54 protein-coding genes (1 of these 54 cut by a window edge) are annotated in these 55,285 nt (G+C 65.0%); 23 read left to right on the top strand and 31 right to left on the bottom strand.

Annotated features, from left to right (window positions below; all coding sequences use genetic code 11):
* The 5 genes from BRC58_02100 to BRC58_02080 all read right to left on the bottom strand — a co-directional run.
* On the bottom strand, nt 1-281 hold the beginning of the coding sequence (locus BRC58_02100) for a lipid kinase (GenBank protein PSP19070.1). The gene continues 616 nt to the left of window position 1, outside the view; 281 of the gene's 897 nt are visible here — the first part of the coding sequence; its start codon is at nt 279-281; the stop codon falls past the left edge of the window.
* Nucleotides 282-314: 33 nt separating this feature from the next.
* A complete protein-coding gene (gene ligA / locus BRC58_02095) occupies nt 315-2,342 on the bottom strand; it encodes a DNA ligase (protein ID PSP19069.1) in 2,028 nt (675 codons plus the stop codon).
* 27 nt (nt 2,343-2,369) lie between these two features.
* Nucleotides 2,370-3,203, bottom strand: a complete 834-nt coding sequence (locus tag BRC58_02090; protein ID PSP19068.1) for a CPBP family intramembrane metalloprotease — start codon at nt 3,201-3,203, stop codon at nt 2,370-2,372.
* A gap of 5 nt (nt 3,204-3,208) precedes the next feature.
* Nucleotides 3,209-3,514 (bottom strand): ATP-dependent Clp protease adapter ClpS, encoded by a 306-nt coding sequence (locus BRC58_02085; protein ID PSP19067.1) that lies wholly within the window; start codon nt 3,512-3,514, stop codon nt 3,209-3,211.
* 70 nt (nt 3,515-3,584) lie between these two features.
* Nucleotides 3,585-5,525, bottom strand: coding sequence for a tRNA uridine-5-carboxymethylaminomethyl(34) synthesis enzyme MnmG (locus tag BRC58_02080; protein PSP19066.1), 1,941 nt, complete (start codon nt 5,523-5,525; stop codon nt 3,585-3,587).
* 323 nt (nt 5,526-5,848) lie between these two features.
* Between BRC58_02080 and psbB the strand changes: the two genes are divergently transcribed.
* The 5 genes from psbB to BRC58_02055 all read left to right on the top strand — a co-directional run bounded on the left by psbB (nt 5,849) and on the right by BRC58_02055 (nt 10,856).
* Nucleotides 5,849-7,384: a photosystem II chlorophyll-binding protein CP47 gene (psbB, locus tag BRC58_02075; protein ID PSP19065.1), complete on the top strand. Its 1,536-nt coding sequence runs from the start codon at nt 5,849-5,851 to the stop codon at nt 7,382-7,384.
* Nucleotides 7,385-7,506: 122 nt separating this feature from the next.
* Nucleotides 7,507-7,614 (top strand): photosystem II reaction center protein T, encoded by a 108-nt coding sequence (psbT, locus tag BRC58_02070; protein ID PSP19064.1) that lies wholly within the window; start codon nt 7,507-7,509, stop codon nt 7,612-7,614.
* A gap of 163 nt (nt 7,615-7,777) precedes the next feature.
* Nucleotides 7,778-8,314, top strand: a complete 537-nt coding sequence (locus BRC58_02065; GenBank protein PSP19063.1) for a transcriptional regulator NrdR — start codon at nt 7,778-7,780, stop codon at nt 8,312-8,314.
* Nucleotides 8,315-8,464: 150 nt separating this feature from the next.
* Nucleotides 8,465-9,430, top strand: coding sequence for a 30S ribosomal protein S1 (locus BRC58_02060; protein PSP19084.1), 966 nt, complete (start codon nt 8,465-8,467; stop codon nt 9,428-9,430).
* A gap of 166 nt (nt 9,431-9,596) precedes the next feature.
* Nucleotides 9,597-10,856 (top strand): methionine adenosyltransferase, encoded by a 1,260-nt coding sequence (locus BRC58_02055; protein PSP19062.1) that lies wholly within the window; start codon nt 9,597-9,599, stop codon nt 10,854-10,856.
* Between the two features lie 74 nt (nt 10,857-10,930).
* Here BRC58_02055 and BRC58_02050 read toward each other — a convergent pair whose 3' ends face one another.
* Genes BRC58_02050 through BRC58_02030 form a run of 5 tightly spaced genes read right to left on the bottom strand, consistent with a single transcriptional unit; the run spans nt 10,931 to nt 15,545 of the window.
* On the bottom strand, nt 10,931-11,542 hold the full coding sequence (locus tag BRC58_02050) for a dephospho-CoA kinase (protein ID PSP19061.1): 612 nt from the start codon (nt 11,540-11,542) through the stop codon (nt 10,931-10,933).
* A complete protein-coding gene (cobA, locus tag BRC58_02045) occupies nt 11,532-13,082 on the bottom strand; it encodes a uroporphyrinogen-III C-methyltransferase (protein ID PSP19060.1) in 1,551 nt (516 codons plus the stop codon). The genes BRC58_02050 and cobA overlap by 11 nt, the downstream gene beginning before the upstream one ends.
* Nucleotides 13,079-13,729: a hypothetical protein gene (locus BRC58_02040; GenBank protein ID PSP19059.1), complete on the bottom strand. Its 651-nt coding sequence runs from the start codon at nt 13,727-13,729 to the stop codon at nt 13,079-13,081. Before BRC58_02040 ends, cobA begins: the two co-directional genes overlap by 4 nt.
* 12 nt (nt 13,730-13,741) lie before the next feature.
* Nucleotides 13,742-14,668 (bottom strand): homogentisate phytyltransferase, encoded by a 927-nt coding sequence (locus tag BRC58_02035; protein PSP19058.1) that lies wholly within the window; start codon nt 14,666-14,668, stop codon nt 13,742-13,744.
* A gap of 16 nt (nt 14,669-14,684) precedes the next feature.
* A complete protein-coding gene (locus BRC58_02030; GenBank protein ID PSP19057.1) occupies nt 14,685-15,545 on the bottom strand; it encodes an SAM-dependent methyltransferase in 861 nt (286 codons plus the stop codon).
* Between the two features lie 268 nt (nt 15,546-15,813).
* On the opposite strand from BRC58_02030, the gene BRC58_02025 reads away from it, so the two are divergent.
* The gene (locus BRC58_02025; GenBank protein PSP19083.1) at nt 15,814-16,281 is read left to right on the top strand and encodes a DUF98 domain-containing protein; all 468 of its coding nucleotides are present in this window, start codon (nt 15,814-15,816) and stop codon (nt 16,279-16,281) included.
* 673 nt (nt 16,282-16,954) lie between these two features.
* Here BRC58_02025 and BRC58_02020 read toward each other — a convergent pair.
* Entirely contained in the window at nt 16,955-17,893 is a 939-nt protein-coding gene (locus tag BRC58_02020) for a phosphorylase (protein PSP19056.1), read from the bottom strand.
* 234 nt (nt 17,894-18,127) lie between these two features.
* On the opposite strand from BRC58_02020, the gene BRC58_02015 reads away from it, so the two are divergent.
* Genes BRC58_02015 through BRC58_02005 form a run of 3 tightly spaced genes read left to right on the top strand, consistent with a single transcriptional unit; the run spans nt 18,128 to nt 21,544 of the window.
* Nucleotides 18,128-19,417: an aminotransferase class I/II gene (locus BRC58_02015; GenBank protein PSP19055.1), complete on the top strand. Its 1,290-nt coding sequence runs from the start codon at nt 18,128-18,130 to the stop codon at nt 19,415-19,417.
* Nucleotides 19,418-19,445: 28 nt separating this feature from the next.
* A complete protein-coding gene (locus BRC58_02010; GenBank protein ID PSP19054.1) occupies nt 19,446-20,585 on the top strand; it encodes a hypothetical protein in 1,140 nt (379 codons plus the stop codon).
* Nucleotides 20,582-21,544, top strand: coding sequence for an epimerase (locus BRC58_02005; GenBank protein ID PSP19053.1), 963 nt, complete (start codon nt 20,582-20,584; stop codon nt 21,542-21,544). The genes BRC58_02010 and BRC58_02005 overlap by 4 nt, the downstream gene beginning before the upstream one ends.
* A 4-nt stretch (nt 21,545-21,548) precedes the next feature.
* Here BRC58_02005 and BRC58_02000 read toward each other — a convergent pair whose 3' ends face one another.
* Complete coding sequence (locus BRC58_02000) at nt 21,549-21,845, bottom strand: hypothetical protein (GenBank protein ID PSP19052.1); 297 nt, start codon at nt 21,843-21,845, stop codon at nt 21,549-21,551.
* A 154-nt stretch (nt 21,846-21,999) separates the two neighbouring features.
* On the opposite strand from BRC58_02000, the gene lepB reads away from it, so the two are divergent.
* Together lepB and BRC58_01990 are read left to right on the top strand one after the other, a co-directional pair.
* A complete protein-coding gene (gene lepB / locus BRC58_01995; protein PSP19051.1) occupies nt 22,000-22,617 on the top strand; it encodes a signal peptidase I in 618 nt (205 codons plus the stop codon).
* Nucleotides 22,618-22,647: 30 nt separating this feature from the next.
* Nucleotides 22,648-23,403 (top strand): hypothetical protein, encoded by a 756-nt coding sequence (locus BRC58_01990; GenBank protein PSP19050.1) that lies wholly within the window; start codon nt 22,648-22,650, stop codon nt 23,401-23,403.
* Between the two features lie 18 nt (nt 23,404-23,421).
* Here BRC58_01990 and aspA read toward each other — a convergent pair whose 3' ends face one another.
* Nucleotides 23,422-24,846, bottom strand: a complete 1,425-nt coding sequence (aspA, locus tag BRC58_01985) for an aspartate ammonia-lyase (GenBank protein PSP19049.1) — start codon at nt 24,844-24,846, stop codon at nt 23,422-23,424.
* 55 nt (nt 24,847-24,901) lie between these two features.
* Here aspA and BRC58_01980 point away from each other — a divergent pair, with 55 nt between their 5' ends.
* Nucleotides 24,902-25,474, top strand: coding sequence for a pyridoxamine 5'-phosphate oxidase (locus BRC58_01980; protein ID PSP19048.1), 573 nt, complete (start codon nt 24,902-24,904; stop codon nt 25,472-25,474).
* 41 nt (nt 25,475-25,515) lie between these two features.
* On the opposite strand, the gene ilvB is transcribed toward BRC58_01980, so the two are convergent.
* Complete coding sequence (ilvB, locus tag BRC58_01975) at nt 25,516-27,381, bottom strand: acetolactate synthase, large subunit, biosynthetic type (protein ID PSP19047.1); 1,866 nt, start codon at nt 27,379-27,381, stop codon at nt 25,516-25,518.
* 174 nt (nt 27,382-27,555) lie between these two features.
* Entirely contained in the window at nt 27,556-28,095 is a 540-nt protein-coding gene (locus tag BRC58_01970; GenBank protein PSP19046.1) for a hypothetical protein, read from the bottom strand.
* A gap of 226 nt (nt 28,096-28,321) precedes the next feature.
* On the opposite strand from BRC58_01970, the gene BRC58_01965 reads away from it, so the two are divergent.
* Nucleotides 28,322-29,383, top strand: coding sequence for a ferrochelatase (locus tag BRC58_01965; protein PSP19082.1), 1,062 nt, complete (start codon nt 28,322-28,324; stop codon nt 29,381-29,383).
* A gap of 24 nt (nt 29,384-29,407) precedes the next feature.
* Here the strand turns inward: BRC58_01965 and BRC58_01960 are convergent, their stop codons facing one another.
* A complete protein-coding gene (locus BRC58_01960) occupies nt 29,408-30,706 on the bottom strand; it encodes a cyclopropane-fatty-acyl-phospholipid synthase (GenBank protein ID PSP19045.1) in 1,299 nt (432 codons plus the stop codon).
* Nucleotides 30,707-30,789: 83 nt separating this feature from the next.
* Here BRC58_01960 and BRC58_01955 point away from each other — a divergent pair, with 83 nt between their 5' ends.
* The 3 genes from BRC58_01955 to BRC58_01945 are packed head-to-tail and all read left to right on the top strand — an operon-like array spanning nt 30,790 to nt 33,668.
* Nucleotides 30,790-31,527, top strand: a complete 738-nt coding sequence (locus BRC58_01955) for a hypothetical protein (protein ID PSP19044.1) — start codon at nt 30,790-30,792, stop codon at nt 31,525-31,527.
* Between the two features lie 35 nt (nt 31,528-31,562).
* Entirely contained in the window at nt 31,563-32,303 is a 741-nt protein-coding gene (locus BRC58_01950; protein ID PSP19043.1) for a cytochrome C biogenesis protein, read from the top strand.
* Nucleotides 32,304-32,312: 9 nt separating this feature from the next.
* The gene (locus BRC58_01945) at nt 32,313-33,668 is read left to right on the top strand and encodes a cytochrome C biogenesis protein CcsB (protein ID PSP19042.1); all 1,356 of its coding nucleotides are present in this window, start codon (nt 32,313-32,315) and stop codon (nt 33,666-33,668) included.
* Here BRC58_01945 and BRC58_01940 read toward each other — a convergent pair.
* The 7 genes from BRC58_01940 to BRC58_01910 all read right to left on the bottom strand — a co-directional run bounded on the left by BRC58_01940 (nt 33,665) and on the right by BRC58_01910 (nt 43,344).
* Nucleotides 33,665-34,999, bottom strand: a complete 1,335-nt coding sequence (locus BRC58_01940) for a hypothetical protein (protein ID PSP19081.1) — start codon at nt 34,997-34,999, stop codon at nt 33,665-33,667. The two genes, BRC58_01945 and BRC58_01940, sit on opposite strands and share 4 nt — an antisense overlap.
* A 223-nt stretch (nt 35,000-35,222) precedes the next feature.
* Entirely contained in the window at nt 35,223-38,069 is a 2,847-nt protein-coding gene (locus tag BRC58_01935; protein PSP19041.1) for a translation initiation factor IF-2, read from the bottom strand.
* Between the two features lie 85 nt (nt 38,070-38,154).
* The gene (locus BRC58_01930; protein PSP19040.1) at nt 38,155-38,463 is read right to left on the bottom strand and encodes a DUF448 domain-containing protein; all 309 of its coding nucleotides are present in this window, start codon (nt 38,461-38,463) and stop codon (nt 38,155-38,157) included.
* A 1-nt stretch (nt 38,464) separates the two neighbouring features.
* A complete protein-coding gene (gene nusA / locus BRC58_01925; GenBank protein ID PSP19039.1) occupies nt 38,465-39,769 on the bottom strand; it encodes a transcription termination/antitermination protein NusA in 1,305 nt (434 codons plus the stop codon).
* A gap of 42 nt (nt 39,770-39,811) precedes the next feature.
* Nucleotides 39,812-40,273 carry a ribosome maturation factor RimP gene (locus BRC58_01920; protein ID PSP19038.1) on the bottom strand — a complete coding sequence of 154 codons (462 nt, stop codon included), beginning with the start codon at nt 40,271-40,273 and terminating at the stop codon, nt 39,812-39,814.
* 115 nt (nt 40,274-40,388) lie between these two features.
* Nucleotides 40,389-41,837: a hypothetical protein gene (locus BRC58_01915; GenBank protein ID PSP19080.1), complete on the bottom strand. Its 1,449-nt coding sequence runs from the start codon at nt 41,835-41,837 to the stop codon at nt 40,389-40,391.
* Between the two features lie 103 nt (nt 41,838-41,940).
* Nucleotides 41,941-43,344, bottom strand: coding sequence for an NAD-dependent malic enzyme (locus BRC58_01910; protein ID PSP19037.1), 1,404 nt, complete (start codon nt 43,342-43,344; stop codon nt 41,941-41,943).
* Nucleotides 43,345-43,410: 66 nt separating this feature from the next.
* Here BRC58_01910 and BRC58_01905 point away from each other — a divergent pair, with 66 nt between their 5' ends.
* Nucleotides 43,411-43,845, top strand: a complete 435-nt coding sequence (locus BRC58_01905; GenBank protein ID PSP19036.1) for a hypothetical protein — start codon at nt 43,411-43,413, stop codon at nt 43,843-43,845.
* A 7-nt stretch (nt 43,846-43,852) separates the two neighbouring features.
* Here the strand turns inward: BRC58_01905 and BRC58_01900 are convergent, their stop codons facing one another.
* Both BRC58_01900 and BRC58_01895 read right to left on the bottom strand, forming a co-directional pair.
* The gene (locus BRC58_01900; GenBank protein ID PSP19079.1) at nt 43,853-44,818 is read right to left on the bottom strand and encodes a phosphate starvation-inducible protein PhoH; all 966 of its coding nucleotides are present in this window, start codon (nt 44,816-44,818) and stop codon (nt 43,853-43,855) included.
* Nucleotides 44,819-44,871: 53 nt separating this feature from the next.
* On the bottom strand, nt 44,872-45,522 hold the full coding sequence (locus BRC58_01895; GenBank protein ID PSP19078.1) for a uracil phosphoribosyltransferase: 651 nt from the start codon (nt 45,520-45,522) through the stop codon (nt 44,872-44,874).
* A gap of 268 nt (nt 45,523-45,790) precedes the next feature.
* Between BRC58_01895 and crtH the strand changes: the two genes are divergently transcribed.
* Entirely contained in the window at nt 45,791-47,293 is a 1,503-nt protein-coding gene (gene crtH / locus BRC58_01890; protein PSP19035.1) for a carotene isomerase, read from the top strand.
* A gap of 17 nt (nt 47,294-47,310) precedes the next feature.
* On the opposite strand, the gene BRC58_01885 is transcribed toward crtH, so the two are convergent.
* From BRC58_01885 to BRC58_01870, 4 genes are read right to left on the bottom strand one after another with little or no spacing between them, the layout of a single operon-like run.
* A complete protein-coding gene (locus BRC58_01885) occupies nt 47,311-47,622 on the bottom strand; it encodes a DUF3082 domain-containing protein (GenBank protein ID PSP19034.1) in 312 nt (103 codons plus the stop codon).
* Between the two features lie 2 nt (nt 47,623-47,624).
* Complete coding sequence (locus BRC58_01880; protein ID PSP19033.1) at nt 47,625-48,587, bottom strand: 4-(cytidine 5'-diphospho)-2-C-methyl-D-erythritol kinase; 963 nt, start codon at nt 48,585-48,587, stop codon at nt 47,625-47,627.
* A gap of 3 nt (nt 48,588-48,590) precedes the next feature.
* Nucleotides 48,591-49,427 (bottom strand): 16S rRNA (adenine(1518)-N(6)/adenine(1519)-N(6))-dimethyltransferase, encoded by an 837-nt coding sequence (locus BRC58_01875; GenBank protein PSP19032.1) that lies wholly within the window; start codon nt 49,425-49,427, stop codon nt 48,591-48,593.
* A gap of 31 nt (nt 49,428-49,458) precedes the next feature.
* Nucleotides 49,459-50,463, bottom strand: a complete 1,005-nt coding sequence (locus tag BRC58_01870; protein PSP19031.1) for a carbohydrate kinase — start codon at nt 50,461-50,463, stop codon at nt 49,459-49,461.
* A 130-nt stretch (nt 50,464-50,593) separates the two neighbouring features.
* Here BRC58_01870 and BRC58_01865 point away from each other — a divergent pair, with 130 nt between their 5' ends.
* From BRC58_01865 to BRC58_01855, 3 genes are all read left to right on the top strand, one after another.
* On the top strand, nt 50,594-50,887 hold the full coding sequence (locus tag BRC58_01865; GenBank protein ID PSP19030.1) for a helix-turn-helix transcriptional regulator: 294 nt from the start codon (nt 50,594-50,596) through the stop codon (nt 50,885-50,887).
* A gap of 228 nt (nt 50,888-51,115) precedes the next feature.
* On the top strand, nt 51,116-51,331 hold the full coding sequence (locus tag BRC58_01860; GenBank protein PSP19029.1) for a hypothetical protein: 216 nt from the start codon (nt 51,116-51,118) through the stop codon (nt 51,329-51,331).
* Nucleotides 51,332-51,535: 204 nt separating this feature from the next.
* Complete coding sequence (locus BRC58_01855; protein PSP19028.1) at nt 51,536-51,871, top strand: hypothetical protein; 336 nt, start codon at nt 51,536-51,538, stop codon at nt 51,869-51,871.
* Here the strand turns inward: BRC58_01855 and BRC58_01850 are convergent.
* Together BRC58_01850 and BRC58_01845 are read right to left on the bottom strand one after the other, a co-directional pair.
* Nucleotides 51,868-52,236 carry a hypothetical protein gene (locus BRC58_01850; GenBank protein PSP19027.1) on the bottom strand — a complete coding sequence of 123 codons (369 nt, stop codon included), beginning with the start codon at nt 52,234-52,236 and terminating at the stop codon, nt 51,868-51,870. The two genes, BRC58_01855 and BRC58_01850, sit on opposite strands and share 4 nt — an antisense overlap.
* Nucleotides 52,237-52,297: 61 nt before the next feature.
* Nucleotides 52,298-53,080 carry a hypothetical protein gene (locus BRC58_01845; GenBank protein ID PSP19026.1) on the bottom strand — a complete coding sequence of 261 codons (783 nt, stop codon included), beginning with the start codon at nt 53,078-53,080 and terminating at the stop codon, nt 52,298-52,300.
* Here BRC58_01845 and BRC58_01840 point away from each other — a divergent pair.
* Nucleotides 53,061-53,258 carry a hypothetical protein gene (locus BRC58_01840; GenBank protein PSP19025.1) on the top strand — a complete coding sequence of 66 codons (198 nt, stop codon included), beginning with the start codon at nt 53,061-53,063 and terminating at the stop codon, nt 53,256-53,258. The two genes, BRC58_01845 and BRC58_01840, sit on opposite strands and share 20 nt — an antisense overlap.
* Nucleotides 53,259-53,466: 208 nt before the next feature.
* Complete coding sequence (locus BRC58_01835) at nt 53,467-55,032, top strand: ferredoxin--nitrite reductase (GenBank protein ID PSP19024.1); 1,566 nt, start codon at nt 53,467-53,469, stop codon at nt 55,030-55,032.
* Nucleotides 55,033-55,285 lie beyond the last annotated feature (253 nt).

The following is a 55,285-nucleotide window of genomic DNA, read 5'->3' as shown; positions in this document are numbered from 1 at the left end:
CGGGCGAGGTCGTTGGCCGTTCCCAGCGGCAAGATCCCCAGCGGGAGCTGCGCCTCCAGGATCCCTTCCACCGCAGCGTTGAGCGTCCCGTCGCCGCCGCCCACAATGACGCGATCGACGCGGTCGCGGTACGCCCGAATCGTCGAGGCCAGCTGCTGGGGGCGCTCGAACTGCTCCAGGGCCAGCTCCAAGCCCAGCGCCTGCAAGCGCTCGATCACTTCGTGGCGGTAACGGTTCCCCTGACGGGCGTGCCGGTTGAGCAGCAGGAGCGCGCGAGCCATGGCGAGCTAGCCGAGTGACGCTCCGAGTCTAGCTCATTGGGCCGGCAGCATCTCGTACAGCTGGCCTTCGCTCAAAACGGGAACGCCCAACGCTTGCGCGCGCTGCAGCTTGCTGCCCGCCCGCTCGCCAGCTACCAGGTAGTCCGTTTGGCTTGTCACCGAGTTGGTGACCCGACCGCCAGCCTCCTCGATTAGCGCTTGGACCTCCTGGCGCTTGAGCGTTGGCAGGGTCCCGGTCAGGACGAAGGTTTGGCCCGCCAGCGGTTGCCGGACCGGTTCGCGCCGCTCTTCCGGCGAGAGTGCCAGTTGCAGTCCCAGGACTTGCAGCTCCCGAAGGAGGGCTTGGTTGGCCGGGATGCGGAACCACTGATGGACCGAGCGCGCAATCTCGGGCCCAATGCCCTCAATGGCCTCGAGCGACTCGGGCTCGGCAGCAGCGAGCGCCTCAACGCTAGGAAACTGCTGGCCCAGCAGCTCGGCATTGACCCGGCCGACGTACCGGATGCCCAGCGCGTACAGCACCCGCGGCCAGCGGCGCTGCTTGGACGCTGCGATCGCGCGCACCAGGTTGTCGGCCGATTTGGGCCCCATGCGCTCCAGCTGGGTGAGCTGCTCGCTGGCGAGCGTGTAGAGATCGGCCACTGAGCGGACCACCCCCCGCGCCACGAATTGCTCCACCAGCTTCTCGCCCAAGCCTGTAATGTCCATGGCCTCGCGCGACGCCCAATGATTGAGGCTGCCGCGCAGGATGGCCGGACAGGAGGCATTGAGGCAGCGGGTGATGGCCTCGCCCTCTGGCCGAGCGAGCCCGGAACCGCACTCGGGGCAGTAGGCAGGCATCTGAAAAGGTGGAGCCCCCTCAGGCCGAAGCTCGGGCAACACGCGCACGATCTCGGGGATGATCTCGCCGGCTTTGCGCACCACGGCCGTATCGCCCACGCGAACGTCCAACTGGGCCAGATAATCCGCATTGTGGAGCGAGGCGCGCTGCACGGTCGTGCCGGCTAGCTGCACCGGCTCGAGCTGCGCCAGCGGCGTCACGGCGCCAGTGCGCCCGACGTTGACTGTGATGTCGCGGACGCGGGTGGGGGCTTCCTCGGCCGGGTATTTGAGCGAGATCGCCCAGCGCGGGAACTTTTGCGTAAAGCCCAAGCGCTGCTGCAGGGCAAAATCGTTGAGCTTGACCACCACACCGTCGGTGACGTAGTCCAGCGCCTGGCGCCGCGTTTCCCAGTGGCGGTAGTACTGCTCAATGGCTGACCGATCCGGACAGCGCTGCCGGTGGGGGTTGACCTTAAAGCCCATCTGCTGCAGCAGCTCTAGCGATGCCCACTGCGTGCCGGGGGCATGTTGCGCGTCGCCATCGGGCAGATAGAGGGCGTAAGCAAAAAAATCCAGCTGTCGCTGCGCCACCACTTGCGGATCGAGCTGGCGCAGCGTTCCCGCCGCCGCGTTGCGCGGATTGGCAAACGCTGCTTCGCCGTTGGCCTCGCACTCGCGGTTGAGCTGCTCGAAGCGCTCGCGGGGCAAAAAGGCCTCGCCGCGCACCTCCACCCGCGGTGGAGGGTCTGCCAGCTGCAGCCGCAGGGGAATGGTGCGGATCGTGCGGACGTTGGGGGTGACATCTTCCCCCTCAAGGCCGTTGCCGCGGGTGGCACCGCGCACTAGCACGCCGTCCTGGTACGTCAGCGCTAGGGCCGAGCCGTCGATTTTGAGCTCGCAAACGTACTCAAAAGCCTCGACGTCGGGCGCTTGACGCTGCCAGCGCTGCTCCCACGCTGCTAGCTCGCCCAGATCGAAGGCGTTTTCCAGGCTGTAGAGCGGAATGTCGTGCTGGATGGTGGGAAATCCCTCAGCCGGCTCGGCCCCTACGCGCTGGGTGGGGCTATCGGGGGCAACCAGCTCAGGGTGCTGGCGCTCGAGCGCTTGCAGTTCCCGGTAGAGGCGGTCGTAGACCTCGTCCGCCATGATGGGCGCGTTGCGGACGAAGTAAGCGTGATCCGCTTCGCGCAGTTGGGCCTGCAGCTGCCGGACGCGCTCTCGGGGATCCGCAGAAGCCATGGGCACGGCCGGATCGCGCGGCGGGGCTTATCGCGGCTGCCTACGGCGGGCAGCCCGGCGCAATCGTAGCGCGATGCCGCCCAGCAGCAGGAAACCGGTGGCACTGGCAGCCGGGTGCCCGTCAAAGGCGGTTGCCCATGTAGGGAGCTCGACTGGATAGCGCACCAACTCGCCCACATCAATGGCGTAATGCCCCCAAACCAAGCCTGCATGCAGGCCGATGGCCAGCCCCAGCTCGCCGCCGCGCGCGCGCCGGGCCCACGCCAGCGCAGCGCCCAAAACGATCAGCCCGGGCAGCGCCGGGAGCGATTGCAGCAGCTGCGGCAGCGGCTGCACGTAATGCAGCGAGGCGTAAATGCCAGCGCTCGCCCATAGGGCCGTACCGGCGGCATAGTCGCGCTGCAGCTCTTGCAGCAGCCAGCCGCGAAAGACCAGCTCTTCTGCGAGTCCCACCCCCAGCGCGCTCAGCAACCCCTCGCCCAGCAAGCGCGGCAGCGCTAGGGCAGGGGGTTGCAGTAAGGCCCAACCCAGCCCTACCTCAGTCGCCAGCAGCCCCGCGATCGCGGCGGCACCGACCCCAAACCCCTGCAAAGCATCCCGCCCCGCTGCTGGGGTTGTCGTTAGGCCGTAGTACCGCAGCGGCTGGCGCACGCGCTGAACGCGCCGGCCCCACACTCGCAACAGCCCGACGAACAGTACAAACGCTCCCCCAGCGCTCGCCACCGTTTCGGCGCTGGGCCGAGTGGGTAGCAGCCAGGCAGCCAGGGCGGCGAGCGGGAGCCACGGCAGCAGCCAAACCGCGACAAAAACACCCAGGCGCAGCGGCGCCGGACGCTGCGCCAAGGCCTGCCAGTAGCGCATGCGCGCTACTCTTCCGGTTCGATGGTGCTGGTCAGCCCGTGGCTTTGTAGGGTCTCGCAGTAAAACTCAGCGGGCTCCAGATCGCAAGCGATCACCAACGAGAGACCGCTGTTGTGCGCCTCCATCATGATGTCGATCGCTTGCGGCTCGCTCAGGCTGGGCACGGTTTGCAGCAGCGCCTGCACGACGTGCTCCATGCTATTGACATCGTCGTTGTGCAGTAGGACCCGATAGCGCGGCGCCAGCTGGCGCGAGGTCTCGTTTTTCTCGACGGTCTGAACGCCGGGATTCTCAACGAGTGGCGCGGGCATGGTTGACCTCCTTGTAGCGCGATCGCGTCGCCCCTACTTTATCGAGCGAGCTCGGGATCCGTAACGGGCATCAAGCCGGCGGCGTACTGGCCGGCGCCGTCGAGGGAGCAGCCTGGGATTGCCGCTCGCGCGACTCCAGATACACCAGCAGCGCATTAACGTCGGCCGGGTTAACGCCCCCGATGCGCGAGGCCTGCCCGAGCGTCAGCGGCTTGAGCTGGTTGAGCTTCTCGCGCGCTTCCATCGAGAGGGTATCTAGGCTCATGTAGTCGAGATCTTGGGGCAACCGCCGGTGGGCTTGGCGGGTGACGCGATCGATTTGATCCTGCTGGCGCTGGATGTAGCCGGCGTATTTGATCTCGATCTCGGCCCCTTGTCTCTCCAGGTGATCGAGGCTGGGGTCGCCCAGGCCGTAGGCCTCGAGGCTGTCGTAGTGAAACCCGGGCCGCTGCAGCAGCTTAGCCAAAGACACCGACTCTTTGATGGGCTGGCCCGTATCGGCCATGAGGGCTTGGGCGGTTTCGTCGCGCTCTTTGAGGCGCGTTTGCTCCAGGCGCTGCCGCTCGGCCTGGATGTTGGCTTGCTTGCGTTGAAAGGCCGCCCAGCGGCGATCACCGATCAGCCCAATCTCGCGCCCTAGCGGCGTCAGGCGCCGGTCGGCGTTGTCCGCACGCAGCACCAGCCGGTACTCGGAACGGCTGGTCAGCATGCGGTAGGGCTCGCGCAGCTCCTGGGTGCAGAGGTCATCAATTAGCGTCCCGATATAGCTTTGCTCGCGCGGGAAGACGACGGTTGGCTGGTTACGGGCGAAGCGCGCGGCGTTGATGCCGGCCACAATGCCCTGGGCAGCGGCCTCCTCGTAGCCGGTGGTGCCGTTGATTTGCCCGGCGCAGAACAGCCCCTCGAGCTTTTTGCTTATCAGGCTGGGATAGCACTGGGTGGCCGGCAAGTAGTCGTACTCGACCGCATAGGCCGGACGCAGCATCTGGCAGCGCTCGAGGCCCGGAACGGTTTGCAGCATCCGCAGCTGCAGTTTCTCGGGCAGCCCCGTCGACATGCCCTGGATGTAGAGCTCGGGGACCTCCCGGCCCTCGGGCTCGATGAAGATCTGGTGGCTTTGCTTGTCAGCAAAGCGCACGATTTTGTCTTCGATGCTGGGGCAGTAGCGCGGCCCTTTGGAGTCAACCCAGCCCCCATAAACCGGAGTCAGGTGCAGGTTGTCCCGGATCAGCTGGTGCGTTTGGGGGGTGGTGTAGGTCAGGTAGCAATGGGTTTGCTCGCGCTGCACCCAAGCCTCCGGGTCGAAGCTGAACCAGCGCAGCTGCTCGTCGGGGGGTTGGGGGGTCATGCGGTCAAAGTCAACCGAGCGCTTGTCGACCCGCGCCGGCGTCCCGGTTTTGAGGCGATCCGTTTCGAAGCCTAGGCGATTGAGGGTTTCGGTGAGGCCCATGGCGGGAAATTCCCCTGCCCGGCCGGCCGGCATGGATTTGTTGCCCACCCAGATGCAGCCGCCTAGGAACGTTCCGGTTGTCAGCACAACCGTACTGGTGGCAAAGCAACCGCCAAAATAGGTCTCGACCCCAGCTACCTCACTGTTGGGCCCCAGCACCAAATCGGTCACCATGCCCTCGCGCACGGTCAGATTGGGTTGGTTCTCCACAATCTGGCGCATGGTCCGGGCGTACTCGCGCTTGTCCGTTTGCGCGCGCAGCGCCCAGACAGCCGGTCCGCGCGAGGCATTGAGCAGCCGCTTTTGCAGGTAGGTTCGATCGGCCATCTTGCCGATTTCGCCGCCCAGGGCATCGACCTCGTGGGCAAGCTGAGACTTGGCAGGCGCGCCGACAGCAGGATTGCAGGGCTGCCAAGCAATCTTGTCCAAATTGAGGGTGAGCATGAGCGTTCGGCAGCCCAGCCGTGCCGAGGCTAGAGCCGCTTCGCAGCCCGCATGGCCCGCACCAACGACAACGACATCGAACGCGTCCTGAAATTCAGCTTGATCGTAAGCGGTCACGGTTGCCTGGGTTGAATAGGAAAGCTGGCACGCACGTTGCGGCCCAATTATAGCGAGCTCGCTCGTCGCAGCCGCCGGGCGTAGCGCCAACGGCCCAGGCGGCAGCAATCCCCACAAACGCGCGCTTGAAAACGATCGGGGTTGGCGTTACACTTCGTTAAGCGATAGCCCCGTTTCTCTAAGCTGCTAGCGGTCGTCGTCCGGGCTCGAGCGGCTAAAGCTGACACGCCTAGGATGCGGGGAGAACAGTTTTAAACTGATATAGGCTTAAAGAAGCATTGAACTGCAGCGATTGACCTAACGGATTAAAAGGAGCGTGGTCGATGGGACTACCTTGGTATCGCGTGCATACGGTCGTGCTCAACGATCCGGGACGCCTGATCGCCGTCCATTTGATGCACACAGCGCTGGTCGCCGGATGGGCGGGGTCAATGGCCCTCTACGAGCTGGCTGTTTTCGATCCCAGCGATCCCGTGCTAAATCCCATGTGGCGGCAGGGCATGTTCGTCATGCCCTTTATGGCGCGCCTGGGCGTGACCGAATCCTGGGGCGGCTGGAGCATGACAGGCGAGACGGCCGTCGACCCCGGTTTTTGGTCGTTTGAGGGCGTCGCGATCGCCCACATTGTCCTGTCGGGACTGCTGTTTCTGGCAGCCTGCTGGCACTGGGTTTATTGGGATCTGGACCTGTTTTTCGACGATCGCACGGGCGAGCCGGCCTTGGACCTGCCCAAGATGTTCGGCATTCACCTGTTTTTGGCCGGGCTGCTGTGCTTTGGGTTTGGCGCCTTCCACCTGACTGGCCTGTTTGGCCCCGGCATGTGGGTCTCCGACCCGTACGGGTTGACCGGCCACGTTGAGGGGGTTGCGCCCGAGTGGGGACCGGCTGGTTTCGATCCCTTCAACCCAGGTGGCGTTGTCGCCCACCACATTGCGGCCGGGATTGTTGGCATTATTGCCGGGATCTTCCACCTGGTCGTTAGGCCGCCAGAGAAACTCTATAAAGCCCTGCGCATGGGCAACATCGAAACCGTGCTCTCCAGCAGCATTGCGGCCGTATTCTTTGCGGCCTTTGTGGTCGCCGGGACGATGTGGTACGGCAGCGCGACCACGCCCATCGAGCTGTTCGGTCCCACCCGCTACCAGTGGGATCAAAACTACTTCCAGCAGGAGATCGAGCGCCGGGTGCAAACCAACATGGCAGCCGGCGACACGCGCGAAGAGGCGTGGGCCAAGGTTCCGGACAAGCTGGCGTTCTACGACTACATCGGCAACAACCCGTCTAAGGGCGGCCTGTTCCGCGTCGGTCCCATGAACGAAGGGGATGGCATTGCCCGCGCTTGGCTGGGCCATTCGGTCTTTCAGGACAAAGCCGGTCGCGAGCTGACCGTTCGCCGGATGCCCAACTTCTTCGAGAGCTTTCCGGTGGTCCTAGAAGACCAAAATGGCGTGGTTCGGGCCGACATTCCCTTCCGCCGTGCCGAGTCCCAATACAGCATCGAGCAGCAAGGCGTGACGGTCTCGTTCTATGGCGGCGAGCTGAGCGGGCAGACCTTTACCAATCCGGCAACGGTCAAAAAGTACGCCCGCAAGGCCCAACTAGGCGAGCTCTTCCGCTTCGATCGCGAAACGCTCGACTCGGATGGCGTGTTTAGGACCAGCCCGCGCGGTTGGTTCACCTTCGGGCATGCCGTTTTTGCCTTGCTGTTTTTCTTCGGCCACATTTGGCACGGCTCGCGGACCCTATTCCGCGATGTCTTCGCTGGCGTCGATCCCGATCTAGAAGAGCAAGTTGAGTTTGGCGCCTTCAAGAAAGTGGGCGATGTCACCACGCCCCGCGAAGAAACCGAAACCGTGTGAGCGATTCGCTGCTTAGTGAGTTCGCGGTGGTTCAATAGAGGTGGCTGCGGCCACCTCTATTGCTAATTCGCCACGGTTTAGCAAATTGCTACACTGATAGGTGGAGCTAGGGGATCCGCACCATGGAAGTCGTTATTTACGTCCTGGTTCTAGCAGGTGCAATTGCCACGCTGTTTTTTGCGGTTGCCTTCCGTGAGGCGCCACGGGTTAATAACAGCGACAACGAATAGCGCGGCTGCCATCGGTACAGTCCGCCATTTCCTGGGCCGCTCCTTGCTTGACTGGTAGCAGTTGCGAGCGCGCGGCTCAGGCTTTCGTATAGCGTGCTCGGGAGCTTGGGAATAGGCATCAGTCCGCCTCACGCCATGGGGATTCCCCCGCGCCACTGCCATCATGCAATGTCCAGCTTGCCAGCATACTGACAGCCGCGTTCTCGAGTCCCGCTCCACCGAGAGCGGTCAAAGCATTCGCCGCCGCCGGGAGTGCTTGTCCTGCCAGCATCGCTTTACGACTTACGAGCGCGTTGAGGCCATCCCCACCACCGTTATCAAGCGCGATGGCAGGCGCGAGCCGTTCGAGCGCGACAAGCTGCTGGGCGGTATGGCGCGGGCTTGTACCAAAACGGGGGTGACGCGCGAGCGCCTAGAAGCCCTGCTGGAGGCGATCGAAACGCAGCTGCAAAAGCGGTCGGGTCCTGAGGTGACCTCGCGCGAGCTGGGCGAGTTGGTCCTGTCGCACCTGCGCCCCGAAAGCGAGGTCGCCTACATTCGCTTTGCCTCCGTCTGCCGCGGCTTTCAAAATATCGAGGACTTTTTCGCAACGCTCAGCAACTTGCAAGCCGATCCGGATGCCACCCAACGCGGGAAAGCGCCGCGCGGTTCTTCCGGTCGCGACGCCTGGGACCATCCCTCGTCGCTGCTGGCACCCTAGCTCGCCCCAGCGGATTGTAAGTTAAGATTGGGTACCGCTTGCGTGAGCTGGGCTACCCAGCTCACGCTCGTGCCGCCTCGGAGCCTCGATCGCTCCCTGCGCGGGCCAAGCGATCGCAACGTCCAACACACGCCAGCAAACGCAGCCCCCATGGTCAGCCAGCAAACCACGGCCCCCAACGCGCAGATCGGGTTTTCGCACGAGGATTTTGCCGCCCTGCTCGATCGTTACGACTATCACTTTACGCCTGGCGACACGGTGCCAGGCACTGTTTTTAGTCTAGAGCCGCGGGGCGCTTTAATCGATATTGGGGCCAAAACGGCTGCGTTTTTGCCCATTCAGGAGATGTCGATCAACCGCATCGACAGCCCCAGCGAGGTCCTGCAGCCGGATGAGACGCGGGAATTTTTCATCCTGACCGATGAAAACGAGGACGGGCAGCTGACGCTGTCGATCCGCCGCATTGAGTACATGCGGGCTTGGGAGCGCGTTCGGCAGCTCCAGGCCGAAGATGCCACCGTTCGCTCCAACGTGTTCGCCACCAACCGCGGCGGGGCCCTGGTGCGCATCGAGGGGCTGCGCGGTTTCATTCCCGGCTCGCACATCAGCACCCGGCAACCCAAGGAAGATTTGGTATCGCGGGAGCTGCCGCTGAAGTTTCTGGAGGTGGATGAAGACCGCAATCGCTTGGTGTTGAGCCACCGGCGGGCGCTGGTCGAGCGCAAGATGAGCGGCCTCAAGGTCGGCGAGGTGGTACTGGGCTCGGTCCGCGGGATCAAACCCTACGGGGCCTTTATCGACATTGGCGGCGTCAGCGGCCTGCTCCACATCTCCGAGATCTCGCACGACCACATCGATACGCCGCACAGCGTCTTTGGCGTCAACGACGAGCTCAAGGTCATGATCATCGACCTGGATGCCGAGCGCGGCCGGATCTCGCTATCGACCAAGCAGCTCGAGCCCGAGGCGGGCGACATGTTGCGCGATCGCCAGATCGTGTTCGATCGCGCCGAAGAAATGGCCGCCCAGTACCGCCAGAAGCTACAAGAGGCAGCCGAGGCAAGCGAGGAAGCCGATAGCGAGGCAGTCCCCGAACAAATGGAAGTGGGCCATTAAGGCCGATCCGAGCGTACCCCAGCAGCGACCACCCAAGGTTGCCGCCTTGCGGTGTGCTTTGGACTACCCAAGCTGCTACGATGGGTAGCTACACAAAAGCTATAGTTGCCGTTAGCAAGCGCTTGCGACTCAACTTTTGACCGCTTGCAAGGAGGATTAGCAACCATTGTCTCGCCAATTTTTATTTAGTTCCGAGTCCGTCACCGAAGGCCATCCCGACAAGATCTGCGACCAGATCTCGGATGCCTTTTTGGATGCCCACCTGAATGGGGATGACCAGAGCCGCGTCGCCGCCGAGCTGCTGGTCAATACGGGCTTGGTCATGGTTAGCGGCGAAATTACGTCTGCAACCCAGGTGGACTACGTCGATCTGGTCCGCAACAAGCTCACCGAGATCGGCTACACCGATGCCGACAACGGCTTCTCGGCCGATAGCTGCTCCGTGCTAGTGGCGCTCGACAAGCAGTCCCCCGACATCTCGCAGGGGGTCTCGAGCGCCCAAGAGAGCCGCGAAAAGCTCAGCGAGGACGAACTCGACAGCATTGGGGCTGGCGATCAGGGCTTGATGTTCGGCTTTGCGTGCAACGAAACCCCCGAGCTCATGCCCATGCCCATCAGCCTGGCCCACCGGGCAACGCGCCGCTTGGCCGCCGTCCGCAAAACCGGCGATCTGCCCTACCTCCGCCCCGATGGCAAAAGCCAGGTCACGGTTGCCTACGAAAACGGCAAGCCGGTGGGCATCGACACAATCCTGCTCTCGACCCAGCACGATCCCAGCGTCGATGGGACCAGCGACGAGGACAAAGTCCACAGCAAAATCCAGCAGGACCTTTGGGAAGCCATCGTCAAACCGGTCTTTTCTGACATTGACGTCAAGCCCGATGCCAACACCAACTACTTGGTCAATCCCACCGGCAAATTCGTCGTGGGCGGCCCGCAGGGCGACTGCGGCCTGACCGGTCGCAAGATCATCGTCGATACCTACGGCGGTTACGCTCGGCACGGCGGCGGTGCTTTCTCGGGCAAGGATCCGACAAAAGTGGACCGCAGCGCCGCTTATGCCTCGCGCTACGTTGCCAAAAACATCGTGGCGGCTGGCTTGGCCGATAAATGCGAGGTCCAGCTGAGCTATGCCATCGGCGTAGCGCGGCCCGTCAGCATTCTGGTCGATACCTTCGGGACCGGCAAAGTAGAAGAGGATCGCCTGCTCGAGCTCGTCAAAGCGTACTTCGAGCTGCGCCCAGCCGGCATCCTGCAAGATTTCAACTTGACGGGCCTGCCGCGGCAGCAGGGCGGCCGCTTCTATCAAGATATCGCCGCCTACGGTCACTTCGGGCGCACTGATCTGGAACTGCCCTGGGAGCGCACCGATAAAGCCGAAGCGCTGCGGGAAGCGGCCAAACAAAGCGCCAAAGCTGGCGCCTAACCCAACTGCTGCAACCAAGCGGCAGCCTACTGCTGCTCGCACCATCGGCGACCGCAGATGCGGTCGCCGGTTTGCTAGTGGGAGGCAGCCCGCTGCGGTGGGGAGCGCACTGCTTCATCCGCTTGCTGCAACAGCCGCTCGCGGGGGCCCGTATTGTCCAGTACCACGTCGGCGGCCGCCATTTTGTCCGCTAGCGGCCACTGGCTGGCGATGCGATCGCGCAGCTGCCGCTGCGAGAGGCCATCGCGCGCCTGCAAGCGCGCCAACTGCTGCTCGCCGTTACAGTGCACGACCCAGATTTCAGTCGCCAGATCGCCCATGCCGGCTTCAAACAAAAGCGGGACGGCCAAAACGACCGTGGGGGCCTGGAGCTGCGCCAGTGCTGCCTGGAAGCGCTCGCGCACGTAGGGATGGATTTGGCGCTCCAGCCAGCGCCGCTCGCGGGCGTCGCCAAAGGCGAGCTTGCCCAGCGCCGCCCGATCCAAACTGCCATCGGGTTGCTGTAGGTGGCGGCCGTAGCGCGCCAAGATGGCTTCTAGGATGGGCGAGCCCGGCCGGACGGCCTCGCGCGCGTAGGCATCGGCATCCAGCACCGGCAACCCGTGGGCTTGCGCCAAGTGGCGCGCTACGGTGCTTTTGCCGGTACCTATGCCCCCTGTCAGTCCGATGGTGCGCTTAGGCCCCATCGCCGTAGAACTGCGTGATCGCTTGCGTTAAACCTGCCAGCGTATGCTCGCTTGCTTCCACATCCAAGCGCCCGAAGGCCTCGCGGCAGGCTTGCGAGGTTTGCGGCCCAATGGAGGCGATGCAGGTAGGCTGCAACAGCGAAGCAGGCGTCTCTGGCGACCCGGGTGGCAGGGCGGCCGCTAGCAGGCGGGCGAAGTTGTTGACGGTCTTGGTGCTGGCAAAGGTGACCGCATCCACTGCGCGATTTTGTAGGGCAGCCAGCGCAGCTGGTGCCAACTGCGACGGGCACCCCGACTGGTAGGCTGGCACTTCGGTAACCTGCCCGCCCTGCTCGGTGAGGGCCGCCACCAGCATCTCGCGCCCGCCGGTCTCGACGCGCGGGAACAAAAACTGGCGGCCGGCGACCGGTTCGGGGAAGGTCTCGATCAGCGAGTCGGCAACGTAGTTGGGCGGGACAAAATCGGCCCGAACGCCGCAATCCTGCAAGCGCTCGGCGGTTTTTTTGCCCACGGCAGCGATTTTAAGGCCAGCCAGGGCTCGCCCATCCAGCCCGCGAGCGGCCAGCCGCTCGAAGAAGTAGCGGACGCCGTTGCCTGAGGTCAGGATCAGCCAGTGAAAGCCGTCCAAGCGCGCGATCGCCCCATCCAGCGGCGCCCAACTCGAAGGCGGGCCGATCTCCAGTGCAGGCGCTTCCAAAACGCGCGCGCCCTGCTGCTGCAGCAGCTGCGCCAAGGCCCCCGCCTGTTGGGCCGAGCGGGTAACCAGCGCCGTTTTGCCGCTCAGCGGGAGCGGCTGGGCCTCAGGCGTGGCAGCAGAGGATGGCATGGGGATTCGCAGTTGCACGACTTCTCCCACAATAGTGACGCTCGGCGCCAAGCTAGCGTTAGCCGTTTGGTTGGCAATGTCGGCCAGCGTCCCGATCCAAACTTGCTGTTGGGGGCGCGCGGCATCGCGCACGACCGCGACTGGGGTCTCGGGCGCGCGGCCGTGCCGCTGCAAGCGCTCGGTCGCGATCGCCAGGTGGCGCCCGCCCATTAGCAGCACCAACGCATCCAGTCGCGCCAGCGCCGGCCAATCGAGGCAATCGGGCTGGTGGGCGCTCAGCACGGCAAAGCAGCGGCCCCATTCGGCATCGGTCAGCGGGATCCCAGCCAGCAGCGGCGCCGCCAAGGCCGAGGAGATCCCCGGCACGATCTCGAAATCGCAGCGGGCGGCTTGCAGGGCCTGCATCTCGCCGCGCGCGCGCCCGAAGATGAGCGGATCGCCGCCTTTGAGGCGCACAGCCTGCAACCCCTGTTGGCAGTAGGCCACCAGCCAGCGCTCGATTTGGGCCTGGCTGGGACCATTGCGACCGGCACGCTTGCTGACATCGACCAGCTGACAATCGGGCGGGACCCACTGCAATAGCTCGGGGTCTGCCAGGCCGTCGTAGAGCAACACCTCGGCGCCCGCGATCGCCTGCTGGGCGCGGCGCGTCAGGTAAGCGGCCGTCCCCGGTCCGGCCCCCACCAAATAGGCCTTCCCCGCCCGCGCGCTCATGAGTGCTGCTCGCTCGGTTCTGCGTCCTCGGCTGCAGGGGAGGGAGGCTCCGCCAGCTGCTGCAACTCTCGGTCCACGGCCGCCACCATGGCCTCAACGCCGTTGGCAGCGTAAATGGCCCGCGCCCGCTCGAGCGCCTCGCGGGCGCGCTCGGCCTCACCTTGCTGCTGCAGTGCCAGGCCCAGAACGCGGTGCGCTTCGGGGTAGCGGCTGGGCTTGATGCTGGCTGCTTGCTGAAATTCGGCGATGGCGCTGTCGGGATTGCCCTGCTGCAGCTTGGCTTTGCCCAGGCTCAGGTGGGCATCGACGTTTTGGGGCGAGCGCGCAACCGACTGGCGCAGCACCTCAACAGCCTCCTCAAGGCGGTTTTGCTGAATGAGCGCATCCCCCAGCAGCAGGCGGGCCATATCGTTGCTGCGCTGCCGCGCGATCGTTTGCTCTAGCAGCGGAATGGCGTGCTCGTAGTCTCCCTGGCGATAGCGTGCTAGGGCGCGGTTGAACAGGCTGGCTGTCGCCACCGAGCGCGCCAGCAACCCGATCGCCAGCGTTAGCAGCAGCGCGACGACCCCGGCGGCCAGCCAATCGAAGGCGGGCGAGCCCTCGAGCGCGAGGGGCATGCCGCTACTGGTATGCAGCAAGCGGGGCATGAGCCATGGGCCTCAGATAAAAGCGGCGGGAAAAACAGCGTATTCTAAAAAAAACAGCCGCCAGATGAACTGATAGAAGCGCGCAATGGCACGGTTGTCTTGCAGGTTAACGCGCTGGCTGCGCGCCCAGAGTAGTCCCAACAACCCCAGGTGCGTGCCCACCAGCAGCGGGACATTGGCGCCCGGCAGGCCGCTCAATCCAGCCAGCGCGATCCCCAGATAGCACGCCGCAATGGTGGCGCGGGCGCTGTTGAAGATCGCACGCTTGCCCAGCAGCAGCGTAAAGGTGGCAATGCCGTAGCGCCGGTCGCCTTCCGTATCGGGCACGTCTTTGAACAGCGCGATCGCCACCGAAAACACCACCACGAACAGCGCCAGCGCGATCGCCGCAGGCGGCAGGGCGGCACTGCCCGCAACAGTGCGGCCAAAGTGCAGAAATAGCCCCACATTGACGATCGCGCCGCGCACCGACAGGATACTGACCGCCGCCCAGAAGGGAAAGCGCTTCAGGCGCACCGGCGGCAGCGAGTACGCCGTGCCGATGGCCAGACTGCCGCCCACAGTCGCCAGCAACCAAGGCCCCAGCCATCCGGCCAGGGCCAGCGCCAAACCGGCTGCAACCGCCACGATTGCCTGCGCTTGCTGGCGCGAGATCTCGCCCGCTGCCACGGGCAGGTGGGGCTTGTTGACCCGGTCGATGGCCAGATCCTGGATCTGGTTGAGGCCGACAATGTAGAGGTTGCCGCCAGCGCAAGCCAGCCAAGTCCCCAACAGCTGGCCGGCACTCGCCAGCGTTGGGGCGCGATCGGCGGTTGCCAGCACCAGCGCGTAAAGCGAGAGGACGCTGAGCGTGGTCCCGATGAACGTATGGGGGCGCCAAAACTTCCACAGGCTGCGGAGGCCGGCAACCCCAACCCACTGGCCGTTTCCGTGCGCCATGCCAAGCCATTGTTTCCTATCGGCGCGCGCAGAGCAAGCCGAACCGCAGCGTCCCGCGCGCGTAGGCTTGCCGCATCAGGCCCATGGCCAGCGCTGCCTGCACCGTCGAGCGTCCGCTCTGCAGCAAGCCCGCCAGGGCCGCTGGGGTTAGCGCCGAGGCGATGACCGCCTCCCAGAAGGGTGCTACCGCGCGGGACCGCTCGTCCGAGCGCAGCTCGCGAAAGCCGCACTCGCGGGCGATCGCTTCGTATGCCGGCAGCGAAATCAGTGGGGGCAAGCAGTAAACCCGGTAAATGGCGGCCAGGCGATCGCGCTCCTGCTGGGTTAGCTCGCCGGCCAGCGAATCGGTGGGGCGGCGGCACCACACCGCCATAACCAAACGGCCTCCCGGTCGCAGCACTCGGTAGCACTCGCGCAGGAACTGCGTTTTGTCGGGCATGTGCTCGCCGCTCTCGAGCGACCACACCAGATCGAACTGGCAGTCGGCAAATGGCAGTTGCAGGGCGTCGGCAACGCGGAAGCGAGCGCGCTGGGACAGGCCGGCGGCTTGCGCCCGCTGCTGGGCTCGCTGCGCCTGCACTGGCGAGAGCGTGATGCCGGTGGCGCTAGCCTCAAAACGCCGCGCGAGCTCGAGTGTGGCGCCCCCAACGCCGCAGCCCACATCCAGAATGGCCTGCGGCGGCTCGCGCTGGGGGGTGACGGCGGCCCACGCCAGCAGTTCCTCGATGGTGGCGATTTGGGCTTGCCGGTGGGGGAGCTGGCGCCGGCCGTTGCGGCCGTAGTAGCCGTGGTGCATGTGCTCGCCCCAGATGCGCTCCCACAGGGGGGTAGCCGTATCGTAGAACTGTTGGATTTGTTGGTTGAGCGGCGCAGGCATGAGCAGCGTTGGGGCCGGGGTCGCTCTCAGCCTACTCTAGGGCAGCTGCCATCCCAGAAGGCGTTACGATAGAGCCGATTAAGCTCTGTAAAGTAACAGCGGCCGCACGCGCTCGCTCGAGCGCCCCTACCCAATCCATCCGGTGACTCGCTCAGACCCACCGACGCTGTCAAAATCGTGGTACGCCCTAACGCCGCTGTGGGAGGGCGGTCCCGAAACGGTGCGGCAGGGGCTACCGCACGAGCAACTGGCGCCTGCCTGGCAGCTCATGCTGTTGGGTGACGGATCGCCCACCCGGCACTTGCGGCTGCTGACCCGCGAGGCCATTGCCGTCGATGTTACCGACATGTCGCCCATTGGCGAGGCCTGGGATGGGGCTCCCGAGGCCATCCAGCTACTGCCGGGACCCAAGCTGCGTCGGCAGGTCTGGCTGCGAACGGCTTCCGGAACGCAGCTGGCTTACGCCGTGTCTTGGTGGCACACCGCGCAAGCAGATGCCTACCTCGCCAACTGGTCCCTTCCGGTCTGGGACAATCTCTCGCGCTGGCAGGCCGAGCTATTCCGCGACATTCGCGGCATCTGCTACGGGCAAGCGAGCGCGCTGGAAGCTGCTTGGCGCGAGCAGGGCCCCTTCTGGGGGCGCCATTATCTGTTTTGGCACCAGGGACAGCCGCTAACGCTAATTTACGAGGTCTTCTCGCCCTACCTGCGCCACTATCTAGGGCTGCCCAACTAGCGCTGGCTTGGGCGCACTAGCCAGGGGGTAACCCAGAGCAATAATGGAAAAAGCCCTGGGGGTCTGGCCTTGTTTCGACGCCCCAGGGCTTTCCATGTTCGATCACTCCCCAGTGACCACGTGCTAATTATGCTAGCCAGCGGCTGCTAGCACGTCAACCCAGCGCGACGGCTTCGCTCGATCACGGCCAGGCCGCGCACCGGATGGGAGGCGGCCGCCATCAGCCTTGTTGTCGGGCTTGGCGCTCTCGGGCCACTCGCTGGAACAAGGCATTGTACTCGGCGTGGCCTTCCAGAAACACCACGTTGAGCGTAAGCGGATCTTCGGTGTCGCGCGGACGCCGGGCCCTTCGGTGACCTGGCGCTCGGGGGGAGCGCCTTCGCGCTCGTTGCCGGTCAGGATGTAGAAGCGACCGTCGAAGGGGCGCGTCCTCGGATGTAGTCGGGATCGATGGGGCCGCTCGAGCGGATCGGCAACCAATCCCATGCAAACGCCATCCAAATCCCGGATGATCGGCAGGTTGTCTTCGTGTGCCAGGAGCTGGGCGAACTTGTCGTGGTTGAGCGATAGCGACAGCTCGTGCAGGAACAGATCCGAGAAGACGATCGCGATCCCTCGATTGAGCCCTCACCTTGCAAGCATGCCAGCACCGACAGGACGCGCTCGCGCGCCCTCAGGCAGGCGAGCCGCGGGTAGTACCGGCTGTTGCTTGCAGCACGGCCAGCGGCCCGCGTGCTTGCAGGCGCTCTAGTTGCTGGTGATCGCGCACCAACAGGGCACCAGCAAAGCCCAATGCATTGATCTCAATCCCGGCGACACTCCCCTGGCAGCGCGGTACGGCCAGCATCCAGTCCCGCGCGGCCAGCAGGTTGTACGGCGGCGAGGGCAGCCCTGCCTGGGGCGAGAACCCCAGCGCGCGCATCAAGCGCTGGTAGCGCTCGAGCACGCTGGCGCTACTGGCCGTGGGGGCCTGCGTCCAGCTGGGATCGAGCCGCATGAAGGCATGGGGAAAGGGCAGATGCGGCAGCCTAACGGCCCCATTGGCCGATGGGGCCGCTTCAATGGCCGGCTCGATAGGGACGGGCGGCCCTTGCGGTGCCAGCGGCAGTGGGACCAGCTGCAAGTGCTTGTGGGGCTGGCTCGCGCCGGCCGCCTCGCCTGCGTTGTAAAAGCCCAAGCCATCCACCTCGGCTAGGCACGCGCCTAGGGCCTCAAAATCCGAGGCAGTCAGCCAATTTTGCTGGGACTCAAACGCGCGCGTCACCAACAGCAGGTGGCGCTCCATAACGTTGTACTTGTTGAGCAAGCACGCGTGGGTTGCCGAAATGTCAGCGACAAACAGATCCCGCTCGTAGGGCAGGAACGGATCGCGCGATCGCGCCGTCCCGGCAGCGCGTTGGCTTGACTGCCGGGCGCGATCTTTTTGCGCCAAGTGGGCCAGCACCCGCACGGTAAAGGGGATGCCGCCTTGCTCGATGGTTTCGAACTCGGTGGGGACCGAATGGAGGGCGCCTCGCTGGCGGGCTAGCTGGGTTTGCCGCTCGATGCAGTCGATCAAGCGTCCCGGATGCTCGAGCAGCGGCTCGCGTGCGGGGGGATTGGCCTCCGGCATGGTTGTGGTTGGGTCATTCGGGCCCCATGCGGACCTTACCGGGGCTCAGTTTAGCTCGCTGCCGCTGCTTAGCTGAGGCTGAATTTGCAATACGGCGTGGCGACGCATCGCCCGCGCGGCTCTAAAATAATGACGCAAGACGCAACCTGTTGCAATTGCAAGCTAGCCTGGCTGGCTGGGAGCCACCGGCTGAGTCCGCAAGCGGCAATTCGAGCTGGGAATCAGGAGAAACCCGTGGACACCGTCAAAGAGTACGTTCGGCGCTGGTACGAGCAAGACCTCAATCCCGACGAATACGTCTGCCATACCAAGGAGGGCAATTTCGTCGATATTGAGGTGGCAGCGACTGGGAAGCGCCAGACGGTACTGACGTTTTGCACCAACGACGTCCTGGGCTTCGTCCAGCATCCGGCCATCAAGCAGGCAGCGATCGCGGCGATCGAGCACTACGGGCCCTCCAACAGCGCTTGTTCCGCCCTCAGCGGTCGCATCGAGCTGCACCGCGAGCTCGAGGGCGAGATTTCGGCCTTCAAGCAACTGGGCTACACGCAGCTGTTTCTCAATGCCTGGATGGCCTCGCAAGCGCTGATCGATGCCTTCTGCCACCTGGCCATCAAGGTGCCTGGGTTCGAGCATACGCGCGAGACGCTCATTCTCTCCGACATTCTCAACCACGGTTGCCTGATCTCGGCGGTTGCCAATGCCAGCAACCGTTCGGGCAAGGCCTTCAACCACAATCCCCCCGTGCGGACCAAAAGCTACCGCCACTGCGATGCCGACGATTTGGCGCGCAAGCTCAGGCGCTACGCCCGGCCCGGCGATCGCATTTTGGTGATCTCGGATGCGGTGTTTTCCATGGATGGCGACATTGCCCCGCTCCCCGAAATCTTGGAGGCAATGGCGCCCTACGACGGCAGCGTCCTGCTAATGGATGAAGCGCACGCCAGCGGGGCTATCGGCCCCAGTGGCGGCGGCATCTACGAGCACTTTGGACTCACCCCGCAGGATGCGATCGCGCGCGGCATTGTCCCGCTGAGGCTGACCACCTTCTCCAAGTTCGGGGCCTCAGCCGGCGCCGCCATCAGCTCCCACGTGGCTGAGCTCAAGCCGCTGTTGGATGTCTCGCCCACCTCTATTGGGACGGTATCGCTACCGCCGCCGGCGGCTGCGGCTGCCCTGGAGAGCATCCGCCAGCTGCGCCAGGCCCCCGAGCGCGTCAAGCGCCTGCAAGCCAACGCGCGCTACCTGCGCGAGCGCCTGCGCGAAGCAGGTTTTTACGTGCTGGGCGAGACCAACGTCATCCCGGTGATTTTGCCCTTGAACATCGATCCCAAACAGTTCGGGCGGCACATGCTGGAGGTCCACGGCGTATGGGTCTCGCCCATCTGGTACATTGCCAAGCCCCGCATTCGCATCACCGCCAATGCCTTGCACACCCAGGAGCAGCTGGATCGGCTGGTGGCGGCTATGGTGGAGACCCGCGATCGCCTAAGCCCCACCGCTGCCAGCGCGTGCGCGCAGTAGCCAACTCGCCCAGGGCAAGGCAGGCAAGATGGCAAGCACCGAGCGCCAGGTTGCCGTTCGGCCGGTCGCGAGCGAGCCCGACCGTCAGGCGTTTATCGATCTGCCCTGGCGGATCTATGCCGGCGACCCCAATTGGGTGCCGCCGCTGCGCAGCGAAGTGGCGCAGCAGTTCGCCCCCGACAACCCGTTTTTTAGCTACGGTACCCTGCAGCGCTTTTTGGCCCGCGGCGCCGATGGCACGCCGCGCGGGCGGATCGCGGCCATTATCAATCGGCGCCTGATCGAGCGGGAAGGGCGCAATGTCGGGCTGTTCGGCTTTTTCGAGTGCGAGCGCGATGCGGGAGCTGCGCAAGCGCTGCTCGAAGCGGCCTGCCAGTGGCTGCGCCAGCAGGGGATGGGGCTGGCCCGCGGCCCCATCGATCTGGCCACGCACAACAACTGCTTTTTCCAGATCTCGGGGTTCGATTCGCCGCCGCGGCTCATGATGCCCTATAACCCGCCCTACTACCCCGAGCTGGTGGAGCAACTCGGGTGGCACAAGGCCAAAGATGCCTACGCCTACGACTTTTCGCTGGCGCAATCGCTACCGTCCAAGTTCGAGCGGGCCTACCGTGTGGCCGTGCGCTCGGGGCTGACGCTGCGCCCCATTCGCACCCAGGGCCAAGCGTTCGAGCAGGACGCGCACAGCTTGTACGCGCTCTACAGCCGCGCGTTTAGCGCCAACTGGAGCGCCACGCCCCAGACCGAGCAGGAGTTTTTGGCGCAGGCGCGATCACTGCAATCGCTAGTGGATCCCGACATTTTCTACGTCGCCGAAGACGGCGAACGTATGGTGGGACTGACCATTGCCCTGCCCGACTACAACATTGCGCTGCGCCATGTCAATGGCAAGTTGAACTGGTGGGGCAAGCTCAAGTTTCTCTGGTACCGCCGCCAGATCGACCGGGCCCGCGTGCTGGCAATTGGGGCTCTGCCCGAGTACCGCCGGCAGATGGTGCCGCTGGCGCTGGGGTATTGCTGCTTCCAGGGCTGCAAGCAGCCCGGCAAGCGCTACCGGCAAGTGGAAGGGTCTTGGGTGTTTGAAGATAATTACGCCTCGCGCCGCCCCATCGAAGCGGCGGGCGCTCGCATCTATAAGACCTACCGCATGTACGAGAAAGCGCTATGAGGGCGCTGGTGACCGGCGCAAGCGGGTTTAGCGGTGCCCACCTCGTCCGCGCGCTCGAGCGCAACGGCCACCAAGCAGTGGGCTTGGTTCGCCCGAGCAGCAACCTCGATCGCCTGGCCGACTGCCAGTCCGAGCTGGTGCGCGGCGACATCACCGACCGCCAAACCCTGGAAGCCGCCATGCAGGGCGCAGACGCGGTCTTTCACCTAGCCGCCTATGTCGAGCTGGGCCTGGCCGATGAAGCGGCCATGACCCGCACCAACGTCACCGGCACCCAGCAAGTGCTTGCGGCCGCTCGCGCCACTGGCGTCCCCAAAGTGGTGTACTGCAGCACGATCGGCGTTCTGGGGGATACTGGCGGCCGCATCGCCGACGAAACGTTTCAGCGCACCCAAGCTGGCTTCAGCTCAGCCTACGATCGCACCAAGTACCGCGCGCAGCAGCAGGTGGATGCCTTCGCCGCGGACGGCTTGCCTGCGGTCAGCGTGCTGCCTGCTGGAATCCTAGGTCCCGGCGATCCGCACTTTGGCCCCATCGTGCAGCAGTTCCGGCAGGGCAAGCTCCGAGTTTGGGCTGGCGGGGACCGCCCGACGGGCATCGTGCACGTTGCGGATCTGGCCGCTGCCATGTTGCTGGCTGCCGAGCGGGGCACCCCCGGCGAGCGCTACATCCTCTCGGCCGGCGAGCTCACCCCCCGGCAGATGTTCGAGCTGCTAGGGAAGCAGTGGGGGATTGCCCCACCCCGCGAGATGCCCGAGCCCCTGGTGCGCCTGGCCGGCAACCTGCTCGACCCGCTCGGCCGGGCGCTGGGTTGGCAACCCCCGCTCAGCCGCGAGCGCGTGCACTACATCTATGATCGCTGTGTGCGCGTTGATGCCAGCAAGGCTCGCCAGCAGCTGAGGTGGCAGCCGCGCTCCCCGGAAGCAACCGTACAGCAGATTGCAGCGGCTCTGGATTGAAGCGCTAAACTACGAGCGCCAGCAGCGCCAGCACGCCCAAAATCACCATCAGGCCGGCGGGCATGAACTTGCGGGTCTTTTGAAACCGCAAGACGAACACGACGATCAGCACGGCCGTCACGACGGTGGCGAGCGGCGTGCCCCACTCTTGGTCGAGGGCGTTGGCAATGCCGGCCACCAGCAGCAGGATGCCGCTGACGGTGCCCGAGATTAGCGACTGCTGGCTGCGGGCTTGCAGGTAACCAATGATGCCCCCAACCAGCGCAACGAGGCCGTAGGCGATCGCGGCAAAAGTCTCCACGCTATCTTGTCCCCCAAGCACTACCGTCCCCCAATCTATCGGAGTGGTGGGGCGCTGCGCGCGCGCGATTGCATGGCCTTAATCTCAGCCAGTGGGGGCGCCCGTGCGGTTCAATGGGGAGGGTGGTCCCCACGGTTGCGACCTACTTGTTGCTATGGCGACCCAAGGCTCCGGTCCCTCCCCGAGCGCCCAGCACGCCTCCAGTCGCTGGCAAGTGCGCGAGACCTTGCAGCTAGTGGCGATCGCGCTGCTGCTGGCGTTGGCCATCCGTACCTTCATTGCCGAGCCGCGCTACATCCCCTCCGACTCCATGGCCCCCACGCTCGAAGCCCAGGACCGCCTGGTGGTGGAGAAGGTCTCCTATTATCTCCACCCGCCCCAGCAAGGCGACATCCTGGTGTTCGAACTGCCCCAGCCCCTACAGGCTCAGGGCTACGCGCAGCACCAAGCCTTCATCAAGCGCGTGGTGGGCGAACCCGGTCAGGTGGTGGCCGTGCGCGACGGCCGCGTTTGGATCGACGGTCAGCCGCTGGCGGAAGGCTACGCCGCCGACGAGCCCAGTTACGAACTCGGGCCCGTTCGGGTTCCGCCAGGCAAGCTCTTTGTCATGGGCGACAACCGCGATAACAGCAACGATTCCCACGTTTGGGGCTTTTTGCCGGTAGAGAATGCCATCGGCCGCGCCGTCTTTCGCTTTTGGCCCCCCAAGCGCCTAGGCCCGGTGGCGCTGCTGCGGAACTCGAGCGAGGCGGCGGCCGTCGAGATAGCTTGACTGCGCTGTCGATCCCAGTAGGTAAGCCTTATGGCACGCTCCTTGCCGCTTTTGCTGGCTGCCGGTCTGAGTGGGGCGTTCCTTGCCCCAATCGGGCATGCCAGTGCGGCCCCCGTGGAATCGGAGGGCTCGTCGCGCCCCAATCGAGCCAAACCGCAGGCATCAGGCGATCCTTCGACGGACGAGCCGAGCGCCACGGCGAGCGAGGCAGTGCGCTTTAGCTGCAAGTCCCCCAACGGGCAGTACACGGTGATGTATCACCCCAAAAATCAAGATGGCCAAGGCTATCCCTGGGCCATTCCCCGGCGAATGGGCGGCGGCTGGACGCCCGAGCGGCGTTGCAACACCATCGCCCAACGCCTGGAATCCTATCGGGCCGATGGCATGCAAGAGCTGCGCACGGGGACCCAAAACGGTCACGACATTGTCTGTGCCACCTCGCGCGAGGTGCCGCGCTGCCGCATCGTGCTGACGGTGCCGCCGGAGAAAAATCCGCGCGTCGTGCGCGATCGCGTCTTTGAGACCCTGCTAACGGCTGACCGAGGGCAAACCACGCAAGGCGTGGCTACCTTTGCCCCAACGGGCAACCGCGGTTCGGATTGGCTGGAGCAGATGGGGTCCCTACTGGGGGCCGACACTAACTCCGCTGGCAGCGCCGATGGCATCGACCTGCGTCCCTTCCTGGCGCCTTCGGATGGCGGTACGGGCAGCCAGCTCGATGCGCTCGAGCCAAGCAATGCGGCCTCGAGCGAGCCCAAGCAGCTCGATCCGGCCAAACTCCGCTAACCGGCGCGAGCGTTTCCCTTACTCCGGAGGGGCCGCATCCGGCAGGCAGCTCATGGTTTCGAGGTCCAGCGCCCGGGCTAGGGCTTCGGGCGACATCAGGCCCTGCTCCAGCACGATCTCGCGGATGGAGCGGCCCGTTTGCAGGGCTTGCCGGGCAACCTCGGCGGCATTGAGATAGCCAATGTGCGGGTTGAGCGCCGTCACCAAGGCAATGCTGGCCTCGGCGTAGGCCCGGCAGCGCTCGGGGTTGGCCTCAATGCCCTGCAGGCAGCGCGCCTCCAGCGCGCTCAGGGTGTTGCCCATGAGTTCAATGCTGTGAATGAGGTTGTAAGCGATCAGCGGCATCATGACGTTGAGCTCGAGCTGGCCCGCTTGCGCCGCTTGGGCGATGGCGCTGTCATACCCCATGACCTGAAACCCCACCATGGCAGCCATCTCGGCCATGACGGGGTTGTACTTGCCGGGCATGATCGAGGAGCCCGGCTGCACCGGCGGCAGCCGGATCTCGCGCAACCCGGTGTTGGGGCCCGAATCCATTAGCCGCAGGTCGTGCGAGATTTTGAGTGTCTCCTGTGCCAGGTTGCGCAGGGCCCCCGAGGCGTGCGTGAAGGGGGCCATGCTCTGCATGGCGGCCATGGGGTGGGGGGCAACTTGCAGCGGCCATCCGGTGAGCTCGGCCAGGCAGGCGACCACGCGCTCGCGGTATTGGGGATGGGTGTTGAGCCCGGTTCCGGTCGCGCTGCCGCCAAGGCCCAGCGACTGCAGCTCGGTGGCCGCACCCTGGAGGCGCGCCCGGTGCTCGCTCGCGGTCTGCGCCCAAGCGCGAAACGTCTCGCCCAGGCGCACCGGAACGGCATCTTGCAGGTGCGTCCGGCCGGCGCGGACCACGGTCTGGAACTCCTGGGCCTTGCGCTCCAGCGTGGCGATCGCGGCTGCCAGGGCCGGATCGAGGGTACGCTCGAGCGCTAGCAGCGCGCCGATGCGGATGGCAGTGGGGATGACATCGTTGGTGGATTGGCCGTAGTTGACGTGGTCGTTGGGGCTGAGGCGCGCGTAGTGGCCTTTGCGATCACCTAGCAGCTCCAGGGCGCGGTTGGCTAGTACCTCGTTGACGTTCATGTGGTGCGAAGTGCCGGCCCCGGCCTGGTAAACATCAACGACAAACTGGTCCCGCAGCTGGCCGGCCAGCACCTCGTCGGCCGCTCGCTCGATGGCAGTACCAATGTCGCTTGGGATGCAGCCCAACTCGCGATTGGTACGGGCGGCGGCCTTTTTGACCAGCACGCAGGCCTCGACGTACGTCGCCGGGGGGCCAATGCCGCTGATGGGAAAGTTATCGCGGGCGCGCAGCGTTTGGATGCCATAGTACGCATGCTCGGGAACCGAGCGCTCGCCCATGGAATCCCGCTCGCTGCGATAGCTTGGATGCGCTCGTTCGGTCATGGCTGCTGGGCGGGTCGTGGCTCCCATTGTCCTACGCTGCTTCCGATAGCTGCCCATGGAGCGCTATACCGAGCTGGAGGCACTGCATCAAGCAGTTTGGGCCGCGATCGCGGGCGGTGCCAGCGAGGCGCAGCACCCCTACCGCACGCCCACCCTGGGCACGCTCGGCCCCCAGGGGCCGCACTTGCGGACGATCGTGCTGCGTGAAGTGGCCCTCGCCGAGCGGGTACTGTGGTTTCACGCTGATCGCCGCAGCCAAAAAGTGCGCGACCTCCAAACCCAGCCGCAGGTGGCGTGGCACTTCTGGGATCCCGAGTCCCGCTTGCAGCTACGCCTGCAGGGCGAAGCCACGCTGCACTGGGACGATGCCTGGGCCGAGTGGCTGTGGCAGCGCAGTCCCGCGCGCAGCCTGCAGGTGTATTGCAAGCCAACGCCGCCGGGGACAACGCTCGAGACACCCCAGTCCGGTCTCGTGCCGGGCGATGTCAGCGACGGGCGCTCCCACTTTGCCGCCATCCGCACCCGCGCCAGCGCGCTCGACGTGCTGCACTTGCACCCGCAGCAGCACTACAGGGCCTGGTTCCGGTACAGCCAAGCGGGAACCGACAGTCGCTGGATCGTCCCCTAAATGGGGGGGGCAATCGCCTTAGGGAGCTGGCAAGCTCGGTCCTAGATCTTGGCGCCGCACTCGGGGCAGAACTTGTGGCTCGCCGGGTTAGGGGTGCCGCAGTTGCTGCAGTCAACCGGCTCGGCAGTGGCTTCAGGGCTGGCTGGCTCGGGGACGCCCACCATCTGGGCGTTGCTTTTGCCCGGCGGCACCATGGGGTAGCAGTTTTCGTCTTCGGTAACCTGGGCATCGAGCACGGCCGGTCCCTCATGCGCGAACAACTCGGCCACCGCGGCCTCCAGATCCGCGCGATCGCGCACGACGCTCCCTCGGATGCCGAACGCCTCGCAGAGCTTGACAAAATCGGGCATGCCCGCCTGCATGTTGGAGGCGGAGTAGCGCTCGTCAAAAAAGGCCTGCTGCCACTGGCGGACCATGCCCTGCCAGCCGTTGTTGATAATGACGGTTTTGACGTTAATGCCGTACTGCGCCAGCGTGGCCAGCTCTTGCACGTTCATCTGAAAGCTGGCATCGCCACTGATGCAGATGACCCCGTCCTCAGGCCAGGCCACTTGGGCGCCCATGGCTGCCGGCACGCCGTAGCCCATGGTACCCAGGCCGGCGCTGGAGATCCAGCGGCGCGGCCCCACGTTGATGAATTGGGCCGCCCACATCTGGTGCTGCCCCACATCGGTGGTGTAGTAGGCATCCGGGGCCTGGCGGCCCAGCTCGACAATAACCTCCTGCGGCGACAGCCCGCCTTCCGGGCGCGGCACGATTAACGGGTACTGCCGGCGCCAGCGCTCGATGCGGTGCCGCCAGGCTTGGGTCCGCTCGGCATCACTGGGCAGCGACTGGGCTTGCGCTTGCTGCAACAGCTGCTGCAGCACCTGGCGCACGTCCCCGACAATGGGGAACTCGGGAGCACGGTTTTTGCCTACCTCGGCCGGATCGATGTCGATGTGCACCACCCGAGCGCGCGAGGCAAACGCATCCAGCTTGCCCGTGACGCGATCGTCAAAGCGCGCGCCCACGGCAACGAGCAAGTCGCACTCGCTGACGGCGTAATTGGCGTAGGCCGTGCCGTGCATGCCCAGCATGCCCACCGATAGGGGGTCGCGCTCGTCGAAGGCCCCCAACCCCATCAGGGTGGTGGTGACCGGAATTTGGAAGCGCTGGGCTAGCTCGCTGACTTCGGCGTGGGCGCCTGAGGCGATGGCACCGCCGCCCACATAGAGCAGGGGACGCTCGGCCGCATCGATGGCCTGCAGCGCCCGCTCGATTGGGCGCGGGCTACCGCTCGCGGTGGGTGCGAACCCCCGAATCCGCACCTGACCGGGCGGGACGGGGACGTAATCGCACGTCTCGGCCCCAACATCCTTGGGAATGTCGATCAGGACCGGTCCCGGTCGGCCGGTGTTGGCAATGTGGAAGGCATCCGCAATGGTTTGCGGGATCTCATCGGCCCGGCGGACTAAGTAGGAGTGTTTGACCAGCGGCAGCGTGATGCCAAAGGTATCGGTTTCTTGAAACGCATCGGTCCCGATAGCCGGGCGCGCCACCTGGCCGGTAATGGCCACCAGCGGAATGGAGTCCATGTGCGCGGTGGCAATGCCGGTAACCAGGTTGGTGGCCCCCGGCCCTGAGGTGGCTAGGCAAACGCCGACTTGGCCCGTGGCGCGCGCGTAGCCGTCGGCTGCGTGGGCGGCCCCCTGCTCGTGCCGGACCAGAATGTGCTTGAGGTCGCCGCGGTAGAGCTCGTCGTACACGGGCAGGACCGCCCCACCGGGATAGCCAAAGATGTGGGTGACGCCGTGGCGCTTGAGGCTATCGATGAGCGCAAAAGCCCCCGTTTGCCGCTCGGGCGTTGCTAGCGCTTCCGTATCCCGGGCGGGCTGCGTTCGTTGCGAGAGGCGAACCGAAACCATAACAGCCCCCACCCCCTATTCCAAATGCCTGCCAGATTGTTGCGCAGCACAAGCGAGCGCCCGGAGGGAGCCGGGAATCCGCTCCATGCGCGCGAGCAGTCTGATCGCGATCGCCGCTGTCTGGGTAGCCCCAGCCTAGCATTATAAGGACACCGCGCGATGGGCTCGACACGCTTACCGCTCGCCGTAGCGCGCGAGCAGCAGCTGCAAGAATTCCGCTGCCGTGCAGCGCACGCGGCAGCCCGGTCGCAGCAGCCACCACCCCCAAGCGCGCTGCGGCTGCCCCCAGAGCGCCCGATGGGCAACGGGCGGATCGCTATAGAACCCGTCCCGGCCAGCGCCCAACAGCGCCGAACTGCAGTGGGTGAGGTGATCGTGGCTGAGGCGGTGCTCTGGGAACGAGCTCCCCAGCGGGACGCCCCAGCCGTCGATCGCGATGGCGGCGCTGACGCGCCCGCCCTGGCGCTGCCACGCCCGCGCGCCCCCTAGGGCACCAACGACGCCAGCGCTAAAACCCACGAACAGCACAGCGGGCGCTCGCTCCGGCGGCTGGCCCAGTTGCTGCCGCAGGTCCGCCAGTACCAGTTGGGGGGCATAGGGCGGATGCGCCGCCGGCAGGACGTACCAATGCTGGGCGTGCGATGCCGCCAGGGCGCGCAGAAAACCGGCTGTCAGCGCCGGGGGATGGATGCCGGGACAGACCAAAACAGCCATCAGTGCTTGGCCCCGAGCGCCGCTCGGAGCGCTGCTGCCCCCGCCAGTGGCGGGATGGTGGCACTGCCGCTATCCCCCAGGAGGGGATGTTAAGCTATAGCAGTAACGCCATCTCTGCCTGCCTGTTAGCAATACTGCCCCAAGGAGCTTAGCTGTGGTCGCCACTGAACCCCAATCCAACCCCACCCCCACTAACACCGGCAACGAGCGCGTTGCAGTTTTGCTCATGGGATACGGCGAGGTCGAGAGCTACGAGGACTTCGCCAACTACAACGAACAAGCCCTGCACCTGCTAACGGGTAAGTTTGCCCCCATTCCCACCTGGCTCTATCCACCCTTTGCGCGGCTGCTAGCTTGGCTGGATTTCCGCGAGTGGGGGCACCAGCACGACAATTTCATCTCGCCGCACAACGAGATTTTCGAACGGCAGCGTGCTGGCATCGAGCAGAACCTGCAAGCTGTCTGGGGCGATCGCGTGGAAGTGTTTAAGGCTTTTAACTTCTGCGCGCCCTACCTGCCGGACCAAGTCATTGCCAATATTAAAGAGCAGGGCTTTGACAAGTTGCTGATCTATCCGCTGCTGGTGGTGGACTCCATCTTTACCAGTGGCATTGCCGTCGAGCAGGTCAACAAAGCCCTCGCCCACCTCACCAACGGCGGTCGCGATCGCTGGCTGAGCGGCACGCGCTACATTCCCTCCTTTTTTGATCGCTCCGACTACATCGACTTGCTGGCTCGCCTGGTCGAGGACAAGGTCGAGCGCGATCTGGTCCCCCATTACTTGCCCTCGCGCATCGGCATCATCCTGCTCAACCACGGCTGCCCGCACAAGGCCAAAGGGTATACCTCGGGCATTACCGAGAGCGAGGCCCTCTACGAGCGCGTCCGCGAGCGGCTCATCAACAAGTATCCGCTGGTTTCGGTGGGGTGGCTCAACCACGACACGCCGCTGATCGAGTGGACCCAACCCAATGCCGAGCTGGCAGCCGAAAACGTCATCAAGCTGGGGGCTTCGGCGGTGGTAATGATGCCCATTGGCTTTGCCACCGAGAACCACGAAACCATCCTGGATGTGGATCACATCATCGGCCGCGTCCGGCAAAAGCATCCGGCGGTTGCCTTCGAGCGCATGCCCTGCGTCAACGACCACCCCGAGTTTTTGCAGATGGCAGCCGATTGGGCCAGCGAGCAGATTGAGGGGCTGCTCTCTGAAGGAACGGCGGCGTCGCCACAGCTGGCAACTACCCCTGCCCCCCACTACCACGGCCACGGGCAGCACCATTACTAAACTGCTGGCAGGGGGCATCCCCCATCAGCAAAGCCAACCTGAGCGGGCCAGCGGCAGGTTCCAGTTGGTATCGCCCTTGCGCCGCAGCAGGGTCTGGTAGATCCCCATCTGATTGGCCTCAAAGCCCATTGCCGAGCCCAGCAGGTACAGCTGCCAGAGCTTGACGCGGCGCTCGCCAATGAGGGCGCTGGCGCAATCGGCGGCCGCTTCCAAGTTGGCGGCCCAGTGGCGCAGCGTTTTGGCGTAGTGGGGCCGCCAGCCATCCACATCCACCACTTCCCAACCGGCGTTCTCGGCGGCCAGCAGCATGCGCGAGAGCTTGACCAGCTCGCCGTTGGGGAAAATATAGCGATTGATAAAGCGCTCCCCAACGCTGGAGCCGTTCCAGTCCTCGGCTGCCGTAATGCCGTGATTGAGAAACAGCCCGCCAGGCTTGAGGACCGCCAGCGCGCTGCGAAAGTAGGCGGGATACTGCGCGAAGCCGACGTGCTCGACCATGCCGACGGAGACAATCTTGTCGAAGGTGGGGACCTGGGGCAGATCCCGATAGTCACGCAGCTCCACTTGCACCCGATCGCCCCACCCCTCAGTGCGGATGCGGTGTTGGTTGTAGTCCACCTGCTGCTGGCTGAGCGTGATGCCGTAGCCGCGCACGCCGTAGCGCTCGGCCGCCCAGCGCAGCAGGGCGCCCCAACCGCAACCAATGTCCAATAGCGTCTCGCCCGGTTGCAGCTTGAGTTTTTGGCAGCTGAGGTCGAGCTTGCGCTGCTGCGCTTCGGCCAGGCTGGTATGGGGCGAGTCGAAGTGGGCGCAGGAGTAGACCTGGAGCGGATCCAGCCACAAGCTATAGAAGTCGTTGCCCACGTCATAGTGGTGCTGGATGGCCGCCCGATCACGGGCCTTGGTATGGGTGCCCAGCTTCTGCCAGGGCCAGCGGGCGTGGAGGGCAATCGGCGATCGCGGTAGGGTCAGGGCCTGCAGCCAGGCTCGGAGGCTCTGGCGGCGCTGCAAGCCGCTAGCTGCCAGGGAGCGACCGAGCGCAACCAGGCCATCGGCCGGACCGCTGAAATCGAAGTACCCCTGCAAGTGGGCCTCGGCCAAAACGAGCGGATCGCGCCCCAGCAGCAGCGCGCGCACCACCCCGGGATGGTGAACGTACAGCGTGAGGGACTCCGTACTACCGGCTTCGGTGCCGCCGAACCAGAGCGATTCTGCCCCCCAGCAATCGATGCGCACGCGGCTGGGGAACGATTGCAGCGCTGCGCCCAACCAATCGCGCACGGCACGGGGAAGCCTGAGTTGAGCCATAGGCACACTCGCCATTAACGGGGCTACTAACAGTACGCTATAACAACAGAGCAGTGTTGTCCCAAGGTTTGCTCCCAATCCGGCTGCCGTGGGGAACGATGGCTGGCAGTTCCACCGCCCTGGCTCGCCTGCTGCTGGCCGCCGGCTTGCAGGGCCAGCGCCTGGCTGCGACGCAGCTGGCCTTGCTGCGCCAGGTCCCGGCTTGGGGCTTTGACAACCTGCTGGCCGATTGGGTCTACCTGCGCTTTTTGCAGTACCACGGCAGTCGCGGTGCCCGCGCTGCCACCGGCTACGACCTCAACCCGCAGTACTTTCGCGCCATCGTCGAGCGCGACCCCCACTTCCTGGCGGCGTATTTTTATCTATCCCCGGCGACCTCGCTGTTTGCCGGCAAGCCTCAAACTAGCGTCGCGCTCATCGGACAGAGGCTGCAACACATCGACACCAGCCGCACCCCGCGCGCTTGCTATCTCTGGGTCTATCGCGGCACGGACCAAATGCTGTTTCTGCCCGGCCAGCAAGCGGCCGCGCGCTCCTACCGCAACGCCGCCCGCTGCGCGCAGCAGCACGATAGCGCCCAGATGCACCAGCTCGCCCGCAGTGCGCGCGATACGGCCCGGTTTTTGCGCACCCACCCCATCGGTGATCGCGAGCGCGCCAACGCCTGGGCGGGCATTTTGCGGCGTGCGCCCGATGGGGCCACGCGCCAGCGCGCCATCCGCGCCATCGAGCGCCTGGGCGGGGAGGTGACTGCGACTGCCGGAGGACAGCTCGAGGTTCAACTGCCGCCTAGGGGAGCGGCGCAGCGACAGCAACCAGCGGAGCCAAGGCGATAAGCTAGAATGCCCACACGCCGGCTTTTAAGCGCGCCATGCTCGAGACGCTCCAGCTGCGGTTGTACCAATTGCAACAGTTTGCCGATGCGCTCGTCTCCGCCCAGCTAGCCGAGCTCAATGCCTTGAGCGTTGCGGCGATCTTTAGTGCCGGCTTGCTCACGAGCCTGACGCCCTGCATGCTGTCCATGCTGCCCGTCACGGTAGGCTACATTGGCGGGTACGAGGCCAGCGGGCGCCGGCAGGCCCTCGTCCAATCGGCCTGGTTCGCGTTGGGGCTGGCAAGCACGCTGGCAGCGCTGGGCATACTGGCTGCCACCGTAGGGCGCGTCTACGGGCAAATTGGCGTGGGCTTGCCCGTTTTGGTGAGCTTGGTGGCCATCCTCATGGGGCTAAACTTGCTCGAGTTGGTTCCGCTGCGCTTGCCATCATTGGGGGCGAACGTGCCCATCGGGCAAGATTGGCCCCATGGTGTGCGCGCGTACGCGCTGGGCCTGACGTTTGGCTTGGTTGCCTCCCCTTGCAGCACGCCCGTGCTGGCGACGCTACTGGCTTGGGTGGCCTCCACTCAAGACTGGGTTTTGGGCGGCGCTTTGCTGTTTGCCTACACCGCCGGCTACGTCTTGCCGCTGGTTGTCGCCGGGACGTTTACCGCCACGCTCAAGCGGTTGCTTGCGTTGCGCCGCTGGTCGGGCTGGATTGCCCCGGCGAGTGGGGCTTTACTCGTTGGGTTTGGGGCGTTTTCGCTACTCGCCCGCGTTCCGGTTGGCGCGCTCTAGCAAACGGGCATGGTGAGCTCTCCCCCTGAACCGCAGCCAGCGCTGACCGCCGTCGCCCGCGAGCTGGTCCGGTGCACCGCCAACCTGCGCCTAGCCATCGGATTGCTGCTAGCCATTGCGGCAGCCAGCATTAGCGGCACGCTGATCGAGCAAGGGCGATCGCCAGCGTTTTACCGGCGGCAATACCCGGGCGAGCTCCCCGGGCTGGACGTCCCAGTGGGCGAGGCCATCCCCTTGCTGGGGCTGGATCGCGTCTATAGCGCCTGGTGGTTTTTGGCGCTGCTGGTGCTGCTGGGGGCCAGCCTGGCGGCTTGCACCTTCACCCGCCAGCTGCCGGCGCTCAAAGCAGCGCGGCGCTGGCGCTTCTACCGCAAGCCGCAGCAGTTTCGCAAGCTGGCGCTCAGCGACGAGCTGCTCGGCCGGTCCCTAACCGAGCTGGAGCCACTGCTGCGCCAGCGCCGCTACCAGGTGCACCGGGACGGCGATGCCCTCTACGCCCGCAAGGGATTGATGGGGCGCATCGGCCCCATCGTGGTGCATGCCAGCATGCTGCTGATCTTGGCTGGCGCGATTTGGGGAGGCTTGGCCGGGTTCACGGCCCAGCAGATGATCCCCAGCGGTGAGACGGCCCAGGTGCGCAACATCATTGAAGCTGGGCCGCTGGCACGCAGTCAAATTCCGCAGGATTGGGCGCTGAAAGTCAACCGCTTTTGGATCGACTATCGCAGCAGCGGCGAGATCGAGCAGTTCTACTCGGACCTCTCGGCAGTCGACGCGCAGGGCCAGGTGCAAAAGCGCCAAACCATCCGGGTCAACGAGCCCTTCCGCTACGACGGGGTGACCGTCTATCAAACCGATTGGGACATCCACGCCGTCAAGCTACGCCTGGACGACAGTCCGGTGTTCGAGCTCCCCATGAAGCCGCTGGAGTCAGCGGATGAGGGCCAGCTCTGGGGCACCTGGGTCCCGGTCGAGCCCGATCTGAGTGCTGGCATTTCGCTGCTGGCGCGCGACCTGCAAGGCACGCTGCTGGTCTACGACACGGACGGTCAACTCACCAGTGCCGTGCGCCCCGGCATGGCGGCCGAGGTGGATGGGGTGACCCTGCACGTGCGCGACCTCATCGGCAGTACGGGGTTGCAAATCAAAGCCGATCCGGGCGTGCCGCTAGTTTACGCCGGGTTTGGCCTGCTGATGGTGGGCGTGGTCATGAGCTACGTTTCCCACTCCCAGGTGTGGGCGCTGCAGGATGGCGATCGCCTCTACGTGGGCGGCAAAACCAACCGCGCCCAAGTCACCTTCGAGCGCGAGCTCTTGCAGGTGCTCGAGCGGCTGCAGCAGCAACCGACTCCCGCCCCAAGCTAAGCATCCCAGTCCGAGCCCAGCCGGCGCCGCCACTCCTCGTCGATGCGATCGGCGCGCTCGCTCTCTTGTTCGGCCAAATCGCGATCGCTGGTGTAGATCGCCTCCTGCTCGGCCAGAACCTGCCGGTCGGCAAACTGGCGGGCGTAGGTCAATTTCTGGCGCAGCGCCGCATCCGGCCGGTTGAGCGCTTGGGCGCGCTGGGCGCGCATTTGGTTGTTGGCTTCGATGGACCGGTTGCGCCACCGGATCCAGTAGTAGCGCCCCAGCGGGACGGCCAAAAAGCTGATCGCGTAGGCGAGCAGCAAGCCGTAAATCGACTGAATGAAAGCCAGAAAGCCTCCTGCCTGCGCGATGGCAGCCGCATTTGGGCCCTGCAGCAGCGAGCCCAGCATGAGCGCCAGCACCAGGTTGAGACCGCCTAGGCCAATGGCCCCCACAAGCTGGCCGCGCCCGGCTTCGCTAAAGCGCCAGGGCTGTTCCTTGAGATAGGCCGGAACGGGGTCGCGATCGCGCTGGGTGGCGGTCACCTGCAAGTCAGGGAAGCAGTAGACGATGCTGCCGCCCTCCGAAACCTCCGGGTAGCCATTGAAGCGCGCCAGCACCGGCAGCATGAAATCCTCATCCTCGCGGTCTTCGGCAGCAATGTCGTCCAGATAGGGCGCCACCTGCTCGGCCACTGCGGTCCCGCCGTTGTTGCGAATGACGGCGGCGATGGTGCGCCAGCGGCGGGCTTCTAGATCCGCATTGGGATTGCCATCGCCAAACAAAAACGAAAAAACCGCTTCCAGAAAGTTCATGCGGCTGCTGCCGCGTCCTGGCGTCGAGCGCTCGCGCTGGCGGTGCCGCCGCTCTTCCCAATCGGGGGCAAAGATCCAGAACGGATCGGGCCCGATCAAAAACAGCGGCGTGGGAAAGCCCAACCCACCCCCCATGCTGGGACCGTCGCCGCCGCCTTCGTCGTCGCCACCGCCTCGCAGGCCCATGGCAATGGCTGCGATCGCCAGCACCATCAGCAGGATGGACAGCAGCAGCATGATGCCGAACGAGATGCGAATGAGGTAGAACAGAACGCCCCAGACTTGGTTCCACCACGCTTGCAGTTGCAGGCGCAGCGACTGGTTGCGTCGGATGGCGCGAAAGTTGCGGGGGAAGGTGTAGGCAATCTCGCCCGACTCAGCGACTTGCAAGTGGCCGCCGGCCTCTGAGGCCAGCTCGAGCAGCCCGCGCCGAGCGCGATCGAGGTCGGTCCCCGCTTGCGCGGCGACATCGCCCACCGTTACCCGATAGTCCAGCCGCTCGATCGCGTTGGCAATGGCCGTGTTGGCCGCCATGGCGCCCCCTTCAATCGCGTCGTTGCGGAGCGGTTGCCGAGGTTGCGTGCAGGCAATAGCTAATGGGGCAGCCCCGGCTGCTAGCGCGCCCATCCCACGCTAGCCCCCAACTTTGTGCGCCTTACCTGCGTTCCATTGCAGTGCGAGCGCTCGGCGAGCGCGCTCCTGCCTTCCAGGATAGCCCAGGCACTCGAGCGGCACGGGCGAGCGCGGGCAGGCTAGCCTACTGCTTTTTATCCGCCAAGCTTCGGCGCTGCACCACCATTTCGTAGGCTTCGATGGTGTCGCCTTCCTGCCAGTCGTTGAACTTGTGCGCGCCAATGCCGCACTCGTAGCCGGCGCTGACTTCCTTGACGTCGTCTTGGACGCGCTTGAGCGAATCGAGATTCCCCTCGTAGATGACCGCGTCCCCGCGGCGCACGCGGATGTTGCGGTTGCGCGCAACGCGGCCCGAGCGGATGTAGCAACCCGCCACCGTGCCGCGGCCTACCGGGAACACCGCTCGCACCTCGGCTTCGCCCAGCGGCTGCTCGACCTCCTCGGGCTCGAGCAAGCCCTCCATGGCGCCCTGAATGTCGTCGACGAGCTTGTAGATGACCTCGTACTCGCGGATGTCGACGCCTTCCCGGTCGGCAGTATTGCGGGCACCGCTTGCCAGCGAGGTGTTGAAGCCCACCACGATCGCCCCGCTCGCGGCGGCCAGATCGATATCGGCTTCGCTGATCTCGCACGGGGCAGCCAGCAGGACGCGGACTTGCACTTCCTTCTGCGGAAGCTGCTGTAGCGCCCCCAAAATGGCTTCCACTGTCCCTTGGACGTCGGTTTTGATGACGAGGTTGAGCTCTTTCAGCTCGCCTTGTTGGGCCTGGGTCGAGAGGCCGCTGAGCGTCACGCGGCGCGACATGGCTTGCTGCAGCCGGCGCTCGCGTTGCTGCTCGCTGCGTTCCTCAGCCGTCTCGCGCGCCGCTCGCTCGTCGCGGAAGGCCTCGAACTCGTCCCCGGCCGAGGGGACATCGCCCAGGCCCAGCACCTCAACGGCAAAAGACGGCGAGGCCGCCTCAACACGCTCGCCGCGGTCGTCGGTTAGGGCGCGGACCTTGCCAAACACCCAACCGGCAACGATGGGATCCCCCACGCGCAGGGTCCCGTTTTGCACCAGCAGCGTGGCGACCGGACCGCGGGCCCGATCCAGGTGGGCTTCGATCACCGTGCCTTTGGCCGGCCGCTGCGGGTTGGCGCTCAGCTCCTCAATCTCGGCCACCAGCAGCAGCATCTCGAGTAGCGAGTCCAAGTTCTCGCCCTGGACTGCGCTTACCGGAACGACCACGGTTTGGCCGCCCCACTCTTCGGGGATGAGGTCCAGCTCGGTGAGCTCTTGCTTGACCCGATCCGGATCGGCTTCGGGTTTGTCGACCTTGTTGAGCGCCACCACAATGGGGATCCCCGCTGCTTGGGCGTGGCTGACGGCCTCCTGGGTTTGGGGCTTGACGCCATCGTCAGCGGCCACCACGAGCACGGCAATATCGGTGATGCGCGCGCCGCGCGCCCGCATGGCGGTAAAGGCCTCGTGGCCGGGGGTGTCGAGGAAAACGACCTGCTTGGTCTCGCCTTCCTGCTCGACATTGACGTGGTAGGCCCCCACGTGCTGGGTTATGCCGCCGGCTTCGCCCTCCACCACTTTGGTTTGGCGAATGGCATCGAGCAAGCTGGTCTTGCCGTGGTCGACGTGCCCCATGACGGTGACCACCGGCGGGCGCAACTGCAAGTACTCGAGATCCTCGCTGTCGAGCATCTCGCTTTTTTGCGCTGCCGAGCTGCGCTCGGGAGTCTCGATGGTGACGCCGCGCTCTTCAGCGACAGCGCGCGCAGTGGCGCTATCGAGGGTTTGGGTGACGTTGGCTGCAACCCCCTGGAAAAACAGCTGCTTGACAATATCGGTTTCGGCGATATTCAAGCGCTCGGCAAGCTCGCGCACCGTGAGCTCGCGCTCCAGAACGACTTTATCGGGCAGTTGCGGTTCTGCCGGCTCCTGACGGCGCTGCTGCTGCCGCGCTTGCGATTTGGCAGCGCTGGGCTTGCGGGTGGGCTTTTTGGGCCGGCTGGGGGCTTTGGTTGCCGGTGCTTTGGTGGCCTGCGAGCCGGGCCTGGACGGCCGCTCCAGCGATCGCGCGCTGGTCGATTGTGCTGGAGCGCTGGACTCGGTTGGCTCGGCCGTTTCCGTCTCGAGCTGGGCCATGTCGAGGGACGCTTCGTCCTCCTCGACTTTGGGCTTGGGTCGCTTGGTGCGTCCGGATTTGGGCGGTTTGCCGGCCTGGCGCTCGGGCCGCTCGTCTTGTTTGGGCGCCGCCGTCTCGGGTCGCTTGGGTTTGGGCGTTGTGCTGGGCTCGCCGCTCGGGCGGGCGGCCGGCTCGGTCTTGGAGGGCTCGCTCGTCTTGGCACTCGGCGGCGATTGCGGTCGCTCGGGCCGCTGGGGCTTGTTGCGTTGGGGCGGCGGTTGCGGTGGTGTGGCCGGTTTGACGGCTGGCTGCGTGCTTGCTGCAGCTTCGGTGGTCTCGCTAGGGGGAGCAGCCGCTTGTTGGGGACGGGACGCTTGCGGCTGGGCAGGCTTGGGCGGACCGGCGAGCTCCGGTTTTTGGGGAGACTGGGCGGCAGGGGCTTTGGACGGCTCGGGCGCGGCCTGCGGCGGCTGAGGAGATTGAGGAGGCTGAGGAGACTGAGACTGACCGCCTTGGGCCTCGGCCGAACCGGCCGTTGCGCTAGCAGCCTGGGAGCGCTTGCGAACGGCGAGGATCTCTTGTTGGCTCCCTGGCTGCTGGTTTGCGCCCGAGCGCCCGTTGGTAGCGGAGCGGCGGCGGTTGGTACCGGACGGCTTGCCCCGACTGCCAGCACCGCCATCGCTAGCGCGCAACCGGCCGGCTGCCGTCCGGATCTGCTCGGCTTGCGAGGCAGTAATCGTGCTGCTGTGGCTTTTGACCGCAATATCGAGCTCCTCGCAGAGGCGCAAGATCTCTTTGTTTTTGAGCTTGAGCTCCCGCGAGAGTTCGTAAATGCGAATCTTGCCGTCGGTCATCCGCTCAGTCCCTGATGCCTGCAGTCCCCGTTTGTGCTGGCCGGCTCGCCCGCTATTGGGAGCGGCCCAGCCCAAGCGGCCCCTTTCATGCTAACGAAGCATCCTCACCATCGGGCGCTGGCCGGCGGTTTTGCTCGGTGGCTTCGCGCGCTGCCAGGTGCTGCTCCAGCGCTCGGTCGATGCGCTCGGGAACGGGCGCTTTGAGCGCGCGCGCCAGCCGCTTTTTGCGGCGGGCCGCTTGCAGGCACGGCCGCTGCGGGCACAGGTAGGCCGAGCGCCCCATGCCGCTATCCAAGCGCACCTCGCCGCTGGGATGCGTTCGGACGATGCGCCAAAGTGCCGATTTGGGCGCGAGCTGGCGGCACCCAATGCAGCGCCGATAGGATTCGGCCATGCTAACGGTCGGAGCGCTCCGAGTGGGATTCGAGTTCGGCACCTTCGGCCGCTTCCGGGATGGCTTCGCCGGTGGCCGGCGGCTCATCCATTAAAAAGACATCCGGGCCGCGATCGTCGCTGGTATCGGCCTCGGCTTGGGTGGCTGCCGGCGCTTGCGAGGCGTCGGCTTCGCTATCGAAGGCCGTGGCGCTTTTAATGTCGATCTTCCAGCCGGTCAGGCGGGAGGCCAGGCGAACGTTCTGCCCGTTTTTGCCGATGGCCAAACTGAGCTGATCGTCAGGTACCAAAACCAGGGCCTGCCGCTGGTCGGGATCTTGCAGGATGACGCGATCGAGCTGTGCCGGGCTGAGCGCGCTGGTGATGTAGGTGGCCGGATCGGGGGACCAGCGAATGACATCAATTTTTTCGCCGCGCAGCTCATTGACAACGGCCTGAATGCGCGAGCCTCGGGCGCCGATGCAGGCCCCGACCGGATCGACATCGCTCTCGAGGGTATCGACCGCGATTTTAGTCCGCGCGCCGGCCTGGCGGGCAGAGGGGTTGGCCTCGCGCGAGACCGCCACAATGCGCACGATTTCGTCTTCGATCTCGGGCACTTCGTTGGCAAACAGGTAGGCCACCAACCCGGCAGCAGCGCGCGAGACGATCAGCTGCGGGCCGCGGTGGGGCCCTTCGCGCACGCGATCCAAAAAGACGCGGAAGGTAGCGCTGGCGCGGTAGTTGTCGTTGGGCAGCTGCTCGCGCCGGGGGAGCTCAGCCTCGACCTCGGGTTGGTTGTAGCTGCTGCGCACGGCCATGATGACCGACTGCCGCTCGAAGCGCAGCACGCGCGCTGGCAGGACGGTGCCTTCCAAATCGCTGAACTCTTCTTGCACCATCCGGCGCTGCTGGTCGCGCAGCTTTTGCAGCAGCACTTGCTTGGTTTGGATGGCGGCCATGCGACCGAACTCTTGCTGCTGGGGCGTCACGTCGATGACCACCGAGTCGCCCAGCTGCACGTCGCTGGCTACCGCTTGCACCTCTTGCAAACCGATCTGGTGGTCGCTGTCCTCGACTGACTCCACGATTTCTTTGGTGGCGAGGACGCGGAAGCCTTCGGCCTCGGGGTCGAGCTCGACCTCGAAGTTGTCGAAGTAATCCTCGCTAAAGCGGTAGCGATCCAGGTTGCGCGCGCGCCGGTAGCGCTCGTAGCCCTTGAGCAAGGCTTCCTGGAGCGCTTCCTGAACGACCGACTCGGGGAGATTGTGGCTCTCGCTGACATCGTCGATCATCTTGCGCAGCCCGGGTAAGCTAACCAGCGACATGAGGCGTCCTCCTAGTACAGACAGCAGCGGATGGGGCGATCGCTAGCTGGGCGAGTCAAGCATCACCGCGGCGATCGCGCGGCGCGGAATGCGAACGGGCTTGCCCTTTTGATTGAGATAGAGCGTATCGGCGTCCCGGCCCTGGAGGTTGCCGCACCACTCCCGGCGGCCCTTGTAGGGCTCGCTCGTGCGCACGCGCACGGCAAACCCCTTAAACGAGGCAAACTCGCGATCGGTGGTGAGTTGTTTGGGAACCCCCGGACTCGAGACCTCCAAAAGATAGGCACTCGGAACGAGCTCTTCGGCATCGAGTTGGGCTTCGAGCGCGCGGCTCATGCGCTCGCAGTCATCCAAGCTCGTATCGGCGTGCGGGTTGCGCACCGCAACGTGCACCACCGGCGGGCTCTGGTGGGGCTGGAAGGCAACCTCAACCAGTTCCAGGCCCAGCTCGCGGGCGATGGGACGTGCTTGCGCTGTCAGCTGCGGCACGAGCGGGTGGCTCATCAAACCTAATAAAAAAAAGCGGGCTATACCCACTTTCCAAGCGGCCCAAATTGGGAAGCGGCCCTCTGGGAGGGGCACCGCTTGCAGTATAGCGCAATCAGCGCGCAGTCAGGGCTTAGTTCCCGCCAGTGCCGGACTCGTTCAAGCGCCGCAGCTGGCGCGTTTGCTCGAGCAGCTCTTCCACATCCTGCTGCGAGAGCCGCCGCACGTAATTGATCTTGATCTCCTCTAGCAAGTCAACTAGCAGCGACTGCAGCTGCTCCAGGGTCTGCTGCGCTTGGATCTCCGAGCTGTAGGCTTGGCGCAGGTTCTCTCCCAGGCGGCGCAGGATTTGCTCGGCCGTGGGGTCCTCCTGGGTGGTCACCTCGATCGCTTCGTAGCACAGCGCATACAGCTGCGAGACCAGGCGCTCGGTCGTTCGCTCGGACATCGCAGCCATACCGGGCAGGGCTGTCAGCTGCCGGTAGCCGGCTGCTTGCTCTAGGGCTTTGGTGAGGTTGTAGCGCAGGTAGGCTTCAATATCGGGCCGGATTTGCGGCAGCACTTGGTGCACGGTCAGCCGCACCAGCAGTCTGGCGAGCTCGGCCGTCTCATCGACCTCGTTGAGGTCGATGTAGGCGCGCTCGCCTTGCCCGGCCAACCAACTCCGCAAATCGCCGCGGCGGATGGTGGCCTGGAGCTGATTGATGCCCTGGACGACCACCACCTCGGTCAGTTCTTCGCCGATAGTGGCGACAAAGCCGCGCGAGAGCTGCTCCTGAATCCCGTCGAGATCGATTAGGCGCGCTTGGTGGAGCCGCACGGTCAGCGGGATGGCGCGCAACCAGCGGGCGACTGGCAGGAACCAAAATAGGTCGTACCAGCGCCACAGCATGGCTTCGCGCCACCGCAGGGCCGGTCGCTGGCGCTGGATCCAGTAAGTGCGCCCCAAAAACTCCAGTCCAAACAGGACCGCGAAGGGCAGATCTAAGATCCAGAAGCGATCGATGAAATCGCCGTTCTCGTTGATGCCGCGCGTATAGTTGGTGGCCGCCAGCGGCTCGATACGGTTGCGGAAAAACTGCAGCTCCTGCTGCCACCCCTTGCGGCTCAAATAGGCTTGGCTCCAAAAGATGCGAAACGCTTGCTCGGGCGAGCCCACCCCAAACTGCGCGCTCAGCCCCACCCGATTACGCATGCGGTTCTCGATGGCTTCGAGGGTGGCCGTTTTGCCGGCTAGCTCGAAGGGGTTGCCTTGCACTATCTCGGCGCTGAGCTGGCGCAAGCGCACCAACTGTTGCTTGGTCGGCCTCGATTTGACCCCCATGCGCTGGATTTGGCGCTCGAGCTGCTCGACGGCTTGCAAGTACTGCTGCGTTTCGGGATGGGGGCGAATGCCCTTAATGGGGTCGTACCACTGGGTAACCGGCGGTCGCGGTACGCGAAAGCGGACGCCCTCTACGCTATAGGGGCCGATGCGAAAGCCCGGCAGCTTCACCCGGCCCTGGAGCCAAAAATCGCGCAGCGGCAGATAGGTTAAATCGAACAGCACCAGCGCGAAATTGGCCAGCGCAGCCAACGCCATCAGCCGCTCCAGCCACAAGATGCGGCGGCGGTAGTGGCGGCTGGATGGGGCAGAGCGAGTCATGCGCGCAGCGGAGTCGCCGGACCACAGTCACCGTATCAGGCTAGCGATCGCCGGCTGCGCGGGCAACGCCATCGCGGTGGGCAGCCGCGCGCACGGCTTCGGCAACAGCAGGGGCCACCCGCGAATCGAAAACCGAGGGCACGACGCAGTTGCGGTGGCGCTCGCCCGGTGGAACCAGCGCCGCGATCGCGCCGGCTGCTGCCAGGCACATGTTGGGCGTCACCCGCGCTGCCTGGCAGTCGAGCGCCCCGCGAAACACCCCGGGAAAGGCCAGGACGTTGTTGATTTGGTTGGGGTAGTCGCTGCGCCCGGTGGCCATGACGGCCACCTCCTCCCCCACCGCTTCCGGCCGGATCTCGGGGACCGGATTGGCCAGCGCTAGCAAGATGGGATCGCGGGCCATGGTGCCCACCATCTGGGGCGAGAGGGCATCGGGAGCGCTGACGCCAATAAAGACATCGGCACCGGCGAGGGCATCGGCCAGCGAGCCCGCATGCGCCACGGCCACCCCCTGCTTGAATTCGTCCAGATCCGTCCGCTGCTGCGAAATCAGCCCGCGCGAGTCGCACGGCCAGATATCGGTGGCACCGGCCTGCTGCAGCAGCCGCGCGATGGCGACACCAGCCGCCCCCATGCCGTTGATGGCAATGCGCGCCTCCGCTAGGGACTTGCCTGTCAGCGCCAGGGCATTTTGCAGGGCGGCCAGCACCACAATGGCGGTGCCGTGCTGGTCGTCGTGGAAAACCGGGATATCGAGCGCTTCCCTCAAGCGACGCTCGATGGCAAAGCAGCGCGGCGCGCTGATGTCTTCTAAGTTGATGCCGCCAAAGGCCGGTGCCAGCGCGCGCACGGTCTCCACGAGCGCCTCGGTCTCCTGCTGGGCCAGGCAAAGCGGGAAAGCATCAATGCCGCCGAACTCGCGAAACAGCATGGCTTTGCCCTCCATGACCGGCAGGGCGGCTTCGGCGCCCAAGTTGCCCAGCCCCAGTACGGCACTGCCGTCGGTGGCAATGGCAACGGCGTTGCCTTTGATCGTGAGCTCAAGAACCGAGCCCGGATCCTGGGCGATGGCATGGCAAACTCGCCCCACCCCTGGGGTGTAGGCCATGGCCAAATCGGCCTCCGTTTGCAGTGGATGGCGGTTGCGAACGGCAATTTTGCCGCCGCGGTGCAGGGCGAAGGTGCGATCGCTGACCGCGAGCAGCTCCACGGCCGGCTGGGCCCGCAGGGCGCTGACAATCTGCTCGGCGTGGCGAGCGCTCGCCGCATCGATAGTGGTGGCGCGCACGACTCCGGCTGGCGCGCGCTCTACCAGCAACACCTCGCCCACATTGCCCTCGCACTCGGCAACGGTGCGGATGAACTCGGCGAGCGCACCGGCGCGATCGGGCAGCCGGAAGCGGATCGCCAGGCTGTAGCTAGCGCTGGGAGCGGCATCAACCATGCAGGCAAGCGGCGGGCTACCCTGGCGGATCCTACCCTGACGCGCGTCCGAGCCCCTAATGGCCTCATGCCCGTGGCCTGCGTTGCCATCGACATTGACGCGCCGCCGCAGCTGGTTTGGCGCATCCTGACCGCCAAGGAACAGTGGCGCTACTGGAACACCTTTCTCTACGACCGCGACCCGCGGGTGCCGCTGCAGCGCGGCCGCCGCTTTGCCCTGGCGCTGCGCTGCCATCCCGGTGGCGAAGAAACGCTGCTGGCGCCAACCGTGACCTGGCTCTGCGCCGAGCGCCACTTGCAGTGGGTCGCCGCGCTGCCGGGCTGGTACCGCGAATGCCGCTTCGAGCTGGAAGCGCTGGGCCCCAACCGCACGCGCTACCGCCACCAGCACCGCTTCCGCGGCCTGCTGGCCCGCCCGCTAGCTCGGCCGCTCGGCCGCCGCGAGCGCCCCGGCCTGCAGCGCATGGCGCGCGAGCTCAAGGCCTACGCGGAACGGTTTTGAGCCGCCGCTAGCTTTCCGAGCCCTCGTAGCGATTGTAAGCATCCACGATCCGCTGCACGACCGGGTGGCGCACCACATCCGCTTCCGTCAAGCGGCAGATGGCTACCCCTTCCACCCCCTGCAAGATATCGAGCGCCACCACCAAGCCTGAGGCCTGGTTTTGGGGCAAATCGGTCTGGGTGATATCGCCGGTGACAGCCATGCTGGCGGCAAACCCCAGCCGCGTCAGCACCATTTTGAGCTGGGCGGGGGTGGTGTTTTGCGCTTCGTCGACGATGACAAAGGCGCGGTTGAGCGTGCGCCCGCGCATGTAGGCCAGCGGCGCAACCTCAATGGTGCCGCGGGCCATGAGATCGGGAATCTTGGCCGGATCGACAAGCTCGTAGAGCGCATCGTAGAGCGGGCGCAGGAAGGGGTTGACTTTCTGCTGCAGGTCCCCGGGCAAAAACCCCAGCTTTTCGCCGGCCTCCAAGGCCGGGCGGGTCAGGATCAGGCGTTCGTAGTGGCCGTTCAGCAGCGCCTGCACGGCCAAAACGGCTGCCAGGAAGGTTTTGCCCGTCCCCGCCGGTCCGGTGCAGAAGGTGACATCGTGCTGCTGGATGGCGCGCACGTAGGCCTGCTGCTGGAACGTTTTGGCGCGAATGACATCGCCGCGGCGCGTGCGCGCCAACACATCCTGCTGCAGGTCGCGGTAATCCGACCAGCGCTCGGCATCTTGGGCTTGCAGGGCCGTTTGCAAATCGGCTTGCGAGATGGGGCTGCCTTCGCGCCAGTAGGGTTGCAGCGAGCGCACCAGCTCCAGGCAGCGCTGGACGCAGCGGTCCTCGCCCGAGATGTAGAGATCCTGTCCGCGCATGACCAGTTGGGCGCCGGTCTGCTGGGCTAGCGTTTTGAGGTTTTGTTCGTGGGGGCCGGCCAGCGCGATCGCGCTCTCGATGCTGGGGAACTGAATGGTTTCTTCCACTTGGGCCATCGCTTCGAGAGCGGCAGCCATCCCCTCGCTGCTGGGCCAATTCTAGCGCCGCGCTAGGTGCCAAAGGCGCGATCGCCGGCGTCGCCCAGTCCCGGCACAATGTAGCCGCGCTCATCCAGCGTTTCATCAATTGCGGCAGTATAGACTCTGATTGCCGGGAAACGTTCGTTGAGGGCTTGCAAGGCCGGAGGGGCTGCTACCACCGAAACAATGCGAACGTTTTGGGGATCGGCGCCGCGCTCGGCAATCGCCTGCAGGGCCATGGCGATCGAACCGCCCGTTGCCAGCATGGGATCGAGCACCAGCACCCGCGTTTGGGGGGCAAACTGCTCGGGGAGCTTGTTGAGATAGCAACTGGGGGTCAGCGCCTGCTCGTCGCGCACCAGCCCCAGGTGGTAGATCGAGGCGAGCGGGAGCAGCGTCTGCGCCCCTTCGAGTAAAGACAGCCCCGCTCTCAGGATGGGAACGACCGCAACCGGAACTTGCGGGTCGATGGTTTGCGCCGAGCTAGCCTGTAGCGGCGTTTGGATCGACATGTCGTCCACCGGCAGCCAATGGCGGCTGGCTTCGTAGGTCAGCCAGCGCCCTAGCTCGCTCATGGCACTTTTAAACAGCGCCGGTGGGGTATTGGCATCGCGGGCGACGCCCAACCAGTGCTTGATGAGCGGGTGGTCGGGGGCGTAAACGCGCAGTTGCGAAGTCACGGCTCCAGCCAGCAATAGCAGATTCCACCCCATACTGCCGCAGCAGCGCCGGCACTCGAGCAAGGGAGGACTACTGTTGCAACTAGTTCGAACTATGTTGACACTTTTTTTCAATACAGTTAAAGTCTCAATTGTGTTCTCCTCTCATCACGAATCGCCCAGGGGGGACCGGTCGAGCCGGTCCCCCCTTTTTTTGACCGCTGCTTGGGCAAGCGCCAACCGCGGCAACGCTAGACTGGCCTTCCGGAGCCTCCCGAGGCGGACTGTCATGCCGAGCTCTCCCTGCTACGACGCGATCGTCATTGGCGCCGGCATCGGCGGCTTGGTGGCAGCGACCCAGCTGGCTGCCCGGGGCGCCCGCATTTTGGTTTTGGAGAGCTACGTTATCCCCGGCGGGAGCGCTGGCTACTTCGAGCGCGATGGCTATCGCTTCGATGTTGGCGCTTCCATGATTTTTGGCTTCGGGCAGCAAGGAACGACCAACCTGCTCACCCGCGCGCTGGCGGCAGTCGATGTCAGCCTGAGCACCATCCCCGATCCGGTCCAGATCCACTACCACTTACCCCAGGGGCTGGATCTGCGGGTGCATCGGGACTACGAGCAGTTCCTGCAGGCGTTAATCGCGCACTTCCCACACGAAGCCAGCGGCATTCGGCGCTTCTACAACGAATGCTGGGGCATCTTCAACGCGCTCAATCGCATGGAGCTGCGCTCGTTGGAAGAGCCGCGCTACCTGGCGCGCTCCTTTGCGCACCATCCGCTGGCCTGCCTGCGTTTGGCCCGCTACTTGCCCACCAACGTTGGCGATCTGGCCCACCGCCACATCAGCGACCTGCAGCTGCTGCGCTTTATCGACATGGAGTGCTACTGCTGGTCGGTCGCGCCGGCAGCGCGAACGCCGGCCATTAACGCGGGCATGGTGCTTTGCGATCGCCACTACGGCGGCATTAACTACCCCCAAGGGGGTGTGGGGCAAATCGCGCTCGCCTTGGCACGGGGCTTGGAGCGAGCCGGCGGCGAGATCCGCTACAAATCGCGCGTTCGCGCCATTCTCACCCAAGGCGATCAGGCCGCGGGCGTCCGCCTGAGCACCGGCGAGGAATTCCGTGCTCGGCGCGTCATCTCCAACGCTACGCGCTGGGATACCTTCGAGAAGCTGCTGCCCGCCGAGGGCATGCCGCGCGCCGAGCGGCGATGGCGGCAGCGCTACCGCAAATCGCCTAGCTTTATTAACTTGCACTTGGGCGTGCGGGCCGAGTGCATCCCGCCCGAGACTGACTGCCATCACATCCTGCTCGAGGACTGGCAGCAGATGGAAGCCCCCGAAGGGACGCTGTTTGTCTCCATCCCCACGCTGCTCGATTCCAGCTTGGCCCCGCCAGGCCGCCACATCGTGCACGCCTTTACCCCCAGCTGGATGGCCGATTGGCCGCAGCAATCGCGCTCGGCCTATCGGGCACAGAAAGCGGCAGCAGCTCAGCGGGCGATCGCGCGCCTGGAGCAGCTGTTTCCGGGGCTAGAAACTAGCATCGAGCACCAAGAGGTGGGGACGCCGCGCACCCACCAGCGCTTTTTGAACCGCGATGAGGGCACCTACGGGCCGGTGCCGCAGCGCAAGCTGCCCGGCCTGCTGCCCATGCCGTTCAACCGGACGGCGGTGCCGGGGCTTTACTGCGTCGGCGATAGCACGTTTCCCGGTCAGGGGCTGAACGCCGTCGCGTTCTCGGGGGTTGCCTGCGCCCACCGCGTCGCTGTCGATCTAGGCCTTTGAGCGCTAGCAGCGCGCCATCACTGGGAGCGGGCACGCCAGCGCTGCACTGCCGATTGGACCGCCAGGGCCACCAAGCCCACCGCAACGATGGCAAACACCCCCGTCAGCAGCACGCTACCGCCAATGAGCAGGGCACGAACCACGGCCCCAATGCTGGTGGCAGCGACGCCGGTGGCATCGAGCGGGTTGTTGGCAAAGTGCCCCACGATGGCGCGGGTCAGTAGGTAGAGCGGCACGGCAAACCCGCCGGCAACGGCGGCACCGAGCAGGCAGCGTCCCGGAGCAGGCAGCTCGCGATCGGGCGGCGATTGCGGTTCGGGATCGGCCATGGCTAGCGCGAGCGGGCGGCCGGGTCGGCCAGCTGAATGCCCGCGCTCGAGAGCTGGCTCGTCCAGAACTCGAGCTCGGGATCGGCCAGTTCGTCAGCGACGGCTTGGCGAACGCGGGCAGCCTCCTCGAGCGATTCGCACAGGGCAAAGACGGCCGGACCGCTGCCCGAGATGAGCGAGCCCAAGGTTGCCTGGCGCTCGAAGGCGTCCCGCAGCTGGGCAACTTGGGGGAACTCGTCTAGCACGATCCGCTCGAAGTCGTTGTGCAAGCGCTGCCCGATCTGGGCGCCATCCTGCTGGGCGATGGCGCTAACCAGCGCCCCCGAGTGAACGCGCTGAGCTCGAGCGCGGGCGTCTTGGGGATTGCGGCAGTACTCATTGCCGAAGCGCTCGCGATAGCGACAGTAGGCCCAGGCCGTCGAGACGCTCAGGTTGCGATGCTTGGCAATCACCACAGCCAGTCGGTGCGGGCCCGCCAGCGCCTCCAGTTGCTCGCCTCGGCCCGTGGCGAGCGCGGTCCCGCCCGCCACGCAAAACGGCAAATCCGAGCCCAACTGAGCGGCCAGGTTTTGCAGCTCCGGCTGCGTTAGGCCCAGCTGCCACATCAGATCCAGCCCGACCAAAACCGCCGCTGCATCGCTCGAGCCGCCGGCCATGCCGGCTGCAATGGGAATGCGCTTGTCGATGGTAATAGTGACACCCCCGTGCTGCGCGTAGGCTTGCGGGAACTGTTGCGCCATCAACTGGGCAGCCTGGTAAGCCAGGTTGTCCCGCTCGGGCGGGAGCCGCTCGGCGTTGCCGCTGACGCGGATGGCATCGGTACGGTTGGGGCTCAGCTCGATGCGGTCGGCGAGATCCAGCGACTGCAGCACCATCACTAGCTCGTGGTAGCCATCGGCGCGATCACCGAGGATCTCCAGGTGCAAGTTGATTTTAGCCGGGGCCAGTAGCGAGTAGGAACGCATGCGTTAGCTCGAGGCAGCACGGTTGGCAGCCAGCGCGTCCAAGCGATCACTGAGCGCGATCCAGTCTCGCACGCTCAGGGCTTCGGCGCGGGCTTGGGGATCGATGCCCGAGCGGGCCAGCACGCGCGCCGGGGCTTGGGTGGCAGTCAGGGGCTTGAGATTGTTGCGCAGCATTTTGCGCCGGTTGGCAAAGCCCAAGGTGATCGCCTGCTCCAAACGGGCCGGGTCGCGCGGTTGGGGCTCAAACGGACGCGGCCGCAGGCGAACGATGGCCGAGTCCACCTGGGGCGCTGGCGAGAACGCCCGCGCCGGCACGCGCCCGATGGACTCGCACTCAGCCAGGTACTGAATCCGCACCGAGAGGGCGCCGTAGGTGCGGGAGCCGGGCCGAGCGCACAAGCGCTCGGCGATCGCTTGCTGGACCAGCAACACCACAGTCTCGTAGGCGGCAGCTGGCTGCGCGATGCGCCCCAGCAACGCCTGCAAGATGGGGCTGGTAATGTTGTAGGGAATGTTGGCCGCGACTTTGTTGGGGCGCGCCAAGCCGCGCTCGGCCAGCTCGGCGGGCAGGTCCAGGGTGCGAATGTCGCCCGGTAGCAGCACCCAGTTGCGCCACGCGCTCAGGGTGCGGGCGAGCTGCTGGCAGCGCTCGCGATCGATCTCCACGGCCACGACGAACCCGGCCCGCGCCAGCAGGTACTGCGTTAGGGCCCCCGTACCGGGCCCAATTTCCAAAACAGTATCGCGCCCCGACAGCTCGGCTGCGGCGGCGATCTGCTCCAGCGCGCGCGGATCGCGCAACCAGTGTTGGCCCCATCGCTTGCGGGCAAAAGCGGGCATGGCAGCCGACTCGGCAACCTGAACCGGTGGCTTAGGGCGCGGGCGAGCGCTGGAGCAAGGCAGCGACTTCGGCGGCGCTGGGTTGCGCGGCCATTGCGCCGGCGCGCGTCGCCGTTAGGCCGCCCACGGCCGAGGCATAGACAACGGCTTCGCGGGCAAAGGCCGGATCGCGCCGATCGGCAGCGCTGCGCTGGCAAAACTGGGAGAGCAGGCCCGCAACGAAGCCATCGCCGGCACCAGTAGTGTCCTCAACCGGGACCTCAAAGGCCGCAACAGTACCGCTATGGCCATTGAGATTGTAGCGAGTGGCGCCGCCCCCATCGGTGACAAATACCCCTTCAGGGCGCTCGAGCTGGCGCGCGATCGCGTTGGGATCGACTGTGCCGAACAGCCACTGGGCTTCCTCAGCGGAGCATTTGAGCCAATCGGCCGCCTCGAGGATGGGCGCGATCGTCGCTTGGGCCCGCTCGGGCTGGGGCCAGAAGATGGGGCGCCAGTTGATATCCAGCAAGACCTTGACCCTGCGCTGTTGGGCCAGCGCCAGGGCGCGGCGAACGGCCGCACCGCTGTCCGCGTAGGCTAGCTCGAGCGTACCCAGCACCAAAAAATCGGCCCGGGCTAAGCGCGCTGCCGGCAGTTGCGACGCCTGCAAGTACGCATCGGCAAAGGCCTCAGGCGCGCGCAGGGCTTCCACCGTTGCCTCGCCGCTGCCAAAGCCAGCGAACTCGCGATCGCCCGCTTCGGTGCGCAGGACGTAGACGCGGCGCGTGGGCGCGCTCGCATGGCGCTGCACGCCGCTACAATCCACCCCCACCGACTGCAAGTGCTGCAGCAGAGCCTCACCCGCCTCATCCTGGCCCAGGCAGCCAATCAAGCCGGCCGGAACGCCCAGCTTGACCAGCGCGCAGGCCACATTGGCGGGCGCACCGCCCGGATAGGCCGTCCAGGCCTCCACAGCCTCCAGTGAGCGCCCGGGCCGATCCGCAATGCAGTCGAACAGAACTTCGCCCAGACACAGAACCTGCGGCTCGCTCACGAGCGACCTCCCTATTGAGCCCAATGCCACTCGACCGCCATTTTCCCATCTGGGGCGAGTGGCACGCGTCCTCAAATCTTCTAAAATGAGTACAAAAGGCTAGCAAAACCAACGGCACCCCGAGACCCCCATGACTGGCGGCGACTGCTCCAATCCCATTGAGCTCTCAGAACGGGAGCTCCAAATCATCGAACGCGTCGCTGCAGGGTTGACCAACCAGGATATTGCCCGGGAACTCGCCATAAGCAAGCGAACGGTTGACAACCACATCAGCAATATCTTGACCAAAACCGGCACCGAAAATCGCGTTTCGCTCGTACGCTGGGCCTTAGAGTGGGGCAAAGTTTGCCTCGATAACGTCAACTGTTGCGCGCTCCCTACCCCAGCCCACGCCACTCAGAGAGCAACCACTCAGTCTGGTTAACTAGATTTAGCAAGCGTTTCCCCCCAAACCAGGGTAGTGAGTTGGGGTTATAAAAGGGGTTATAAAAAAAGCAGCTGGCAGCGCTTTCCTATTTGCCTGAGCGGTCAGCGTCGGATTCGTTTTTGCAATTGAGAAGAAGCTCGACAGCTAGGCTGTAGCCGCCTGACTAGCGCGATTGCAGCCGCGGCTCTATAGTGAAAGGTGAGGCTGCGCTCATCCTTGCTGGCTATGGATCGCCAGGAACAACTCAAAGCCTGGAGCGCCAAGCTCCTGGCAACAGCCGGTTTCGAACCGGGTAAAGACTTTTCGGCAGCTGGCGGCAAGCTGTATTGCTCCCGGCGAGCCAGCCAGTACTTGCAGGCAATGGCCCCATCCAACTTTGCCCGCCCGATCGCGGATCTGATCGTCGTTGCCGACCGTAAGGCTGGCCCTAGCGGTCCGTGATGCAGTAGCAATCGAGCGGAAGCCTGGCAGTGGCCTCCGCCGGCAACCTTGGGGGGTTCGATCGAGCCCCGTTACAGCCTAGGGGTCGGCCGCGACCTTAGGGCAAGCGGTCGGCGCGCTTGCAAGGCCCCCTGCCGCGAAGCACAGGCAGTCTGTAAGAATCGGTGGGACTGCCCGAGCTCAACATGTTTTAGGACGAACGGCATGGCGAATCTGACACCAGCGCAAAAGTGGGTCCAGCTGCAGGAGAGTCTGGAAGAAGAGCGGATGAAAGAAGAGCGCATGCAGGACGTTCTGCTGCTACTCGAGCACTTGGTTGAGCGAGAAGAGGCAACAGTCAAAATCATCCTCGACTGCCTCTACGATGTGGGCTCGGCCAACCTGCGCAACAAGTGGATCCGCTCCCGCTCGCTCAACGGGCTGACCAAGGCCATCGCCAAGCGTTCCAAGCCCGTGTTCCGGCTGGTGGCCATGCGCTGGTTCAAAAAGAATGCGCCCCAGCTCATCACTAACTGGCTGCAGGGCAAAGTGAGCTTTTAGACCGCCACCTGCCGCCAGCCACCCCGGAAAAAGGCGACGCTTAGCGCCAGACAGCGCACCCCCCAATCGAAGCTTGAGCCGATCCAAACGCCCACTAATCCCCAATCCAGGCCAAACGCGAACAAGTAAGTCGCACTCAGGCGTACCATCAGCCACCCGCCCAGCGAGACGTAAAACGCCGTGCGCGTATCGCCAGCTCCGCGCAGCGCCTGCCCCAGTACAATGCTCGCTGCCATGAACGGCTGGGCCGCAGCCGCAACGTAAAAGCAGGGGATGCCGGTCCGCACGATGGCCGGGTCATTGGAAAACAGGCCCAGCAACGCTGCTGGAAACAGCACGAACGCGCACGCATAGGCGCTCAGCAAGCCAAAATTCTCGTGGCTTGTGCACTAGATTGCGATCTCCAAAACTCCTTCAATATAGGAGTTATGAACTTTGGTCAGCGTGCATCTGCTGCTCAAATTGGTATAAGGCCTGATTGGCTGCCATCGCCGTTCCCCCGAGCGCTCCAATCAGGCCGAAAAAGCCCAAAAAGCCCGCGTGCTGCACCAAGCGCTCGCCAAACGTCGGCGCCGCCACGCGCAGCATGCGCCGCAGGGCCTCGCCCTCACCGCCGCTGCCCCGCAGGGTGGGCCGACCGCTCGGGCGTGCCGGCAGCGCCAGCAGCACGCTGGCGTTGACCGCCATGGCAGCCACGCTGCCCCAGGCAGCCCCCCGGATGCCCAGCTCGGGCGCGCCCCAGTGGCCGAAGATTAGGCTGTAGTTGACGGCCACGTTGAGGCCGTTGGCCGCGATCGCTACCAGGAAGGGCGTACGCGTGTTGCCCGCCGCTTGCAAGACGGCAGCTGCTGCAAATGCCACGAGCCGCAGCGGCAGGGCAACGAACACCAAGCTCAGGTAAGCGCGAGCTGCGGCTTGCACCTCAGCCCCAGCCGCCGGAAACAACGCCAAGATGCCCTCAAGGCCGCCTAGACCCGCTAGGGCAACCACCGCGCCGACGCCCAGCGCTAGCAGCAGGGCTGCGCGCGTGGCGGCGGCTGCCCGGGCGCGATCGCCGCTGCCCATCTGGCGCCCCACCAGCGCGACGGCCCCCACCGAAAAGGCAGTCATGGTGCTGGTGACCGACCACAGCACTGCCCCATTGATCTGCATGGCAGTTAGGGCGTCCGTGCTGTAGTGGCCCAGCATGATGCGATCGGCCAGCACCACTAGCGTCTGCAACACCGACTACCCGATCGCCGGGGCAGCCAGTGCCAAAACCTCGCGCGCTAGCGGGCGCCGGGAGGCGGTGCGGTCGCTGCCAGTCGAGCCGGCGGGCATGGCCGAGCAGCTCCAATCGCTCGGGCATGACGGTAACGCCCCGCCGCTGGCAATGGCCGTGCCGTAACCGATTTGACTGCAGCGATCACCTTGGGGGCACCGGCGGCATCCGCTGCTAGCGCTAATGCAAAACAAGCATTGGATCGATGCGCTTACTGCGTAGGGACTACTCCAGTGGTATCGGATTACACGTTTTAGGCCTTTCGCCCTGACTAAAGTGGAATGCGTAACGATACTTAGTCTGGCGAACGCAATCGGGCCACTGGGAGCGAGCCATGACCGCTACAGCGCAGTCCGCAACGAGCAAAAACAAGTTTGAAAAGTTCAAGGCCGAAAAAGACGGCCTTGCCGTTAAAGACGAGCTGGAGCACTTTGCGCGCATTGGTTGGGAATCGGTGGACAAAACCGATTTGGAGCAGCGCCTCAAGTGGCTGGGGATTTTCTACCGGCCCATTACGCCGGGCAAGTTCATGCTGCGCATGCGCACCCCCAACGGGGTGCTAAGCAGCGGACAGCTGCGCGTGCTGGCCGACATTGTTGAAGGCTATGGCGAGGACGGCAGCGCCGATATTACCACGCGCCAAAACATCCAGTTGCGCGGCGTCCGGCTGGAGGACATCCCCCAAATTTTCGAGCGCTTCGAGCAGGCGGGCTTGACCTCGGTCCAGTCCGGTATGGACAACGTCCGCAACATCACAGGCTCGCCCATTGCCGGCATTGATGCCAGCGAGCTCATCGATACGCGCGGGCTGGTGCGGCAGGTCCAGGACATGATTACGGACAATGGCCGGGGCAATCCCGAGTTCACCAACCTGCCGCGCAAGTTCAACATCGCCATCGAAGGCGGGCGCGACAACGCCGTCCACGCTGAGATCAACGACATCGCCTTCATCCCGGCGTACAAGGACGGGGTGCTGGGCTTTAACGTCCTAGTCGGCGGCTTTTTCTCCGGCAAGCGCGTGGAAGCCGCCATTCCGCTCAATGCCTGGGTGCCGCCCAATGAGACGGTCATCGAGCTCTGCCGCGCCATTTTGACTGTTTATCGCGACTGGGGATTGCGCGGCAACCGACAAAAGTCGCGGCTGATGTGGCTGATCGAGGCGTGGGGTATCGAGCAGTTCCGCGATGTTGTGGAGTCGCAGCTCGGTCGCTCGCTCGCAACTGCTGCCGAGGACGACGAAATCGATTGGGACAAGCACGACTGGATCGGCATCCACCGACAAAAGCAACCGGGCCTTAATTTTGTGGGCTTGCACGTGCCCGTCGGGCGGCTCGACGCCCAAGACCTGTTCGAGTTGGCGCGCCTGGCTGAGGTGTACGGCAGCGGCGAGATCCGCTTTACCGTCGAGCAGAACGCAATCCTGCCCAACGTGCCCGACTCCCGGTTGCAGTCGTTGCTATCCGAGCCACTGCTGGAGCGCTTGTCCATCGATCCGGCGCCGCTGGAGCGATTGCTGGTCTCCTGCACCGGTTCCCAGTTTTGCAACTTTGCCCTAATCGAGACTAAACAACGCGCGCTCGCCACGATCTGCGACCTGGAGCAGGAGCTAGAGATGCCGCGCAAGGTGCGCATCCACTGGACGGGCTGCCCCAACTCCTGCGGCCAGCCGCAAGTGGCTGACATTGGCTTGCTAGGCACCAAAACGCGCAAAGACGGCGAAGTCGTGGAAGGGGTCGATCTCTACATGGGCGGCCAAGTGGGCAAAGACGCCCAACTGGGAAGCCGCGTCCAAAAAGGCATTCCCTGCGATGACCTCAAAGAGACCTTGCGGGATCTGCTGGTCAACGACTTTGGGGCCCGTCCCAAGCGATCGGCCGAGGTAGACAGTCGGGCAAGCTAGCAACTAGTTAACTGAAACTAGTCGAGTACGCTGTCATCCCAAAAAGCATTTTGGGCGTAACTAATTTGACCGCAAATTATCTCCAAAGCCGCTAAATTCTTGCGGAGAAGCTATTGGCGAAGCAAGGGATTTTCCCATGGTGGCAAAGTTACTTTCGTTTAGCGGTCGCTACCGCATCTTGCACCTCACCTGGTTCGCCTTCTTTTTGACCTTTGTCATTTGGTTCAATTTTGCGCCCCTGGCAACGACCATT

This window comes from Cyanobacteria bacterium QS_8_64_29 (genome assembly GCA_003022125.1).
GTDB lineage: Bacteria > Cyanobacteriota > Cyanobacteriia > Cyanobacteriales > Rubidibacteraceae > QS-8-64-29.
Note: the sequence above shows the minus strand (reverse complement) of the source record. Positions and strands in the feature narration are given on the sequence as shown.

What these genes read in the sequence shown, in the direction of transcription:
- ligA (PSP19069.1), bottom strand. Translation starts at nt 2,342, where the DNA reads ATGGCTTCTGCGGATCCCCGAGAGCGCGTCCGGCAGCTGCAGGCCCAA.
- BRC58_02090 (PSP19068.1), bottom strand. Translation starts at nt 3,203, where the DNA reads ATGCGCTACTGGCAGGCCTTGGCGCAGCGTCCGGCGCCGCTGCGCCTG.
- BRC58_02085 (PSP19067.1), bottom strand. Translation starts at nt 3,514, where the DNA reads ATGCCCGCGCCACTCGTTGAGAATCCCGGCGTTCAGACCGTCGAGAAA.
- psbB (PSP19065.1), top strand. Translation starts at nt 5,849, where the DNA reads ATGGGACTACCTTGGTATCGCGTGCATACGGTCGTGCTCAACGATCCG.
- psbT (PSP19064.1), top strand. Translation starts at nt 7,507, where the DNA reads ATGGAAGTCGTTATTTACGTCCTGGTTCTAGCAGGTGCAATTGCCACG.
- BRC58_02065 (PSP19063.1), top strand. Translation starts at nt 7,778, where the DNA reads ATGCAATGTCCAGCTTGCCAGCATACTGACAGCCGCGTTCTCGAGTCC.
- BRC58_02060 (PSP19084.1), top strand. Translation starts at nt 8,465, where the DNA reads ATGGTCAGCCAGCAAACCACGGCCCCCAACGCGCAGATCGGGTTTTCG.
- BRC58_02050 (PSP19061.1), bottom strand. Translation starts at nt 11,542, where the DNA reads ATGGGGCCTAAGCGCACCATCGGACTGACAGGGGGCATAGGTACCGGC.
- cobA (PSP19060.1), bottom strand. Translation starts at nt 13,082, where the DNA reads ATGAGCGCGCGGGCGGGGAAGGCCTATTTGGTGGGGGCCGGACCGGGG.
- BRC58_02040 (PSP19059.1), bottom strand. Translation starts at nt 13,729, where the DNA reads ATGCCCCGCTTGCTGCATACCAGTAGCGGCATGCCCCTCGCGCTCGAG.
- BRC58_02035 (PSP19058.1), bottom strand. Translation starts at nt 14,668, where the DNA reads ATGGCGCACGGAAACGGCCAGTGGGTTGGGGTTGCCGGCCTCCGCAGC.
- BRC58_02030 (PSP19057.1), bottom strand. Translation starts at nt 15,545, where the DNA reads ATGCCTGCGCCGCTCAACCAACAAATCCAACAGTTCTACGATACGGCT.
- BRC58_02025 (PSP19083.1), top strand. Translation starts at nt 15,814, where the DNA reads ATGCTGTTGGGTGACGGATCGCCCACCCGGCACTTGCGGCTGCTGACC.
- BRC58_02020 (PSP19056.1), bottom strand. Translation starts at nt 17,893, where the DNA reads ATGCCGGAGGCCAATCCCCCCGCACGCGAGCCGCTGCTCGAGCATCCG.
- BRC58_02010 (PSP19054.1), top strand. Translation starts at nt 19,446, where the DNA reads ATGGCAAGCACCGAGCGCCAGGTTGCCGTTCGGCCGGTCGCGAGCGAG.
- BRC58_02005 (PSP19053.1), top strand. Translation starts at nt 20,582, where the DNA reads ATGAGGGCGCTGGTGACCGGCGCAAGCGGGTTTAGCGGTGCCCACCTC.
- lepB (PSP19051.1), top strand. Translation starts at nt 22,000, where the DNA reads ATGGCGACCCAAGGCTCCGGTCCCTCCCCGAGCGCCCAGCACGCCTCC.
- BRC58_01990 (PSP19050.1), top strand. Translation starts at nt 22,648, where the DNA reads ATGGCACGCTCCTTGCCGCTTTTGCTGGCTGCCGGTCTGAGTGGGGCG.
- aspA (PSP19049.1), bottom strand. Translation starts at nt 24,846, where the DNA reads ATGACCGAACGAGCGCATCCAAGCTATCGCAGCGAGCGGGATTCCATG.
- BRC58_01980 (PSP19048.1), top strand. Translation starts at nt 24,902, where the DNA reads ATGGAGCGCTATACCGAGCTGGAGGCACTGCATCAAGCAGTTTGGGCC.
- ilvB (PSP19047.1), bottom strand. Translation starts at nt 27,381, where the DNA reads ATGGTTTCGGTTCGCCTCTCGCAACGAACGCAGCCCGCCCGGGATACG.
- BRC58_01970 (PSP19046.1), bottom strand. Translation starts at nt 28,095, where the DNA reads ATGGCTGTTTTGGTCTGTCCCGGCATCCATCCCCCGGCGCTGACAGCC.
- BRC58_01965 (PSP19082.1), top strand. Translation starts at nt 28,322, where the DNA reads ATGGGATACGGCGAGGTCGAGAGCTACGAGGACTTCGCCAACTACAAC.
- BRC58_01960 (PSP19045.1), bottom strand. Translation starts at nt 30,706, where the DNA reads ATGGCGAGTGTGCCTATGGCTCAACTCAGGCTTCCCCGTGCCGTGCGC.
- BRC58_01955 (PSP19044.1), top strand. Translation starts at nt 30,790, where the DNA reads ATGGCTGGCAGTTCCACCGCCCTGGCTCGCCTGCTGCTGGCCGCCGGC.
- BRC58_01950 (PSP19043.1), top strand. Translation starts at nt 31,563, where the DNA reads ATGCTCGAGACGCTCCAGCTGCGGTTGTACCAATTGCAACAGTTTGCC.
- BRC58_01945 (PSP19042.1), top strand. Translation starts at nt 32,313, where the DNA reads ATGGTGAGCTCTCCCCCTGAACCGCAGCCAGCGCTGACCGCCGTCGCC.
- BRC58_01940 (PSP19081.1), bottom strand. Translation starts at nt 34,999, where the DNA reads ATGGCGGCCAACACGGCCATTGCCAACGCGATCGAGCGGCTGGACTAT.
- BRC58_01935 (PSP19041.1), bottom strand. Translation starts at nt 38,069, where the DNA reads ATGACCGACGGCAAGATTCGCATTTACGAACTCTCGCGGGAGCTCAAG.
- BRC58_01930 (PSP19040.1), bottom strand. Translation starts at nt 38,463, where the DNA reads ATGGCCGAATCCTATCGGCGCTGCATTGGGTGCCGCCAGCTCGCGCCC.
- nusA (PSP19039.1), bottom strand. Translation starts at nt 39,769, where the DNA reads ATGTCGCTGGTTAGCTTACCCGGGCTGCGCAAGATGATCGACGATGTC.
- BRC58_01920 (PSP19038.1), bottom strand. Translation starts at nt 40,273, where the DNA reads ATGAGCCACCCGCTCGTGCCGCAGCTGACAGCGCAAGCACGTCCCATC.
- BRC58_01915 (PSP19080.1), bottom strand. Translation starts at nt 41,837, where the DNA reads ATGGCGTTGGCTGCGCTGGCCAATTTCGCGCTGGTGCTGTTCGATTTA.
- BRC58_01910 (PSP19037.1), bottom strand. Translation starts at nt 43,344, where the DNA reads ATGGTTGATGCCGCTCCCAGCGCTAGCTACAGCCTGGCGATCCGCTTC.
- BRC58_01905 (PSP19036.1), top strand. Translation starts at nt 43,411, where the DNA reads ATGCCCGTGGCCTGCGTTGCCATCGACATTGACGCGCCGCCGCAGCTG.
- BRC58_01900 (PSP19079.1), bottom strand. Translation starts at nt 44,818, where the DNA reads ATGGCCCAAGTGGAAGAAACCATTCAGTTCCCCAGCATCGAGAGCGCG.
- crtH (PSP19035.1), top strand. Translation starts at nt 45,791, where the DNA reads ATGCCGAGCTCTCCCTGCTACGACGCGATCGTCATTGGCGCCGGCATC.
- BRC58_01885 (PSP19034.1), bottom strand. Translation starts at nt 47,622, where the DNA reads ATGGCCGATCCCGAACCGCAATCGCCGCCCGATCGCGAGCTGCCTGCT.
- BRC58_01880 (PSP19033.1), bottom strand. Translation starts at nt 48,587, where the DNA reads ATGCGTTCCTACTCGCTACTGGCCCCGGCTAAAATCAACTTGCACCTG.
- BRC58_01875 (PSP19032.1), bottom strand. Translation starts at nt 49,427, where the DNA reads ATGCCCGCTTTTGCCCGCAAGCGATGGGGCCAACACTGGTTGCGCGAT.
- BRC58_01865 (PSP19030.1), top strand. Translation starts at nt 50,594, where the DNA reads ATGACTGGCGGCGACTGCTCCAATCCCATTGAGCTCTCAGAACGGGAG.
- BRC58_01860 (PSP19029.1), top strand. Translation starts at nt 51,116, where the DNA reads ATGGATCGCCAGGAACAACTCAAAGCCTGGAGCGCCAAGCTCCTGGCA.
- BRC58_01855 (PSP19028.1), top strand. Translation starts at nt 51,536, where the DNA reads ATGGCGAATCTGACACCAGCGCAAAAGTGGGTCCAGCTGCAGGAGAGT.
- BRC58_01840 (PSP19025.1), top strand. Translation starts at nt 53,061, where the DNA reads ATGCGATCGGCCAGCACCACTAGCGTCTGCAACACCGACTACCCGATC.
- BRC58_01835 (PSP19024.1), top strand. Translation starts at nt 53,467, where the DNA reads ATGACCGCTACAGCGCAGTCCGCAACGAGCAAAAACAAGTTTGAAAAG.